This window comes from Collinsella aerofaciens (assembly GCF_039062365.1).
Taxonomy (GTDB): Bacteria; Actinomycetota; Coriobacteriia; order Coriobacteriales; family Coriobacteriaceae; genus Collinsella.
The window spans coordinates 1-57,671 of the sequence record NZ_JBCJBI010000002.1; the positions used below are offsets into that span (position 1 = coordinate 1).

General features: G+C 60.8%; 45 protein-coding genes (1 of these 45 running past the window's edge). 17 read left to right on the top strand and 28 right to left on the bottom strand.

The genetic code is table 11. The annotated features are described in order from the left end of the window. Nucleotides 1-178 precede the first annotated feature (178 nt). The 3 genes from ABCN01_RS01215 to recJ all read right to left on the bottom strand — a co-directional run bounded on the left by ABCN01_RS01215 (nucleotide 179) and on the right by recJ (nucleotide 6,614). Nucleotides 179-862 carry an MBL fold metallo-hydrolase gene (locus tag ABCN01_RS01215; protein WP_342995576.1) on the bottom strand — a complete coding sequence of 228 codons (684 nt, stop codon included), beginning with the start codon at nucleotides 860-862 and terminating at the stop codon, nucleotides 179-181. 88 nt (nucleotides 863-950) lie between these two features. Further along, on the bottom strand, nucleotides 951-3,311 hold the full coding sequence (locus ABCN01_RS01220) for a RelA/SpoT family protein (protein WP_342995577.1): 2,361 nt from the start codon (nucleotides 3,309-3,311) through the stop codon (nucleotides 951-953). Nucleotides 3,312-3,326: 15 nt separating this feature from the next. Then, nucleotides 3,327-6,614, bottom strand: coding sequence for a single-stranded-DNA-specific exonuclease RecJ (recJ, locus tag ABCN01_RS01225; RefSeq protein WP_342995579.1), 3,288 nt, complete (start codon nucleotides 6,612-6,614; stop codon nucleotides 3,327-3,329). 276 nt (nucleotides 6,615-6,890) lie between these two features. Here recJ and ABCN01_RS01230 point away from each other — a divergent pair, with 276 nt between their 5' ends. Continuing rightward, complete coding sequence (locus tag ABCN01_RS01230) at nucleotides 6,891-7,889, top strand: bile acid:sodium symporter family protein (RefSeq protein ID WP_342995580.1); 999 nt, start codon at nucleotides 6,891-6,893, stop codon at nucleotides 7,887-7,889. Between the two features lie 29 nt (nucleotides 7,890-7,918). On the opposite strand, the gene ABCN01_RS01235 is transcribed toward ABCN01_RS01230, so the two are convergent. The 8 genes from ABCN01_RS01235 to ABCN01_RS01270 all read right to left on the bottom strand — a co-directional run bounded on the left by ABCN01_RS01235 (nucleotide 7,919) and on the right by ABCN01_RS01270 (nucleotide 15,852). After that, nucleotides 7,919-8,716 (bottom strand): DUF4931 domain-containing protein, encoded by a 798-nt coding sequence (locus ABCN01_RS01235; protein ID WP_342995581.1) that lies wholly within the window; start codon nucleotides 8,714-8,716, stop codon nucleotides 7,919-7,921. A gap of 3 nt (nucleotides 8,717-8,719) precedes the next feature. Beyond that, a complete protein-coding gene (locus tag ABCN01_RS01240; RefSeq protein ID WP_342995582.1) occupies nucleotides 8,720-9,397 on the bottom strand; it encodes a copper homeostasis protein CutC in 678 nt (225 codons plus the stop codon). 164 nt (nucleotides 9,398-9,561) lie between these two features. Continuing rightward, complete coding sequence (locus tag ABCN01_RS01245; protein ID WP_006234438.1) at nucleotides 9,562-10,275, bottom strand: ABC transporter ATP-binding protein; 714 nt, start codon at nucleotides 10,273-10,275, stop codon at nucleotides 9,562-9,564. Next, entirely contained in the window at nucleotides 10,276-11,136 is an 861-nt protein-coding gene (locus ABCN01_RS01250) for an ABC transporter ATP-binding protein (protein WP_089573307.1), read from the bottom strand. It abuts the gene before it with no gap. Then, nucleotides 11,126-12,205, bottom strand: coding sequence for a branched-chain amino acid ABC transporter permease (locus ABCN01_RS01255; RefSeq protein WP_342995585.1), 1,080 nt, complete (start codon nucleotides 12,203-12,205; stop codon nucleotides 11,126-11,128). Before ABCN01_RS01255 ends, ABCN01_RS01250 begins: the two co-directional genes overlap by 11 nt. Nucleotides 12,206-12,214: 9 nt before the next feature. Continuing rightward, complete coding sequence (locus ABCN01_RS01260; protein WP_117736810.1) at nucleotides 12,215-13,096, bottom strand: branched-chain amino acid ABC transporter permease; 882 nt, start codon at nucleotides 13,094-13,096, stop codon at nucleotides 12,215-12,217. 139 nt (nucleotides 13,097-13,235) lie between these two features. Further along, nucleotides 13,236-14,423, bottom strand: coding sequence for an ABC transporter substrate-binding protein (locus ABCN01_RS01265; RefSeq protein ID WP_342995586.1), 1,188 nt, complete (start codon nucleotides 14,421-14,423; stop codon nucleotides 13,236-13,238). Nucleotides 14,424-14,694: 271 nt separating this feature from the next. After that, entirely contained in the window at nucleotides 14,695-15,852 is a 1,158-nt protein-coding gene (locus ABCN01_RS01270) for a substrate-binding domain-containing protein (RefSeq protein WP_342995587.1), read from the bottom strand. A gap of 251 nt (nucleotides 15,853-16,103) precedes the next feature. Here ABCN01_RS01270 and ABCN01_RS01275 point away from each other — a divergent pair, with 251 nt between their 5' ends. Beyond that, nucleotides 16,104-17,447 (top strand): homoserine dehydrogenase, encoded by a 1,344-nt coding sequence (locus ABCN01_RS01275; protein WP_342995588.1) that lies wholly within the window; start codon nucleotides 16,104-16,106, stop codon nucleotides 17,445-17,447. A gap of 445 nt (nucleotides 17,448-17,892) precedes the next feature. Here the strand turns inward: ABCN01_RS01275 and ABCN01_RS01280 are convergent, their stop codons facing one another. Continuing rightward, nucleotides 17,893-19,455 carry a cation:proton antiporter domain-containing protein gene (locus tag ABCN01_RS01280; protein ID WP_342995589.1) on the bottom strand — a complete coding sequence of 521 codons (1,563 nt, stop codon included), beginning with the start codon at nucleotides 19,453-19,455 and terminating at the stop codon, nucleotides 17,893-17,895. 184 nt (nucleotides 19,456-19,639) lie between these two features. Between ABCN01_RS01280 and ABCN01_RS01285 the strand changes: the two genes are divergently transcribed. Together ABCN01_RS01285 and ABCN01_RS01290 are read left to right on the top strand one after the other, a co-directional pair. Beyond that, on the top strand, nucleotides 19,640-23,386 hold the full coding sequence (locus ABCN01_RS01285) for a phosphoribosylformylglycinamidine synthase (protein ID WP_342995590.1): 3,747 nt from the start codon (nucleotides 19,640-19,642) through the stop codon (nucleotides 23,384-23,386). Nucleotides 23,387-23,485: 99 nt separating this feature from the next. Then, a complete protein-coding gene (locus ABCN01_RS01290; RefSeq protein WP_342995591.1) occupies nucleotides 23,486-24,421 on the top strand; it encodes a DMT family transporter in 936 nt (311 codons plus the stop codon). 189 nt (nucleotides 24,422-24,610) lie between these two features. On the opposite strand, the gene ABCN01_RS01295 is transcribed toward ABCN01_RS01290, so the two are convergent. The 3 genes from ABCN01_RS01295 to ABCN01_RS01305 all read right to left on the bottom strand — a co-directional run bounded on the left by ABCN01_RS01295 (nucleotide 24,611) and on the right by ABCN01_RS01305 (nucleotide 27,449). Beyond that, nucleotides 24,611-25,753 (bottom strand): GGDEF domain-containing protein, encoded by a 1,143-nt coding sequence (locus ABCN01_RS01295; RefSeq protein WP_343014152.1) that lies wholly within the window; start codon nucleotides 25,751-25,753, stop codon nucleotides 24,611-24,613. A 189-nt stretch (nucleotides 25,754-25,942) separates the two neighbouring features. Continuing rightward, nucleotides 25,943-26,965, bottom strand: coding sequence for a 2-keto-3-deoxygluconate permease (locus tag ABCN01_RS01300; RefSeq protein WP_342995593.1), 1,023 nt, complete (start codon nucleotides 26,963-26,965; stop codon nucleotides 25,943-25,945). Between the two features lie 160 nt (nucleotides 26,966-27,125). Further along, on the bottom strand, nucleotides 27,126-27,449 hold the full coding sequence (locus ABCN01_RS01305; RefSeq protein WP_342995594.1) for an AzlD domain-containing protein: 324 nt from the start codon (nucleotides 27,447-27,449) through the stop codon (nucleotides 27,126-27,128). Nucleotides 27,450-27,792: 343 nt separating this feature from the next. Between ABCN01_RS01305 and ABCN01_RS01310 the strand changes: the two genes are divergently transcribed. Beyond that, nucleotides 27,793-28,605: an HD domain-containing protein gene (locus ABCN01_RS01310; RefSeq protein WP_342995597.1), complete on the top strand. Its 813-nt coding sequence runs from the start codon at nucleotides 27,793-27,795 to the stop codon at nucleotides 28,603-28,605. On the opposite strand, the gene ABCN01_RS01315 is transcribed toward ABCN01_RS01310, so the two are convergent. The 3 genes from ABCN01_RS01315 to ABCN01_RS01325 are packed head-to-tail and all read right to left on the bottom strand — an operon-like array spanning nucleotide 28,602 to nucleotide 32,227. Continuing rightward, a complete protein-coding gene (locus ABCN01_RS01315; protein WP_342995599.1) occupies nucleotides 28,602-29,807 on the bottom strand; it encodes an FAD-binding protein in 1,206 nt (401 codons plus the stop codon). The genes ABCN01_RS01310 and ABCN01_RS01315 overlap by 4 nt on opposite strands. Continuing rightward, nucleotides 29,808-30,623, bottom strand: coding sequence for an electron transfer flavoprotein subunit beta/FixA family protein (locus tag ABCN01_RS01320; RefSeq protein ID WP_342995600.1), 816 nt, complete (start codon nucleotides 30,621-30,623; stop codon nucleotides 29,808-29,810). A gap of 2 nt (nucleotides 30,624-30,625) precedes the next feature. Continuing rightward, nucleotides 30,626-32,227 carry an FAD-binding oxidoreductase gene (locus tag ABCN01_RS01325; protein ID WP_342995601.1) on the bottom strand — a complete coding sequence of 534 codons (1,602 nt, stop codon included), beginning with the start codon at nucleotides 32,225-32,227 and terminating at the stop codon, nucleotides 30,626-30,628. A gap of 345 nt (nucleotides 32,228-32,572) precedes the next feature. Here ABCN01_RS01325 and ABCN01_RS01330 point away from each other — a divergent pair, with 345 nt between their 5' ends. From ABCN01_RS01330 to ABCN01_RS01370, 9 genes are all read left to right on the top strand, one after another. Continuing rightward, entirely contained in the window at nucleotides 32,573-32,869 is a 297-nt protein-coding gene (locus ABCN01_RS01330) for a hypothetical protein (RefSeq protein ID WP_342995602.1), read from the top strand. Continuing rightward, the gene (locus ABCN01_RS01335; protein ID WP_342995603.1) at nucleotides 32,866-33,375 is read left to right on the top strand and encodes a hypothetical protein; all 510 of its coding nucleotides are present in this window, start codon (nucleotides 32,866-32,868) and stop codon (nucleotides 33,373-33,375) included. The genes ABCN01_RS01330 and ABCN01_RS01335 overlap by 4 nt, the downstream gene beginning before the upstream one ends. Before the next feature lie 90 nt (nucleotides 33,376-33,465). Continuing rightward, a complete protein-coding gene (locus ABCN01_RS01340) occupies nucleotides 33,466-34,065 on the top strand; it encodes a hypothetical protein (RefSeq protein ID WP_148332562.1) in 600 nt (199 codons plus the stop codon). Then, on the top strand, nucleotides 34,049-34,330 hold the full coding sequence (locus tag ABCN01_RS01345) for a hypothetical protein (RefSeq protein WP_342995604.1): 282 nt from the start codon (nucleotides 34,049-34,051) through the stop codon (nucleotides 34,328-34,330). Before ABCN01_RS01340 ends, ABCN01_RS01345 begins: the two co-directional genes overlap by 17 nt. 18 nt (nucleotides 34,331-34,348) lie before the next feature. Next, nucleotides 34,349-35,779 (top strand): hypothetical protein, encoded by a 1,431-nt coding sequence (locus ABCN01_RS01350; RefSeq protein WP_342995605.1) that lies wholly within the window; start codon nucleotides 34,349-34,351, stop codon nucleotides 35,777-35,779. 118 nt (nucleotides 35,780-35,897) lie between these two features. Further along, the gene (locus ABCN01_RS01355) at nucleotides 35,898-36,614 is read left to right on the top strand and encodes a DUF554 domain-containing protein (protein ID WP_343014154.1); all 717 of its coding nucleotides are present in this window, start codon (nucleotides 35,898-35,900) and stop codon (nucleotides 36,612-36,614) included. 88 nt (nucleotides 36,615-36,702) lie between these two features. Beyond that, the gene (locus ABCN01_RS01360; RefSeq protein ID WP_342995607.1) at nucleotides 36,703-38,463 is read left to right on the top strand and encodes a TerB N-terminal domain-containing protein; all 1,761 of its coding nucleotides are present in this window, start codon (nucleotides 36,703-36,705) and stop codon (nucleotides 38,461-38,463) included. Then, nucleotides 38,456-39,760 carry an ATP-binding protein gene (locus ABCN01_RS01365; RefSeq protein ID WP_342995608.1) on the top strand — a complete coding sequence of 435 codons (1,305 nt, stop codon included), beginning with the start codon at nucleotides 38,456-38,458 and terminating at the stop codon, nucleotides 39,758-39,760. Before ABCN01_RS01360 ends, ABCN01_RS01365 begins: the two co-directional genes overlap by 8 nt. A gap of 116 nt (nucleotides 39,761-39,876) precedes the next feature. Continuing rightward, the gene (locus tag ABCN01_RS01370; RefSeq protein WP_342995609.1) at nucleotides 39,877-42,321 is read left to right on the top strand and encodes a DEAD/DEAH box helicase; all 2,445 of its coding nucleotides are present in this window, start codon (nucleotides 39,877-39,879) and stop codon (nucleotides 42,319-42,321) included. On the opposite strand, the gene ABCN01_RS01375 is transcribed toward ABCN01_RS01370, so the two are convergent. From ABCN01_RS01375 to ABCN01_RS01390, 4 genes are all read right to left on the bottom strand, one after another. Then, nucleotides 42,318-43,226: a spermidine synthase gene (locus tag ABCN01_RS01375; protein ID WP_342995610.1), complete on the bottom strand. Its 909-nt coding sequence runs from the start codon at nucleotides 43,224-43,226 to the stop codon at nucleotides 42,318-42,320. The two genes, ABCN01_RS01370 and ABCN01_RS01375, sit on opposite strands and share 4 nt — an antisense overlap. After that, complete coding sequence (locus ABCN01_RS01380; protein ID WP_342995611.1) at nucleotides 43,227-45,134, bottom strand: elongator complex protein 3; 1,908 nt, start codon at nucleotides 45,132-45,134, stop codon at nucleotides 43,227-43,229. 98 nt (nucleotides 45,135-45,232) lie between these two features. Further along, the gene (locus tag ABCN01_RS01385) at nucleotides 45,233-46,132 is read right to left on the bottom strand and encodes a DUF4097 family beta strand repeat-containing protein (protein ID WP_343014156.1); all 900 of its coding nucleotides are present in this window, start codon (nucleotides 46,130-46,132) and stop codon (nucleotides 45,233-45,235) included. Beyond that, entirely contained in the window at nucleotides 46,129-46,845 is a 717-nt protein-coding gene (locus ABCN01_RS01390; protein WP_342995615.1) for a helix-turn-helix domain-containing protein, read from the bottom strand. Before ABCN01_RS01390 ends, ABCN01_RS01385 begins: the two co-directional genes overlap by 4 nt. Nucleotides 46,846-47,112: 267 nt before the next feature. On the opposite strand from ABCN01_RS01390, the gene ABCN01_RS01395 reads away from it, so the two are divergent. The 3 genes from ABCN01_RS01395 to ABCN01_RS01405 all read left to right on the top strand — a co-directional run bounded on the left by ABCN01_RS01395 (nucleotide 47,113) and on the right by ABCN01_RS01405 (nucleotide 51,934). Continuing rightward, a complete protein-coding gene (locus ABCN01_RS01395; protein WP_055250686.1) occupies nucleotides 47,113-47,985 on the top strand; it encodes a class I SAM-dependent methyltransferase in 873 nt (290 codons plus the stop codon). Nucleotides 47,986-48,103: 118 nt separating this feature from the next. Then, on the top strand, nucleotides 48,104-48,943 hold the full coding sequence (trmB, locus tag ABCN01_RS01400) for a tRNA (guanine(46)-N(7))-methyltransferase TrmB (protein WP_342995617.1): 840 nt from the start codon (nucleotides 48,104-48,106) through the stop codon (nucleotides 48,941-48,943). A gap of 309 nt (nucleotides 48,944-49,252) precedes the next feature. Then, nucleotides 49,253-51,934 carry a DEAD/DEAH box helicase gene (locus tag ABCN01_RS01405; protein WP_342995618.1) on the top strand — a complete coding sequence of 894 codons (2,682 nt, stop codon included), beginning with the start codon at nucleotides 49,253-49,255 and terminating at the stop codon, nucleotides 51,932-51,934. Nucleotides 51,935-52,013: 79 nt separating this feature from the next. On the opposite strand, the gene ABCN01_RS01410 is transcribed toward ABCN01_RS01405, so the two are convergent. The 6 genes from ABCN01_RS01410 to ABCN01_RS01435 all read right to left on the bottom strand — a co-directional run. Further along, nucleotides 52,014-53,771 carry a DUF2130 domain-containing protein gene (locus tag ABCN01_RS01410; RefSeq protein WP_342995619.1) on the bottom strand — a complete coding sequence of 586 codons (1,758 nt, stop codon included), beginning with the start codon at nucleotides 53,769-53,771 and terminating at the stop codon, nucleotides 52,014-52,016. 150 nt (nucleotides 53,772-53,921) lie between these two features. Then, on the bottom strand, nucleotides 53,922-54,467 hold the full coding sequence (locus tag ABCN01_RS01415; protein ID WP_342995620.1) for a metallophosphoesterase: 546 nt from the start codon (nucleotides 54,465-54,467) through the stop codon (nucleotides 53,922-53,924). Between the two features lie 66 nt (nucleotides 54,468-54,533). Beyond that, a complete protein-coding gene (locus tag ABCN01_RS01420) occupies nucleotides 54,534-54,713 on the bottom strand; it encodes a hypothetical protein (protein ID WP_342995621.1) in 180 nt (59 codons plus the stop codon). Nucleotides 54,714-54,731: 18 nt separating this feature from the next. Next, a complete protein-coding gene (locus ABCN01_RS01425; protein ID WP_342995622.1) occupies nucleotides 54,732-55,058 on the bottom strand; it encodes an HIRAN domain-containing protein in 327 nt (108 codons plus the stop codon). A gap of 124 nt (nucleotides 55,059-55,182) precedes the next feature. Beyond that, entirely contained in the window at nucleotides 55,183-56,562 is a 1,380-nt protein-coding gene (locus tag ABCN01_RS01430) for an aldehyde dehydrogenase (protein WP_342995623.1), read from the bottom strand. Nucleotides 56,563-56,571: 9 nt separating this feature from the next. Further along, a protein-coding gene (locus ABCN01_RS01435) for an iron-containing alcohol dehydrogenase (protein WP_342995624.1) crosses the window boundary here: on the bottom strand, nucleotides 56,572-57,671 show its 3' portion. It continues 121 nt past the right edge of the window; 1,100 of the gene's 1,221 nt are visible here — the last part of the coding sequence; its start codon lies beyond the right edge, outside the window; the stop codon is at nucleotides 56,572-56,574.

Consider the following 57,671-nt stretch of genomic DNA (forward strand, 5'->3'; position numbering starts at 1 on the left):
GGACCTCGGGGGCGTTCGGTTAACTGCGGGAGCGTGCCGTCAGCTCAATGTGTTCGGTTGGGATCGGAAATCAACCCCGATTGGACAAATTTTGACCGTTTGCCCCACAGAATCGACCCACTGGGGAAAATAGCTTGACGATTGAGCGGTCTTCGTGGTTCGAAAGACGGCTTCGAGCCTACATCTGCATAAACGGGTTCTGCATAAGTTCGCGCGCCATCGTGGTCGAATCGCCATGGCCCGTCAAGCAAACGGTATCGGGCGGAAGCGTCTTGGCAAGTTTGGAGAGCGAGCGCATAATCGCCGCCTCGTCACCGCCGGAAAGATCGGTACGACCGTGGCTGCCCGGGAAAAGCGTGTCGCCCACAAAGGCGATGTTCCCCTGCTCGGTCGCGGCGAACAGGACGATGCCGCCCGGCGTATGCCCCGGCGTCTCGATCACCTGCAGGCAGACGTCGCCCACCTCGATTGTATCGCCCTCGGCAAGCAAACGCGTCGGCTCACCCGGATCGGGCGTCTCGATGCCCCACATGGCGCGCTGCTCCTCGATATTTGCGCGAGGTACCGTCACGTCTTTAGCGCACAACTCATATAGTGCGCTGTCGCCAACAACAGCTCGAACCCCGGCAACCCCGCCAACATGGTCGGCATGACCGTGCGTGCAGACAGACCCGAGTACGCGCACCTCGGGATGCGCGGTGCGGATATGCTCCACAAGACGCTCGCCCTCCCACGCCGGATCGACGATTAAGCACTCGTCATTCGAAATCACGGCGTAGCTGTTGGTCTGAATCGGGCCGTTGACGAGCGCCTCAATCGAAGCCGTGCCTCGGGGTGTCAGGTCCAAAGTCATATCGTCCATGCGCATGCCCTCCTTCTAAAATACGTTCGAGGCACCAAACGATGCCTCGAACGTAACCAATATCTATGATGCTGAGAGGCTCTCGCACCTACACACGGCGCTTGAGCTGAGCTCCGCCTTCGCCGGGCATAAGACGGCGAGCGTCGTAGACCGAATCGACACTGCTGATGGAAGCCAGCAGCGGATCCAGGCCGCTCGCATCCGAAATCTCGACCATAAAGCGCAGGGTCGCAATACCCTCGCGGTTGGTCGAGGTGGCGGCGGAAAGGATATTGCCGCCTGCATCGCCAATGGCAATGGTGACGTCCTTGAGCAGGCCCATGCGGTCCAGGCACTCGACCACGATCTCGACCTGGAAGAGAGTGTCGGCAGCACCATCCCACTCTACGTCAATCATGCGCTCGGGGTGCTCCATGAGGCCCTTGACGTTGGGACAGTTGGCGCGATGCACTGAGACACCTCGGCCACGCGTGATGAAGCCGACGATGTCGTCGCCCGTCACGGGGTTGCAGCAATGAGCCAGACGGACCAGCAGGCCGCTGTTGCTCTCGCCCTTGACGATAATGCCGTTACTGGCGCTCTTGCCGCGCTTTTGCGGCTTGCGGTTGGAGCCGCGAGCGGGCTGCTTCACGACCTCGGCGATAGCCTCGGCCTTGGTGAGCTGTTCCTCGGGCTTGGGGTCCAAGATTTGCTCGACCTTATTGCCCACAGCGCGCGGGGCAACCTTGCCGGCGCCGACGGCGGCAAACAGGTCCTCGAGCTGCTTGAAGTTAAACTGCTCCGCCACGGCGTTGAGTGCACGCGTTGAACGAGGCGTAGAAATACCATAGCCACGCTTACGCAGGTCCTTGGCCAGCATATCGCGACCAGCAGCAGCGTCGTCGTCCTTGGTCGCAGCGGCAAAATAGCGGCGGATCTTTGACTTGGCGGAAGGTGTCTTAACGATCTTGAGCCAATCACGCGACGGCTTGGAACTCTTGTTAGTCAGGATCTCGACACGGTCACCCGTCTTAATCTCGTGCGTGAGCGGAGCCACCGCACCGTTGATTTTGGCGCCGACGCAATGGTTTCCCACCTCGGTGTGAACGGCATAGGCAAAGTCGAGCGGCGTGGAGCCGGCACGAAGCGCCATGACCTCGCCTTTGGGCGTGAAGACAAAAATCTCCTGATCGAACAGATCGACCTTCAGCGAGTGCAGGTATTCCTTGGCGTCGGTGATCTCATCAGACGCAGCCCAATCGAGCGAATGCTTGAGCCAGTTGATCTGGTCGTCCAAACGTTGAGCGTCATTGGTCTTGGAAGCAGACGATCCGCCCGACTTCTTATAGAGCCAGTGGGCGGCAATGCCGTACTCGGCCTGCTCATGCATCTCATAGGTTCGAATCTGAATCTCGAGCGGACGAGCCGTGGGGCCGATAACCGTCGTATGGAGCGACTGGTAGTTATTGACCTTGGGCATGGCGATATAGTCTTTAAAGCGACCGGGCATGGGGTGCCACAGCGTATGCACTGCGCCGAGCGTGGAGTAGCAATCGCGCACCGAATGGGTAATAACGCGCAGCGCCACCAAATCGTAGATCTCGGAGAACTCCTTGCCCTTGCGCTTCATCTTTTGGTAGATGGACCAATAGTGCTTGGAGCGGCCGTTGATCTGGAAGCCCTCCAGGCCAATGCGGTTGAGCTCGTCGGTGAGCGTCTTGATGGTCTCGGCCAGATAGCGCTCGCGAACCTCGCGCGACTCAGCCACCATGCGCGCGATGCGCTGGTAGGCGTCGGGCTCAAGGTAGAAGAAGGACAGGTCCTCGAGCTCCCATTTAATGGAGCTCATGCCCAGACGGTCAGCCAAGGGCGCGTACACGTCCATGGTCTCGCGAGCCTTAAACAGGCGACGGTCCTCACGCAGGGCTGCAAGGGTGCGCATGTTGTGCAGACGGTCGGCAAGCTTAACGATGATGACGCGGATGTCCTTGGACATGGCGAGGAACATCTTGCGCAGCGTGAGCGCCTGCTTCTCGTCCATGCTGTCGACTTCGATGTTGGTGAGCTTGGTCACGCCATCGACGAGCTCGGCCACCGTATCGCCAAACAGGCCGGAAACATCGGCAAGCGAAGTCTCGGTATCCTCGACGGTATCGTGCAGCAGCGCGGCGCACACCACGTCACAGTCCATCTTGAGATCGGCCAGAATGATGGCCACCTCGACGGGATGGTTGATGTACATCTCACCCGAGCGGCGCTTTTGGTTGCAGTGCTTCTCGGCGGCAAAGCAGTAGGCCTGCTCAACCTTAGAAAAGTCGTCCTCATTCATATATTTGAGGCACAGACGCTCCAGCCTGTCGTAGCTGTCCGCCATAATCTCGGGCGGCAGCTCATCGGCATACTTATAGTGCTCCATCTCCGAAAACGGCTGGAGGGTGGAATCATGGGCGGTACGGGCTGCGGCATCCATCGAGGTCCCCTTCCCCTAGGCCCGCGGTACGATCGGGCGGTTAACTTTGGCTAGCATATCAGAAGCGCACGAATCGAGCGCCCAGCTCCGGAAAGCCGAAAACTCCATGCGCGAGCGCAAGCCTTCCAAATAGCGAATTGACCTGCTCAATTGCACGCGGCCGGGGTTTTCGGCCATCGCGATGCGACGGGTGTCGTCAAACCCCGAAACTCGACAGAAACCAAGCTCTTCGAAGATTCCCAGGCCGCTTTCCACCGAACGCTCGTCGACCGGCGTGCGAGCATCGATGGCAAGGCACATCTGCGCGATGTCGATATCGCTCGCGCAGAATGAATCATCCCCGGTCTTGCCGCGGTTGGAGCGCCACATGGTCTGCAGCGCGCGATAGAGTGTGACGAGCTCGTCGCGCTCGGGTGCGTAGCAGTCGAGCAGGCGCTCGTTAATGCGGGCATCGCGCGACGAATAGAGCAGGTGGATCACGGCGGGCTGGCCATCGCGACCGGCACGGCCGCTCATCTGGTTAAACTCAATGCCGCCAAACGGCATGTGATAGAGCACGACATGGCGGATATCGGGCAGGTTGACGCCCTCGCCAAAGGCAGATGTCGAGACGATGCAGCTGAGGCTGCCGTCTCGGAATGCTTCCTCCACGCGACGGCGATCGGAACGCGCAAGCCCCGCGTTATAGAACGCGATATGGGTTGCGCAATCGGGCACACGCTTGCGCAACGTCTTGGCGAGCGCCACGGACTGGTCGCGCGAATTGACGTAAATGACGGTCTTTTCCCCCGTCGCCACGATCGACACCAAACGGTTCTCGCGACTCGCAAGGTCGCGGTCGTCCTCGAGCTGCAGGTTCTCGCGCACCGTCTCGTCGACCACCGTGCGAGTGATCGGCAACATGCGGGCAAGCTCGGCCACGACCGGAGCCGTCGCGGTGGCCGTCGCAGCCATAACGACCGGGTCGCCCAGGGCTTTGAGGATATCGGGCATGTCAAGATAGGCGCTGCGGTCGCCGCCCTTGGCAAGGCCGGCATGATGCGCCTCATCGATAACGACAAAGCCGATGCGGCCCGAACGCGCGAAGCGGTCACGGTGGATAGATAGGAACTCGGGCGTCGTGAGCACGATACCGGTGCGGCCCGAAGCTAGGCCGGCGAACACGTCATCGCGTGCGGCCTCCACGGTCTCGCCGGTCAGCACGCCAACGCCAATGCCGAGCGCGGCCATCGTCGACGAGAGGTGATAGGCCTGGTCGGCAACGAGCGCACGCAGCGGATAGACAAAGATGCTCGCACGCCCGCGAAGGACCGCCTCGCGCGCGGCATGCACATGGAAGATGAGCGACTTGCCGCGCCCCGTTCCCATAACGGCCAGAACACTTTGGTGATCGGCCAAGGCGTCGAGCGCCTCGACCTGCGCGCGGTGCGGCTGGTTCGAGCCGATAAAGCTATGGATAAGCGAGCGTGTCAGCTCGGTATAAGAAAGCTGGGCGAGCGTCTCGCGCTTGCGCGACTCCAGGCGCAGGCCGGAATCCGCCGGCTGCACGCCACGACGAAGCTCGCATGCCGGATCGTCGACGCTGGGCAGCGTGGTATCGCGGACCAGAACATCCTTGACCATGAGCTTGGGCTTCACACGACCCTGCCAATGCTCGGCAACGGCCTCGAACACCAAGTCGACGGCGCTGTCGCAATTGATAAGCTTGTCAATCTGCGGTACACGAAACATGATGGCCGGCACACTCGCGGCGCCATCCGTCGCCACGAAGCGCATGTGCTCGCCGGTCTTACCCACCACGGCGCGATCACACATCGTCACGCCCTCGGCAGCCAGCAGCGGCACCTTATTACCCTGGCCAAACGGCTCAAGGCGGGAAATCTGCTCGATGGTCTCGATATTCAATTCGGAAAGGTCGACCGTGGCGGCAACCTCGTCGGTGTCCTCAAAGTCCTCGGCGGGAAGCTCGGACAACACGGCTGAAAGGCGACGGCGGAACTCATCGAGCTTGGATGCCTCGATGGTCACACCCACCGCACCGGCATGTCCGCCGCGACGAATCATCAGGTCGGAACAGCGCTCGATGGCGTCAAACAGGTTAACTTTGCCCACCGAGCGACCAGAGCCGCGCGCGATACCGTCCTCGATCGAGAACAGCAGCGCCGGCACGTGGTAGCGGTTGGTCAGACGGCTTGCCACGATGCCCTTGACGCCCTCGTGCCAGCCTTCGCCGCCCACGACGATCGCGCGTCCGCCGTCATAGGTCTCCTCGACCTTTGCCATGGCATCGCGCGTGAGCTCCGCCTCGATCTCACGGCGCTGGCGGTTGATTTCCTCGAGCTCAGCCGCCAGTGCGCTTGCTTCGATGGGATCGCGGGCAAGCAGCAGGTCGAGCGCCAGCTTGGGATCAGCCATGCGACCGGCAGCGTTTAAGCGGGGAATGAGCGAGAATGACAGGCCATCCGCCGTAATGCTCGAAAGGTCCGCCTTGGCGAGCGCGGCAAGCGCGATATAGCCGGGGCGAGCGGTTACGCGCATCTGCTGGATGCCCTCGGCAACCAGCGCGCGGTTCTCGGGCGTGAGCGGCATCATGTCGGACACGGTGCCCAGCGCCGCGACCTCTATCAGCGAACGCCAATACGACGGCTTGCCCAGGCGCTCACCCAGGACTTGCACCAGCTTGAGCGCCACACCAGCACCGGCAAGCTCACGCGAGGGGCCCTCGTCCTCGAGCTTGGGGTCGGTCAGGGGCACACCCTGCGGCACCTGGTCGGAGGGCTCGTGATGGTCCGTGACCACCAAATCGATCCCCAGGCTCTCCAGATAGGAAACCTCTTCCTTGGCGGCAATGCCGTTATCGACGGTCACGATCAGCTGGGGGCAAGCGAGCTCGTTAACGCGGTCGAGCGCCGCGCGCGAAAGACCGTAACCCTCATCAAAGCGATGCGGAATAAACGGCGTGACATCGGCGCCAAACGTGCGCAGCGCCTCGGTCAACAGGCAGGTCGACGTAATACCGTCAACGTCAAAATCGCCAAAGACTGCAATATGCTCGTGGTTGCGAATAGCACGCTCGACGCGGTCGGCAACGACCGACATGCCCGGGATAATGAGTGGGTCGGCCCAGTCGCGATCGAGCGAAGGCGTCAAAAACAATTGGCCCTCTTTGATGGAGCCAATGCCGTGCGCGACCATAATGCGCGCCACCAGCCCGGGAATGCCCAGACCAGCCGAAAGCTCCTTTTCGAGCTCGGGGTTTTGCTGAGCGACCGCCCAGCGATGCGTCGTCTTAAGCGATGACATAGGCACCCACCCCCGATAGGGGCAGGTCGCCGCGATACCTCTCACGGTTCATAGCGATGAGTCCTCTGTGTATGCCCGCTTCGGCAGGCAGATCTGTTGAACGGATTTATTATACCGTGCGGCGCGGACGCAAATCGCCGCAGCATGCCGCGGTTTCGGTAAACGATGCCGGTAATAGCCTCGAAATAATCGAGCGTTTCTGACGCACGGACACATGTGAGCGTCTAGCATATCCAGTCAAAACGGATTCACGAGCAAAGGGAGTCACAAGAGCATATGAAGCAATGGGTTGGACTGGGCAAATTTCTCGCGGGGCATATGCAGGTCATCGTTCCGATTTGCGTGGCGCTCGGCGTGCTCTTTCCTCAGCAGATCGGCGTTCTCAAGCCCATCGTTCCCACCCTGTTTGCCTTTATGACGTTCCAAGGCGCGCTCAGCAACACCTTCCACCAGGTAGCTGAGGTGTTCCGCCGTCCCCTGCATCTGATTTTGGCGTTATTTGTCTCGGCTGTGATCATCCCCATCGCGGCGTATGCCATGGGCTCACTGTTCTTTGGCTCCAACCCCAACCTTGTCTGCGGCATCGTGCTCGAGTACAGCGTACCCGTGGCAGTCACTGCCTTTATGTGGATTAGCATGTCCGGCGGCAACGGCCCGCTCGCGCTCACCATCATCCTGACGTCCTCGGTTATATCGCCCGTAACGATTCCGCTCACGCTCAAGCTCCTGTTGGGTGCCACCGTCGCAATCGATGTTCCGAGCATGATGCAGAACATGGCCTTTATGATCGCCATCCCCGCCGTTCTCGGCATCGTGATCAACGAGCTCACGCGCGGATGGGGGCACGAAAAACTCTCCCCCGCGCTCTCGCCCGCCTGCAAGTTCATGATGATGGGCGTCATCGCCTCCAACTCCACCGCCATGAGTGAGTACGTGCTGCACATGAACGCGGTGCGCTTGGAAGTCGCCCTCTTTATTTTGATCTTCGCCATCAGCGGCTTTGTCGTCGGCATTCTGGTCGCCCGCGCGCTGCATCTGCCATATAGCGAAACGACCACCATGTGCTTTACCTGCGGCATGCGCAATATCTCTTCGGGCGCCGTCATCGCCACGCAATACTTTCCGGGCGAAGTTGTGTTTCCCGTCATGTGTGGAACGTTGTTTCAGCAGGTGCTCGCCTCGCTTATCGGGCATCTCTTTGAGCGTCTGACCGGCGAGGAGCGCGCCGCCCAGCGCAAGCGGGTCGAGGCCGGCCGCGACGCCATGGCGCGCTAGACTGTCCGCATTACGTGGGGCTAGTCTTGCTATACGAGCGTTTCCAGATGCGCGCGCAGGCGCTCAGCATCGATATCGAGCGTCGTCTCGGCATTGACCTGGGCCAAACGATAGCCGACAAAGTAGGGCGAAACCACCCAACGCGGCAGCGCCTTGGCAATGGTCCGACCGTCCATGTGGTAGAAGAACAAGTTGTACGACTCTGCGCGACCACCATGGTGCTCGTTCAGGATATAGCGCAGAGCTACCTGAATCGCATCGGCGAAGAGGTCCGTCTCGGCTTGGTCTCGCGCGCCATCGCTGACAGCGATTCCCTGCGGGGCTGAAACGTTGATCTCAAAGAACCCCATGATCGGTTCGGTTGAGATGTTGACCGCGATTCTCCCCTGTCGCCAGACATTGATGCCTTCGAAATTGGCAGAAGTCAGCGAAGCATAGCCGTCTTCCTGCTCCAAACCCACAATCTGCATGTGTGGATGGACGAGGCTGCCGCCCGAAAGCGGGCCTTTGTTCTTGTACATGAGCACACTGCGGTACTGTTGGGAATCGATCATCTGCTGCCAACAGCCCAGGGCAAACCGCATCACATGATGCAGCTCATCCGGCTCATAGGTCACCAGGTCGGCATCGTGATCGGCCGACTCGATCAGCACGGTTTGATGAGTGGCCCGCAAGGTCTTGAACTTATTCTCGAGCCAGATGCAGTCACCGTCGCGCTGGATGATGTTGGCGAGCCCCTCCGTGTTGCAAAAGGGACACGCGGTACCGGGGCGACGGTTGTCGTCGGGCTTGCCACTCGCCTGCTGAACATCGAATACCAGCGCCACGGGTTATACCTCCAGCGGCACAATCTTGGTGCCATGGAGCTCGGAGACGCCCAGTGCCGCCGCCACGGTATCGCGGTTGGCCGTGGAAATGCCGCCGCCGGGAAGGATGGTCAAACGATCACCCGCATACTCGATTAAACGAGCCAGGTGATCGAAATTATCCTCGATCGACGTACCGGCAGCGCCGCCATGCGTGAGGATGCGCGTAACGCCGCAGTCGGCAAGTGTATCAATCGCATCGAGCTGAGCCTCGGGCGAGAGCTGGTCAAATGCCATGTGGAAGGTGATGTCGATAGGCTCACGCTTACATTCCTCGGTCGCGCAGCCCGCAGCCATCACGAGGGCGCCCAACGTAAGCTCGTCGAGCGCCCATCCGCCAGCGCAGGGTTTGCAGCAGCCAAAGACCAAGCCGTCAACGCCCGCACTCACGGCAAGGCCCAAGTCCATCTCCATCATGCGCAGCTCATCCTGGTTGTAGTGAAAGTCGCCGCCACGCGGACGGATCATGCACATCACCCGTGCATCGTGTTCGTGGGCATAGTTGGTCGTAGCGCTGATAACGCCAGCCGAGGGCGTGGTACCACCGACGGCAAGGTTATCGCACAGCTCGATGCGCCCCGCACCGGCCTCGATGGCCGCCGGCACCCGCTCAAAGTTCTCGGCACAAAACTCGTACAGCATAGATAGACCCCCAAAGACAGCAGATGTTTTCCGACGGGCATTGTCACACATCCCCATGAAGTTGCAGTGGAATAGGGACTGTTTATGGTGCAAAGTAACCTGACCCCCTTGCACCAAAAAAAGGGGCGCTGACCGGGATAGTCAGTGCCCCTTCGTTGAATGAGTTAACCACCAAGATATGCTTTGCGGACGTTGTCGTCGTGCAGCAGCTCTTGGCCCGTGCCGGTCATGGTAATCTTGCCGGTCTCGAGCACGTAGCCGCGCGTGGCGATCGAGAGCGCCATCTGAGCGTTCTGCTCGACCAGAAGCACCGTGGTGCCGGCCTTGTGCAGGTCCTCGACAATCTGGAAGATCTGCTCAATCAGAATCGGCGCCAGGCCCATGGAAGGCTCGTCGAGCATGAGCAGCTTGGGGTTACTCATAAGGGCGCGGCCCATAACGAGCATCTGCTGCTCGCCGCCCGAAAGGGTGCCGGCGACCTGGCGACGGCGCTCCTTAAGACGCGGGAACTGTTCGTAGACACGCTCAAGGCCCGGAGCAACTGTGGACTTGGGCTGCGTGTAGGCACCCATCTCCAGGTTCTCCTCGACCGTCATCTGCAAAAAGGCGCGACGGCCCTCGGGGACCTGGGCCAAGCCCTTGCCCACCAGCTTGTCGGCAGGCGTATGGGTAATGTCCTCGCCCATAAACTTGATGGAGCCGGTCTTGGAGCGCAGCAGGCCCGAGACGGTCTTGAGCGTCGTGGACTTGCCGGCACCGTTGGCACCAATCAAGGCCACGATCTCGCCCTCGTTAACGTTAAAGGAGATGTCCTTGATGGCGTGGATGGCGCCGTACCAGACGTTGATGTTGTAGACGGAAAGCATCGGCTCTGCCATTTAGTTCTCCCCCTTATCCTGCTTACCCAGATACGCCTCGATAACGGCGTCGTTGTTCTGGATTTCCTCTGCCGTGCCCTTGGCGATGACCTTACCAAAGTTGAGCACGCAGATGCCCTCGCAGATGTTCATAACGAGCGACATATCATGCTCGATAAGCATGATGGCAATGCCGAAGGTGTCGCGAATCTTAACGATGTTCTCCATGAGTTCCGCGGTCTCGGACGGGTTCATGCCGGCGGCAGGCTCGTCGAGCAGCAGCAGCTTGGGGTTGGTGGCAAGCGCACGGACGATCTCCAGACGACGCTGAGCGCCGTAAGGCAGCGATCCGGCCTGCTCGTTTGCCAGATGCTCCATATCAAAGATGGACAGCAGCTCCATGGCGCGCTCGTGCGCGGCCTTCTCGTGCTTCCAATACGTCGGCAGGCGCAGCACGCCCTCAAAGCCGGAGTAACGCTCCTGGTTGTGCAGGCCGACCTTAACGTTATCCTCCACCGTCATGGTGTTGAACAGGCGAATGTTCTGGAATGTACGGGCAATACCCATGCGGTTGACCTGGTAGACCGACTTGCCCGAGGTGTCCTCGCCGTCGAGCAGGATGGTGCCGTGCGTGGGCTGGTAAACCTTGGTGAGCAGGTTGAAGACCGTAGTCTTGCCGGCGCCGTTGGGGCCGATGAGACCGGCGATCTCAGTCTTGCCGATGGTCAGGCTAAAGTCGTCGACCGCCTTAAGGCCGCCGAATTCAATGCCCAGGTGGATGCACTCGAGCGCCGGGCGCTGGCCCAGGTCGCGGTCGGGAACGATGGCGCCAGAAGGATACGGAACCATCTTGCCCTTGTTGAACTCAAATTTACTGGGCATCGGCTGCCACCTCCTTCTTGGAAGCAAAGCGGTCCTTGACGCGACCGAAGAACGCCTTGAGCTGCGGGTTGTTGGTAAAGATCATGACCAGGATCAGCACGATGGCGTAGATGAGCATGCGGTAGTCCGAGAACTGACGGAGCAGCTCGGGAAGCACCGTGAGCAACGCCGCCGCGATGACGGAACCGCGCATGTTGCCCAGGCCGCCCAGAACCACGAACACCAGGATGAGGATCGACGTGTTGAAGTCGAACTTGGTGGCGGAGAGCTGCGAGAAGTTACCGCCGAAGAGAGCTCCGGCAGCACCGGCGAGGGCAGCGGAAACCACGAAGGCGATCATGCGGTACTGGGTGACGGAGATGCCCACTGACTCGGCAGCGATCTTGTTATCGCGCACGGCCATGATGGCACGGCCGGTTCGGCTACGCACCAGGTTGAGCACGATCACGAGCGCAACCATAACCAGGATGGCACCGGCAAGGAAGGTCGAGTACGTCGACACGCCCGATGCGCCCTGAGCGCCCTTGATGATGGCGGTGCCGTCCTCGAGCAGGTGCAGGTCGTCGATCGTGGAGTTGCCCGTGATGTTAAAGATAACGTGCAGACCGCGGGAATCGACGCCCACGATGAGGCAGGTGACGATCTCTTTGATGATCTCGCCAAAGGCCAAGGTCACGATGGCCAGGTAGTCGCCGCTCAGGCGCAGGACCGGGATGCCGATCAAGAAGCCCAGGATGGCGGCAGCGATGGCGCCGACCACGATGCTGATGACCAGACGAATGGGGTCGGAGGGAACGGCGCTCTCGAGGGCGACGGCGGTAACGATACCCGTATAGGCGCCGACGCTCATAAAGCCCGCGTGGCCCAGCGACAAGTCGCCCGCGATACCGACGACAAGGTTGAGCGAGATAGCCATAACGATGTAGGCCGTGATGGGGACCAACTGGCCGGCGATCATGCGCGGGATCATATGGTTGGACTGCATAAAGAACACGATGGCGAATGCCACGATGCACATGGCGTACGTGACAAAGTCGTGACGCGTCTGCTTGTCTTTAAGAAACTTCATAACGCTCACCTACACCTTCTCGGGAACGTACTTGCCCAAGAGGCCGGCAGGCTTGACGAGCAGGACGATAATCAAAACACCAAAGACGATGGAGTTGGCAAGGCTCGTGGAAATGTAGGCCTGAGCCATCGCCTCGATGATGCCGATGAGAATGCCACCGACAAAGGCGCCGGGAATGGAGCCGATGCCGCCGAAGACGGCAGCGTCGAAAGCCTTGATACCGGGCATGGCACCCGTGGTGGGCTGCAGCACCGGCGAGTAGGAGCACAGAAGCACGCCGGCGATGGCGGCAAGCGCAGAACCGATGGCAAACGTCATCGAGATGGTGCGGTTGACGTTGATGCCCATGAGCTGAGCGGCGGCCTTGTCCTCGGACACGGCACGCATGGCCTTGCCCATCTTGGTCTTACCCGTAAAGAACACCAGGCCGGCCATGATAACCAGGCAGGCGACGATGGTGACGAGCGAGACGGCGCTCACGTTGTACTTGGCCAGGAACTCCGGCACCGGGAAGGTGACGAGCGAAGTAAAGTTCTTGGGCGTGGCGCCCCACAGGAGCTGCGCGGCATTCTGCAGGAAGTAGGACACACCGATAGCCGTGATCAGAACGGCCAGCGGGCCCGCCTGGCGCAGCGGCTTATAGGCCAGGCCCTCAATGAGAACACCGAGAACCGTACAGACCGCGCAAGAGAGAATTACAGATGCCCAGCCCGGGAGGCCGAGATACGACGTGGCGCAGAACGAGACATAGGCACCGACCATGATGACGTCGCCGTGGGCGAAGTTCAGCATCTTGGCGATACCGTAGACCATGGTGTAGCCCAACGCGATGATGGCGTAGACGCTGCCCATGGACAGGCCGTTCACCAGGTATTGGATAAAGACCGTCATGTTCCACATCCCCCTTTCGAATAGGTTTCCAGTTGATGTATGAAACAGGGACGTTACATCGTCCCTAGATACCAAGCAAGCAGGGAAGGCTAAAACCTCCCCTGCTTGGGATCAAAACCGCTCTATGTAAGGCGGCCTATTAGGCCTGTACGTACTTGCCGTCGGTGATAACGTACGCCGTGGGCTCCTTCTGGACCTGGCCCTTGTCGTTCCAGGAGAGCTTGCCGGTCAGACCGTCAACGGTAATGTTGCGCATAGCCTCGGGAAGCTTCTCAGCGACCTCGGTAGGATCGGCGTCGACGCCAAGGCCGGCCTCCTTGAGGGCCTCGGCCACCGCGTGCACGCCGTCGTAGGCGTCGGCGGCAAACTGGTCGGGGGTATCGCCGTACTTATCCTTGTAAGCGTTGACGAAGTCGGCGTTCTTCTCGTCGTCGGCAGAGAACGGGGTCATGAGCAGCAGGCCCTCGGCAAGAGTGGTGTCGAAGCCCTCCACGCCCAGGATGCCGTCCATGCCGTCGCAGCCCATCATCTTGACATCGTAGCCCATGTCCTTGGCGTTCTTGAGCAGGACGGACGCCGGCGTGTAGTAGATCGGCGCGAAGATCATGGTGGCGCCGGCCTGCTTGGCCTTGGTCAGCTGGTTGGTAAAGCTCGTGGCGGAGTCGTCCTTAAAGGTCTCCTCGTCGACAATCTCGAGCTTGGACTTAGCGGCCTGGGCCTTAAAGGAATCTGCGATGCCCGAAGAATAGGCGTCGCCGGAGTTATAGAACAGCACGAACTTCTCGTCCGCATATTTCTCTGCCAGGAACTTGGCAGCGTTGACACCCTGGTTGGGGTCGGTAAAGCAAACCTGGAAGACGCAATCCTTGCCCTTGGTAACGTCCTCGGAAGACGCGGACGGGGTGATCATGAACGTCTCGGGGTCGTTACCGCACTCGGCGGCAACGGCGACCGACGCGCCCGTGGTGGTCGGACCGACGAGGGCCTGCATGCCCCAGTCGAGCAGGGTGTTGAAGGCGTTGACGGCCTTCTCGCCATCGGCCTGATCATCCTCGGCCTTGCTGGCAAGCGGCAGCTCCTTGGTGGAGAAGTCCTTGCAGCCAAGCTCGACGCCCTGGGTAACGGACTTGCCGTAGGACGCGTTGGCGCCGGTCAGCGGGCCGATGGTGCCGATCTTGAACGAAGCGTCGCCCGAAGCAGAACCGCTGTCACCGCCGTTAGAGGAGCAGCCAGCTAGAATGGACATCGCCCCCAGACCTGCTGCGCTCGCGATAACGCTCCTGCGATTCATAACAGGGTTCAATGACTTACCGGTGAGGCTCGACATGCGGCTCTCCTCTCAAATCTCGTCGGGTTTTGGTTACCCGACAGGCCATCCTTCGCCGTGTTCGGCGTTCGCAAAATAGTAGACGCTTTAGTTAGGAAAAGTGGCGGTTATTTCGACTTTTCTTTGGATTTGTTCATTTATCCATATTTATGCGTATTTCTATTACTTTATGCAGTAATGCCACTTTATTATGTAAAAGTAATGTTTCCATTCTGTTACAGGCGTCCCCGCCCTGAATAAAACAGCCTCACCGGTCGCGTTTTATGCGCACTTAGGCGGCGATGTACTTGCCGTCCTGGATCACATAGGCCGTAGCAGGCTTTTCGACCTGGCCCTCGTCATTCCACGTCAGCTCGCCCGTCAGGCCCTCGATCTTGATCTTGCGCATGGCACGGGCAAGGTCGTCGGCAATGTCGGCACCGTCAGCCGTAATGTCGATGCCCGCCTTATCGATAGCCTCGGCAATCGCATGGACGCAGTCATAGGCGTCGGCGGCAAACTGGTTAGGCGTCTCGTCGTAGGCGTCCTTATATGCCTTGACGAAGTCGGCGTTCTTCTCATCGTCGGCAGAGAACGGGGTCATGAGCAGAACACCCTCGGCAAGAGAGGTGTCGAAGCCCTCGACGGAGAGCAGGCCGTCCATGCCGTCGGTACCCATGAGTGTCATGTCGTAACCCATGTCCTTGGCGTTCTTGAGCAGGACGGACGCAGGCGTGTAGTAGATCGGTGCAAAGATGAGCGTGGCGCCGGCCTCTTTTGCCTTGGTCAGCTGATTGGTAAAGCTCGTGGCGGAATCGTCCTTAAAGGTCTCGGTATCGACGATGTCGAGCTTGGACGCCTTGGCCTGCTCGGCAAACGCATCGGCAACGCCCGAGCTGTACGTATCGCCGGAGTTGTAGAACAAGGCGATCTTGGCGTCCGCATACTTCTCGGCCAAGAACTTGGCAGCGCTCGTGCCCATGGTGGGGTCGGTAAAGCAAACCTGGAAGACCGTGGTCTTGTCCTTGGTAACGTCGAGCGACGAGGCCGAGGGCGTGACCATGAGCATGTCATCGGCAATCTCGCCCGAGACGGCGACGGCGGCACCAGTCGTGACGGGGCCGACGAGCGCCTGCATGCCCCAGTCGCACAGGGTATTGAAGGCGTTGATAGCCTTCTCGCCGTCGGCGACGTCATCCTCGGACTTAAGCGAGAGTTTGAGGTCCTTGGTTGAGAAATCCTTGGCGGCAAGCTTGGCGCCCTTCTCGGCCGAAACGCCATAGGTTGCCGCGGCGCCGGTCAGAGGGCCGATAACGCCGATCTTGAACGTCTTGCCGTCGTCAGCGGACCCGCCGTCCGAAGAGCAACCGGCGAGCGCGACGGTGCTTCCGAGCGCCGCGGCTCCGGCAAGGAAACTCCTGCGGTTAAGTACATTGTTGATGCTAAACATGGTGTCCCCCTTTTTCGCTGGCCGCGGTGCGGCCGTCTTGCGGTACGGGGCAAACCTTATGGCGCAAACGTTGACAGTTTGTTACGGAGTTCCATTTGTTGCGAGCATGTTTCCAATGTTTCCGCAGCGTTTCGGGGGTGGCGTTTTGTGCGGCTCCGGCTTCCTGGCAAGCACGCGCCCGCACTTCACGCTAGAATGCACTCAACCTTTAAGCGGTTAATCCATCCATAAGATGCACGAAGGAGCTATCTATGAGCGAACCCCTGCGCACCGTGAACGTCGGTCTGATCGGTCTGGGAACCGTCGGCGGCGGCGTGGCCCGTCTGATCAAGAGCCACCACGATGAGTACCTGGCAGCCTACGGCATCGACCTTAAGCTGACCCGCGCCTGCGCGCTTGCTTGGGAGCAGGCCGAGACAGCCGGTATTGAGCGTGAGGCCTTTACGAGCGACTGGCACGATGTCGTCACCGACCCCGCCGTCGACATCGTCGCCGAGCTGATCGGCGGCGAGCATCCCGCAACCGAGATCTTTACCACCGCCTTCGAGAACGGCAAGCACGTCGTCTCTGCCAACAAGGCCCTGCTGGGCCGTCATGTCGAGACGCTCGCCGAGAAGGCGCGCGCGTGCGGCGTGCAGATTAAGTGCGAGGCCAGCTGCGGCGGCGGCATCCCCATCGTGAGCACGCTCGAGCACGACCTGGTGGGCAACAAGATCCTGACCATCGCCGGCATTCTCAACGGCACCACCAACTATATCCTGTCGCGCATGGACGCCGAGGGCGCCGATTACGCCGATGTACTCGCCGACGCACAGGCCAAGGGCTATGCCGAGGCCGACCCGTCCGCCGATGTGGACGGCTTCGATGCCGCCAGCAAGACGGCGATCCTCGCCTCCATCGGCTTTGGCACCCGCGTGACCACCGACGACGTATACCAGCAGGGCATCCGCACCATCGGCGCCGAGGACATCGCCCAGGCCCGCGAACTCGGCTACACCATTAAGCTGCTCGGCATCGCCCGCAACACCGACACCGGCGTCGACGTCCGCGTGCATCCCACGCTGATCCCCGCCGACCACATGCTCGCCAAGGTCAACGGCGCCATGAACGCTGTCTACGTGGTAGGCGACGCCGTGGGCGAGACCATGTTCTACGGTGCCGGCGCAGGCTCCTTCCCCACCGCGAGCGCCGTCGTGGGCGATATCCTGTCGCTCTCCGAGCAGATCAGCCGCGGCGTGGCTCCGCTGCCCGAGATCGAGCCCTATGGTCACAACCTCGCCTTTAAGCCCATGGACGAGCTCCAGACCAAGTACTATGTGCGCCTGAAGGTCGCCGACCGCGTGGGCGCCCTGTCCGAGACGGTCGATATCTTTGCCAAGCACAACATCTCGATCTCGCTCATCAACCAGGTCGAGGACGGCAAATCGGGCGTCAGCGATGCCTGCTCGGTCATCTTCCTGACGCACCGCGCGCTCGAGAAGGACGTCCAGGCTGCCGCCGACGAGCTTGCCAGCGTCGACTGCGTGGCCGAGGTCGCCAACGTCCTGCGCATCGAGGACGTTGAGGCTTGGACCGAAGGCGTCATGGCCAACTAGTTCGCTCTTCGTTATACGGCATATATGTTTTCCTAGCGAGCGACATGTCCTCCCATGTCACGGGTGCCGTGCCCCCCGTCGACGGAGCCACCCGCTCCTAAAGGTCGCAAGCCACGACTTCGAATCTCAACGAAGCTCAACGCAAAAGGCGCGCTGCCTGCATCAACCGCAGACAGCGCGCCTTGTTCTGTTTGTAAGGGAAACTGCGCCCCGGTATTTCAGCTCAGAACGGGGCGCAGCTTCCCTCAGAGCCTTCTTTCGGAAACCATGCCCCATTCTGGGCGCGGATTCTGGGACACGCTTTCCGCAACGGGCCTCTCGCGGAAACTGCATCCCACTCTGGGCGGCCATTCCGGGACACAGTTTCCCAACGGCCCCTGTTTCGGAAACCACATCCCGTTCCGAGCCTTCAAAGCAGGACGCGGCTTCCCCGAGAGAGTATCGACTACTTGCCGTCGTCATCCTCGGCTTCTTCTCTTGCATAGAGCTCCAGCATGCGGCGGCGGTATTCGCGCACGGCGAGCTTGGCGCGCTCCAGGCGGCGACGCTCGCGCGGAGTCAGCTCGGACGGGTCAACCTCATCACCATAGGTCTTATCGGCAAGAAGATGCGCCGCGTCCACGATGCGGGCATCGATGTGGCCGCTCGCCGCCTCGGCGGAAAGACGCTCGGCAATCGTATCGAGCGTAGGCAGGCCCTCGAATACGCGACCGTGACCATGCGAGGTCAGCAGCTCGTGCTCGCGTGCGAGCAGGCTCGCCAAATCGTGATGGGCGCGCAGGATGTCGAGCGCATCGGATGGATGCTCGGCAACTTCTGCCACGGCGGCGACCGGCGCGGCGTCGACCACGCGGTAAAAGAGCTGCGCGAGCAATGGCATCAAGAACACCGTGATGGCACCGGCGGCAACCATGACCGACGCAATATCTTGCGACAGCGCGCCCGCGTTGACGGCAACGCTCGTAACGGCAACGATGATCGGCAGCGCCGTGGTGCAGTACAGGGCCACGGTAATGCGACCATACGCCGACACATCGCGCGTCGCAGGACAAATGCTCATGGAAATAAGAATGGGCACGGCACGAATAATCAACAACGCCACGATAAAGCCCACGAGCAGACCCGGGCGCGACGCCACGGCCGTCAGATCGATCTTTGCGCCCGATACGGTAAAGAACACCGGAATCAAAAAACCGTAGGCCAGACCGTCGAGCTTGGTCTCGAGCGTATGGTTGCCCTCGGGGATGATGTAGCGCAAGACAAAGCCGGCGGCAAAAGAACCCAACACGATGTCGAGATCAAAGACAGCCGAGAATGCCACGAGCGTGACCAGGATGAGCACCGTCAGGCGTACGAAGGTCTGCGACGTGGTATCGGCGCGCTCCTCGACAAACGCAAAGAAGCGGCTGCCGACGCGCTTGGAGCGGCTCGGGACCACGGCCAGCAACACGCAGACCACCGCAAACAAGCCAAGGATTACAAGCGTTTGGATGCCGGTGCGGGCAGACAGCAGCACCGACATGGCGAGCACAGGGCCGAGCTCGCCCCAAGTGCCATACGCGAGAATCGAGTCGCCCACGCGCGTGCCGGTGAGCGAGCGCTCACGCATGATGGGCACGAGCGTACCGAGCGCCGTAGAAGTGAGGGCAAGCGTCACGGCGATACCGTCGAAATGACTGACCGAGAACCACGGGGTAAAGCGCACGGCAAGCCAGGCGATACCAAACGTGACGACCCACGTCGCCAAGCCGTAGCGCCCCTCGACGCCCGTGATGCTCTTGGGGTCGATCTCAAAGCCGGCAAGCAGGAACAAAAAGGCCAGGCCCAGCTCGGACACGAGCGAGACCTCGGCGTCCACATGGATGACGCCGAGCATATGAGGTCCCAACACCGCGCCGAACACGAGCAAAAAGACCGTCTCGGGAACGGGTTTTCCGGGAATCGCCGAGGCGATGAAGGGGCTTGCAAAGGCCACAAGTGCGATGATGGCGAGCGAAACGAATGCCATGTGATGCCTTTCTCTTGTTTGCGCTTCACTGTAGCACCCTCGCCGTCCTCAACGCGCCGCGAGCTGTCGTATCATAGTGAGGTTTACAAACATGTGGCTCAAGGCGACCGCGAGGCTTGTCCCGTAAACCGACCGCTGCCGCATACCGTACCGTACGCCCAACCGATCAGGAAGGCAGGAACCAATGGTCTCTCGTATCTACGTGGAGAAGAAACCCGGGTTCGACGTCGAGGCTCAGCAGCTCAAGGGCGAGCTGACCGAGATTCTCGGCATCAAGGGCATCGAGGCCCTGAGGATCATCAACCGCTACGACGTCGAGGGCATCGACGAGGAGCTTTTCCGCTCCTGCGTGCCGACCGTCTTTAGCGAGCCCCAGGTCGATGTGACCTACGACGAGCTCCCCGCAAGCGATGGCGCCGTCTTTGCCGTCGAATTCCTGCCTGGCCAGTTTGACCAGCGCGCCGACTCCGCCAGCGAGTGCGTGCAGCTCATCAGCCAGGGCGAGCGCCCTGCCGTGCGTTCTGCCAAGGTCTATATGATCTCGGGCGCTCTGGACGAAGCCGCTATCGAGGCCATCAAGCACTACGTGGTGAACCCCGTCGAGGCGCGCATCGCCTCGCTCGACCTACCCGAAACGCTGTACATGGAGACCCCCGAGTCCCAGCCCGTCGAGGTGCTCGACGGTTTCCGCGAGCTCGACGAGGCCGGCCTTGCCGCCTTTATCGCCGAGCGCGGCCTTGCCATGGACGAGGCGGACATCGCCTTCTGTCAGCAGTACTTCCGCGATGAGGACCGCGACCCCACCATCACCGAGATCCGCGTGATCGACACCTACTGGTCCGACCACTGCCGCCACACCACCTTCGGCACCGTCCTGGACGACGTGACGATCGACGACGCCGTGGTGCAGCAAGCCTTCGACCGCTACATGGAGATGCGCCACGAACTCGGCCGCGACGCCAAGCCCGTCTGCCTCATGGACATGGGCACCATCGGCGCCAAGTACCTTAAGAAGACCGGCGTCATGACCGATGTCGACGAGTCCGAGGAGATCAACGCCTGCACCGTCAAGGTGAAGGTCGATGTCGACGGCGAGGACCAGGACTGGCTGTTCCTGTTTAAGAACGAGACCCACAACCACCCGACCGAGATCGAGCCCTTCGGCGGTGCCGCCACCTGCGTGGGCGGCGCCATCCGCGACCCGCTCTCGGGCCGCAGCTACGTGTACCAGGCCATGCGTGTCACCGGCGCCGGTGACCCCACCGTCCCGGTTTCCGGGACGCTCGAGGGCAAGCTGCCGCAGCGCAAGCTCGTGACCACTGCCGCCGCCGGCTACTCCAGCTACGGCAACCAGATCGGCCTTGCCACCGGTCAGGTCAACGAACTCTATCACCCCGGTTACGTGGCCAAGCGCATGGAGGTCGGCGCCGTCGTGGGCGCCACCCCGGCAAACCACGTGCGTCGCGAGTGCCCCGCCCCCACCGACAAGATCATCCTGTTGGGCGGCCGCACCGGCCGTGACGGCATCGGCGGCGCCACCGGCTCCTCCAAGACTCAGAACACCGAGTCCATCGAGACCTCGGGTGCCGAAGTCCAGAAGGGCAACGCCCCGGTCGAGCGCAAACTGCAGCGTCTGTTCCGCCGCGGCGACGCCTGCCGTCTGATCAAGCGCTGCAACGACTTTGGCGCCGGCGGCGTCTCGGTCGCCGTGGGCGAGCTTGCCGACGGCCTGTATGTCGACCTTGATACCGTGACCAAGAAGTACGACGGCCTGGACGGCACCGAGCTCGCTATCTCTGAGTCCCAGGAGCGCATGGCCTGCGCCGTCGCCGACGGTGACGTCGAGGAGTTCATGGGCTACGCCGCCGAGGAGAACCTCGAGGCGACCGTTATCGCCGAGGTTACCGCCGAGCCGCGCATGCGCATGGCCTGGAACGGAGTCGCCATCGTCGACCTGTCCCGCGAGTTCCTCAACTCCAACGGCGCACCCAAGCACCAGGTCGCCCACGTGTGCGCCCGTAGCGTGTGGCAGCCCAGCTGGGCCGGCGCCACGCTCGCCGAGCGCATGACCTCGCTTGTCACCGACCTCAACGTCGCTTCCAACAAGGGCCTTTCCGAGCGCTTCGACTCCACCATCGGCGCCGCGACCGTGCTCATGCCCTTTGGCGGCAAGACGCAGCTCACCCCAAGCTCGGCCATGGTCGCCAAGTTCCCCGTGGACGGCGAGACCACCACGGCGAGTGCCATGGCATGGGGCTTCAACCCCTATCTGATGGAGGCCGACCAGTTTGCGGGCGCCTACCTGTCCGTGGTCGAGTCCATCGCCAAGCTCGTGGCTGCCGGCTTTGAGCACAAGCGCGCCTACCTCTCCTTCCAGGAGTACTTCGAGCGCCTGCGCACCGAGGCCGAGCGTTGGGGCAAGCCCATGGCTGCCGTCCTGGGTGCCCTCATGGCCCAGGTCGACCTGGGTGCCGGCGCCATCGGCGGCAAGGACTCCATGAGCGGTTCGTTTGAGGACGAGACCGGCGAGCTCAACGTTCCGCCGACCCTGATCAGCTTCGCCGTCGCCGTGGGCAAGGCCGCCCGCGCCGTCTCGCCCGAGTTCAAGGGCCTCACGCACCGAGTCGTCCGCATCGCCCCCGCCACCTATGGCGAGGACTACCGTCCCGACGCCCAGCAGCTGCTCGCCGCGTTTGACGCCGTCGAGGCGCTCACCGCCAACGGCAACGCCCTGGCCGTCTCCACGCCCGGCTACGGCTGCGGCGCCGAGAGCCTCTTTAAGATGTGCGTCGGTAACCAGATCGGTATCGAGCTTGCCGAGGATGTAGACGTGGAGAGCCTCTTCACCCCGCTCTACGGCAGCTTTATCGTCGAGCTCTCCGAGGACGCCGAGCTGCCCGAGGTCGCCGACGGCGTTGTCGTCGAGCCCCTGGGCACCACCGTCGAGGGCTATGTCATCGACACCGGCTCCGAAGTCATCGAGCTCGCCGAGCTCCAAGAGGCCTGGGAGAGCGGCATCGAGGGCGTCTTCGCCTACCGCAGCGCCGGCGAGACCCCCGAGGTCGAGACCATCGACTTCCGCGCCAAGGATATCCACGTGTACGGCGGCGCCAAGATCGCCCGCCCGCGCGTGATCATTCCCGTGTTCCCCGGCAACAACTGCGAGTACGACAGCGCCCGCGCCTTCCGTGCCGCCGGTGCCGAGGCCGACACCTTCGTGATCAACAACCTCACGCCCGAGGCCGTCGCCGAGAGCACCCACGAGCTTGCCCGCCGCATCCGTGCAAGCCAGATCGTCATGATCCCCGGCGGCTTCTCGGGCGGTGACGAGCCCGACGGCTCCGCCAAGTTCATCACGGCGTTCTTCCGCGCTCCCGAGGTCACCGAGGCAGTCCGCGACCTGCTCAAGGCCCGCGACGGCCTGATGCTGGGCATCTGCAACGGCTTCCAGGCCCTGGTCAAGCTCGGCCTGGTGCCCTACGGTGACATCGTCGACGCCACGCCCGATGCGCCCACGCTGACGTTCAACACCATCGGTCGCCATCAGAGCCGCCTGGTGCGCACCCGCATCTCGTCCAACCTATCTCCGTGGCTGTCGCAGTGCAGCCTCGACGACCCCTACACCGTCGCCATCAGCCACGGCGAGGGCCGTTTTGTCGCCAATGACGAGGTACTCGCCCAGCTGATCGCCAACGGCCAGGTCGCCACGCAGTACGTGGGCGAGGACGGCAAGCCCAGCATGGATCTCTCCGTCAACCCCAACGGCTCCGCACTCGCCATCGAGGGCATCACGAGCCCCGACGGCCGCGTCCTGGGCAAGATGGGCCATGCCGAGCGTCGCGGCGACAACCTGTACCGCAACGTGCCCGAGCATGTCCCCGGCGATAAGTTCATGCCGATCTTTGAGAGCGGCGTGGCCTACTTCGCTTAAACCTTTCCCATCGGGTACAATCCCCTCGGGTAACAACACCCGCCACCGACACATCCGGTGGCGGGTTCTTTTTTGCTTCGCGCATGCAGGAAGGACATCATGGAAAGCCGCAAGCCGTATCTCGCCACCCTGCCCGGACTCATCCTGGGCTGTCTTGTTTGCTGTGCACTCTGGGGATCGGCCTTTCCCTGCATCAAGATCGGCTACGCACTCTTTGGTATCCCGGCGCACGATAGCGCCTCGCAGCTGCTCTTTGCGGGCTTGCGCTTCACGCTTGCCGGCGCCCTGGTTATCGTTGGAATGAGTGCGGCCCAACGCCGCCCCCTCATTCCGCAGGCTCGCGACATCAAGCCCATCTTTGTCTTGTCGCTCTTCCAGACTATCGGGCAGTACTTCTTTTTCTATCTGGGCCTCTCGCGCGCCAGCGCCATGTCGAGCTCCATCATCGAGGCCAGCGCCAACTTCCTCGCAATCCTCTTTGCCGCCCTGGCATTTCACACCGAGAAGCTCAATACGGCCAAGGTGCTTGGCTGTGCGCTGGGCTTTGCCGGCGTCGCGCTCGTCAACCTCTCGGGCGCAGATGGCACCTTTGGCTTCAGGCTCGATGGCGAGGGCTTTATCCTAGCCTCCACTGTCGCGGGTGCTCTTTCGACCTGCCTGATCGGCATCTTCTCGCGCAAGCACGACGGCGTCTTGCTTGCCGGGTGGCAGTTCTTGGTCGGCGGCCTGGTCCTCACCGCCATCGGCTTTTTGATGGGTGGCACGCTCTCCCCCACGGCGATTGCCCCCGCCATCGCGCTCATCATCTACATGGCGCTTATCTCCGCGGTCGCCTACTCGCTGTGGTCGCGCCTGCTTGCCGTCAACCCCGTCAGCCGCGTCTCGGTCTTTGGGTTTATGAACCCGGTCTTTGGCGTACTGCTGAGCGCGCTGCTGCTCGGCGAGGGCGCTGGCACGAGCCCCGTTACCGTACTTGTTGCCCTGCTGTTGGTCTGCGGCGGCATAATCATCGTCAACAAACCCAAAAAAGCCTAGCGAGCTCACCTTTTTAGAGAGAGCCTTCACACACTTTAGCTTTATGGAATGCACTGGTTCTCGTTGATTTCGTACCGAGCCGCGGCGGCAGACGCTCGTCTTGCCGCACCGCGCCTGGACGTTATGGCCGGTGGCCCCCGCAAACGCAAAAAGGGCGCACGACCATCGCAACGGTCGTGCGCCTTTTTTCTAGCGTATCTGGACGCCGGCTTTCTTTTTATCGGCCTTGACGCGGTAGAGCTCCGCATCGGCAGCGCGAAGCAAGTCTTGCCAGGTATCGACACTATCACCGACCCGTGCATAGCCGATGGACATCCGCAATGCATACGGCACCTCGGCATGCGCGAGCTCGTCGTTGATTGTCGCGCACAGATGCATGATATCCTGTTCCGCCGCTGCCTTTTGGAGCACCACGAACTCATCGCCACCATAACGCGCGATAAAGCCACCAGACGCCGAGCAGACATCCTTGAGCGCCGTCGCAACAACCTGAAGAGCATGGTCGCCCTCCACATGTCCATAGCGATCGTTAATCTGCTTAAAGCCGTCAGCGTCCATCATAAGCAGATATACATCTTCGGCCTGATCCACATTTGAAAAGAGCGACAGCATATAGGTCTCAAAACGGTTGCGGTTGTTGAGTCCAGTCAACGGGTCAGTCGAGATCAGTTGCTCCTGGCAGATGATATAGAGCAGCAACATGCTAATCATTATGCCGACACAAAGGCCAGGCACCGAGTATACGATCTGAAAGGTACCGCCCACCAGGGCCGGAATGGCGAAAAATGCCAAGGTTCGATAGATAGCCTTCGTCTGCAGGCTCTCGACCCTACGAGATTGCACAAACGCATGCAGGGACGTATGTATAACGTAACAGTAGCTGACAATGGGCTGGATCATATAGGCAAAGCCGCGACGATACACGCCCTGCGAATCGATATAGAACAAGGCGTGCGTCCAGTAACTGGTAAAAGCCAGCACGACCACCAGAGCCGTAGGCAACGTTACAAGCACCACCCTATAGCGCGAGGTCACAAGGCGAGAGCCCTGCATCGTCTCGGAATAGATAAACCAAATGAGACACGCGATGGCAAAGAGCGAAAACGAAACCGCGTTGGAAATCCAGTTGGCAGCAATACCCAACGTGCCGTCCGCACCATCCGAAAGCGTCCAGATCATATCGAATAATATGTACGCGGCAGAGGTGTAGCCAAGCATGCTAAACAATAGCTGCAGGGTGCTCGAGAACAAGGAGCGACGACTTCGCGCGGCAAGCCCGATAAGAACAATCATGCATAGCAGGAATATCTCAATCTTGAGTGCCTTAACCACTAGACGCCATCCCTTCAATATCCGAATGGTCAGAATCGCCCAATTCGAATCAGGGCAATAAACACCCCTTTACTCCGCAGGGGTAAAGGGAATCATAGCAAAGCGCCCGAACATCACTGCAAAACAGTTTCTGTTCGGGCGCTCGGACGGCGCGAATTGCACGCCGGAATCAATTATCGGTAACGGCCGTTACTCGCCGTCGATGTCGGTCGCGACGGCCTCCTCAATAGCCTCGACGCCTTCGACCGACAGATCCTCTTTGCCGTGGCAGAACTTCTTATCGACCCAGCCGGTCAGAATCGGGGCCATGATTGCCGTGATGATGACGGCAGTGGCGATCTGCGCATACGCGGTGGGCGCAAGCTCGGCATAGCGCGGAGCGACCTCGGCGAGGGCGACTGGCGTGGTCATGGCCGTGCCGGCAATGGTGGAGCATGCCACAGCCGCCTTACCGTTGCCGCCACACAGGCGCTCGAAGGCAAAGGTAATGGGACCGACGATAAAGAGCGTGATGAGGCCCAGCAGGATGCCCGAAATACCGCCGGTGATAAAGCTCGAAAGGCTCATGGACGCACCGAGCTGAAAACCGATGACGGCAATCGCGGGATTGGCGCCGGGGACCAGCAAGTTCTTGATAAACGGGAACAAGTTACCCAGAACCATGCCGATAACAAGCGGCAGGATGGATCCGATGATGGTGCCAATGGGAATGTTGGCGAGACCCGAGACACCGAGGATGATCATCGTGACGGCGGGACCGGCCGTAAAGAACAGGATACCGACGGCGCCCTGCTCGGACTCATCGCCGAACTCGCCCATGATGCCCGTATAGAGCGCCATGTTGCAAAACGTGATGCCGCCGATGATAGACACGGAGCTCAGACCCAGGAAGTTGTCGTTAAAGAAATATGCCACGCCCAGGCCGAGAGCCGCTGCGACGACCAGCTTGGGGATCAGCACGACGATGCCGGTCTTGATGGCGCCCGGCGTGGACTTAAAGCTGATGCCGGCGCCCACAAACAGCAGGATCGCGGCGACGATGGTATTGGAGCCACCGCGGCAGGCAGCCGTAAAGAAGCCGCCGATCTCAAAAACCTGCGGGCAGAAGGTATTGAGCAAAAGACCGACGATCATCGGATAGATCATGATGTCGCCCGGGATGCGCGGGACCTTGAATTTCTTTTGCTCGTTGGCGGTTGTTTCCTGTGCCATGAAACCCCCATTTCCGTTGACGGGACACAAAAGGCCACGTCACACTTTGCTACAGTAAAGTCCGAACATGGTACCAGAAGAAGCAGACCGACTCGGTGAGAAATTCAATTAACCGGACAGAAGCAGGGTGAGCGAGGGGGGGGATAACCCGTTCGCAGCCCTATATAAGGCTCAAGACGATATAGAACACGATTCCCGAGACGCAGCACCACAGCATCGACTTTGTCTTGATTGCCACCGCCACGACACCGGCGGCCGCAATCCAGGGAACCAGGCCCGGCCAGACACCGGCATCGAATGCGCCGGGGTTCATCAAGTCGTTGGCGACCAGCGCCGCAAAGGCAGCGGGCGGAATATAACCCAAGGCCTCGGTAACGCGGGACGGCAGCGTTCTCCCGCGCAAGGCAAACGCCGGGGCAATGCGGAAAAATGCGATGGCCGCCCACGACGACAGCCACAGAACCAAAAACTCATTAACGGGCATCGCGAGCGGCCCTTCCTTCGGCGAGAGCATCGCACGCAAGCGCCGCGGCAACGCCGACGAGTACGCTTGCCGGCACGGCGATATTCGTCCACCCCAAGAACTTGCATATGGCAACGGGCACCGCAGCCAAAACGGCAGCTACGACATTGCCGCGCGACAGTCGCTGCGAAATAGGTAAGCATCACCGGCCAGACGGTTTTAACGATCCTAAGGACCATGCCACTCCCATTCTGGTAAGTCGTCTGCAGCGCGCCTCGCAACGCAGCAGAAATATCAACCGGTGGCAATAAAGTTCGCCTACAATTGCCACCGGATCGAAAGACACAATTTTTAGGAAGTCATTATGACAGCTATCGATCGAGACCGGGCGCGCGCGGCCTTCAAAAGCTACACCGATGCCTACGACGCCACCAACCCACGCATCGCGCTCAAAATCGAGCATACGTACCACGTGGCCGAGGCATGCGATGCCGTAGCGCGCGAGCAGGGCTGGTCGTCAGAAGATATTGACCTGGCATGGCTTTGCGGCCTGCTACACGATATGGGCCGCTTTGAGCAACTGCGGCGCTGGGACACCTTTAAGGACGCCGAGAGCATGAGCCATGCGGCGCTGGGCATCGAGGTCCTCTTTGGCGAGAATCCCGCCGATGCACCCGCCGTAACGAGCATCCGCGACTTTATCGATGACCCGGCAGAAGATGAGCTCATCCGAGCGAGCATTGCCTATCACAGCGATTTCCGTCTACCCGCGCAGCTCGACGAGCGCACGCGAAGCTTCTGCGATATCGTGCGCGATGGCGACAAAATCGACATTATGCGCACCATCGCCGACAGCACCGTCGACACCATCCTCAAGGTAGACGAGAAGACATTTCTCGGCAGCCGCTTCTCGTCGCCAACACTTGCTGCCTTTGACGAGCACCGCTGCGTCGCACGCGACGAACGCGACGAGGCCGCGGACTACCTGGTGGGACTCATCTGCTTTATGTTTGAGCTCGTCTATCCAGCGAGCCGCACGCTGGCGCGCGAACAGGGCGATATCTACCGCCTGCTCGACGCGCCTTTTGGCATCACACGGCCCTTTACCGACCCCGCCACGCAGGCAACTTGGAGCCGCCTTAAGGACGAGATGCGCGACTGGCTGGCGCGCGCCTAGCGCTCAAGCTGAGCCAGCAGCTCCTCGACGACCTCGACGGCATCGCCGACAACCTTGTACTGGGCAGTACCAAAAATGGGGGCATCCGGGTCCTCGTTGATAGCGATAATGCACTCTGCCCCACCGATGCCGGCAAGATGCTGGATGGCGCCCGAAACACCGATACTCACGAGAAGCTTGGGCGAAACCGATACGCCCGTCTGGCCAATCTGATGGCGATACTCCAACCAGCCGGCCTCCACGACAGGTCGCGTGCAGCCAAGCTCGGCTCCCAGAGCCTCGGCGAGCCTTCGCATCAGCGGCAGATTTTTCTTGGAACCAATGCCGCGACCCACCACGACCAGGCGCTCGGCATCGGCGATCGAAGCCTGCTGTCCCCACTCCTCGGCGGGAATCGAGATCTCGACACGAGCCTTAGCATCATCCGCAAGTGATATCTGGGTGATCGTGCCGGAGCGGCCGTAGTCAAAGTCGGGAGCCTTAAAGATACCGGGGCGCACCGTTGCCATCTGCGGACGGTGGTTGGGGCAAATGATGGTGGCCATCAAGTTGCCGCCAAACGCCGGGCGCGTCTGCTGCAGTAGGCCCGTCTCCGCATCCATCGAAAGCACGGTGCAGTCGGCCGTAAGACCTGTCTGCAAACGCACGGCAACGCCGGGTGCCAGTTCGCGACCAAAAGCGGTCGCACCGTATAGGATGGCCTCGGGTTTGCGTTCGGCTACCAAATCGCAGATCAAGCGGGCGTAGACCTCCGCATCGTTTTGGCGCAGGCGCTCGTCGCGACAGGCCAGGACTTCGTCGGCGCCCGCGCAAACCAGATGCTCCAGGTCGCCGAGAGAACCCTCGGGACCCATACCGATCAGTGCCACCAGACGGCAGTCGCGAGCATCGGCAAGCTCGCGGCCCTTGCCCATAAGCTCATAGGCAACGGGAGTCACCGTATCGTGCTCGTCGGTCTGCGCGAATACCCAAATGTCTCGATACGCATCGAGGTCAACCGCACCAGCGGCCTCGTCACGCTCGATCGAGATAGCGTTGACAGGGCAGGCGTCGACGCACCCACCGCATAGGATGCAGCCGTCGGTTACGCGGGCGCATCGGCTGGGTCGCTCGCCTTCCACTACGATGCCGCCCGAGGCACAGGCGCGAACGCAGCGACCGCAGCCGATACAGGCTTCGCTATCGATAATCAGTCCGCTCATCTATGCCATCCCCTCGATAATCTTGGCAAGTTTTGCCGCCTGCTCGGACGCCGTTCCGTCAACGTCCTCGCACGTTTGGTCACGGTCGGGCACAAACGAGCGCACGACCTGTGTCGGCGACCCGGCAAGACCGCAACGCGCGGGGTCGGCGTTCACGTCGGCGGCACTGACCACGCGCACGTCCGCCTCCTCCGCCGCGCGAATACCGGCAATGCTCGGCATACGCAACTGGCCAATCTCCTTGGCAGTCGTCATCACGCACGGCATCTCAAGACACACCGTCTCCTCGCCGGCATCGCAGCCGTGAACAAGCGCAAGTGAACCACAGGTCGTAAAGCCCGCGCTTTGCACGCAGCTCACGTCGGTCACACAGGGAATCTCAAAAGCACCGGCAAGCTCGGGACCAATCTGGGCCGTATCGCCATCCACCGCCATCTTGCCGCAGATGAGCAGGTCGAAGTCCTCGTCGAGCGCCTCGATGCCGCACTTGAGGGCATAGGTGGTTGCCAGGGTATCGGCACCTGCAAAGGCGCGATCGGTCAGCAGCAGAGCGTCGTCGGCACCGCGGGCGATGCAGTCGCGCAGCAGCGATTCGGTCGCGGGGATGCCCATCGACACCACCGTCACGCGCACGTCCATGCCAAAGCCGATAAAGTCGTCTTTCAGCGCCAGCGCGCATTCCAAAGCGCTCGCATCAAAGGGATTAATGACCGCTTGCTTGCCATCGCGCACGATGGTATTGGTCTTGGGGTCCATCTTGACCTCGGTGCTGCCCGGCACGGCCTTGACGCACACCACCATATGGAAATCGCTCATCTTCACGCGCCCCCTTTCTGGACGAGCTCATCCAAGAGCTTCTCCGAAAACAGGTTGCCGCGACCCAGCTGCCCGTCGGGATCGAGCTGGAGCTTGAGCCGCGCCGACTCGACCATGGCCTCGTGACCGTACATCGTCTCTAAGAAGCCCGCCTTGATCTTGCCGACGCCGTGCTCGGCAGAAACGGCACCGCCCATGGCCGTGACCTCGGAAGCCCACTGGGCAAAGAGTTCTCCACCGCGACGGTAGTCTTGCGCATCGCGCGGCAAAATGTTCACATGCAGATGGTTGTTACCGATGTGCCCCCAGGCGGCAGATTCAAGCCCACTTTCGGCCAGCGTGCGCCGATAAAGGGCGATGACATCGCCCAAGCGTGCGTTGGGCACCGACATGTCAGAGCCCAGTTTGGTGATGGTGGGATCCGTGCGGCGACGCTCGTCGATGAGCATGTTGACGCTCTCGGGGACCGCATGGCGGAAGAACCGCTGGCACTCGCGATCGACCTCGGTGCGCGCGACCCATGTCGCATCGTCACTGCCGCCCGCAAGCTCCAGTACCCACCCCAAGTGATACAGCTCCTCAGTCGCCTGAACTTCGTCGTCGCAGTCGAACTCCACGTAGACACAGACCTTGGCGTCTTTATCGAGCGCCGGCAGCGAGGCGAACGCGGTCGACTGCTCACGCTGACGACGCAGGATATCCAGGGCGCCCGCATCGAAATATTCGATGGCAGCCGCGTGGGACAGGACGGGGCGCACGGAATCGGTAAAGGACACGGCCTTGTCTTCGCCATCGAAAAAGCAGCTCACGCCCCAAACGACCGCAGGCGCCGACTGCAGGGCAATCTCGAGCTCGGTGATAACGCCGAGCGTGCCGCAAGCACCGATAAAGAGGTCGATGGCGTCCATTTCGTCCGCAACGAAATAGCCTGAGGCATTTTTTGTCTTAGGCATGGTGTAGTCAGGAAGATCGAGCTCGAGTGCACGGCCCGCTGCCGTCACGAGCGACAGGTGGCGGCCCTGGGCAAAAGCCTCGCCGCGCTGGAGCTCAAGCAAATCGCCATCAGCCAGCGCGACGTGGAGTCCCGTGATATGCGGGCGCATGGGGCCGTAAGCGTAGCTGCGGGCGCCAGAGGCGTTGCATGCCGCCATGCCGCCCAGACAGGCAGATGCCTCGGTGGGATCGGTGGGAAAGAACTGCTCGGGGGCCTCTTGGAACTCCTCGTAGGCCTCAAGCGATGCCTGGTCCCAACCAGCAGTCGGCAGCACCTTCTTGCTCAGCTGCTTGCGCAGCTCCGAGAGCACAACGCCCGGCTCCACGCGCAGCAGAAATTGGCCTTGTTCATCGCGGCGAAGGCCCAAGTAGCGATTCATACGGGAAGTATTGAGGATATGCCCGCCGTGGGGCACGGCACCGGCGGCAAGGCCGGTTCGGGCGCCCTGAACCGTTACCGGGACACGCTCGGCATGGAGCTTTTCCAAAATGGCACGGAGCTCGTCTTCCGTTGTCGGAAACGAGATGCTCGAGGCCTCGCCCGATGCGCGAGACTCATCGCGACCATACTCTTCGAACTCGTCGGTGAAGGGTTTGATGGTTGCAGACACGCGAACTCCCCCTTTAGCTAACTACAGTGTTTGCAGGGAGATGTTACCGCATCGTTTCGTCGACGTGTTCGAGACCGTCTCCATAATTGGCGATTTTTACGTTCGTGCAATTCGGCGAGCGGCTTGATTTCCTCGGCAGACGATGCTTTTGACACTTATGGCCCCGCCGTCGCCGGCCGCGCGATTGGCGCTCGAAAAAAGTTGGAGTATTTTTTGCCGCCTTTTACCTGCGGAGACGCTAATCCGTCAAGCATTTGGTCAGAAATTGGTCAAGTAGCGGCTGATACGGTCGGCGTCGACAGCCAAAACCGATAGAAGTTTTGGCCCAGAAGCAGGGAGGTTCCCATGGCATATTACTGGCCCCAGTACGGCATCGCCATCGAAGTCGACGACGATCCCCATCTCCTACCTTTCGACGAAGAGGCATTCCCCGACACGACGGTCTACCACGTTACCACCGATGTGATCTGCGACCCCGAGTCGTTCTCGGCGCTCGCCCACCACATCGCGCATATCCACGACATCGAGCTCCCTCCCAACTTCGACGAGCTCGTCTACTCGCGCCGTCTGATGCTTCACATGCTCTTTGGAGCGGACCCGTCCACCTTTGCGCGCGTCTATACCACCAAGGATGCCGCATGAGCGCGAAGAGGCCACCCCACTTTGTAGGCCTGGGTCGTCGCAAGAAGCTCATCGTTGCCTGTTTGGCCATCGTCTGCGCCCTTGTCGCCGTAGGACTATACGCTTGGCAGTCGCAGCCCGTACCCGAGGCGGGCGCTTCGGTTACGACGGCCGAGGGCAAAACGCGTCAGGAAATCCAAGATGAGCTCGACGCTATCGTCCGCGACAACATGATGACGATTTCGGTCGCGCCGGTCGCTCAGCTGCAGGAGGACGGCAAGCTGCGCGTCAACGTGCAAAACGTCCAAGACAATAAATTTCCCCAGCGATTCCGCGTCATCCAAAACGACGAGACCATGTACGAATCCGGTGTGGTCGAGACCGGCAAGACAATCGAGACGTGCCCCGCCGGCGACATCAAAGAAGGCGAGGCGTACATCGAGATCCAGGCACTCGATGCCAAGACCCTCGACAGCCACGGCAATCCGACACGTGTCAAGGTGCGGGTTGAGCAAGCCGAGAACTAGCTTTTCCGGCCGACGCGGCACCGCACGCAATTCACCAGCATTCGTCCAATCATCGCGGGGACGGCCCGCGGCGAATAGAAAGGAACGACCATGGACATCACCAGGAACATGAACGGAGCCAGAGCGCTCGTCGTGGGCGCAGGGCTCGCGCTCGCGCTCGCAATGGGCGCTGCCCCGACGCCAGCTATGGCGGCCGGGCGCGTTGGAACCACGAAAGTAATGGTCAGGACCGAGATCGACAACGTTGAGTTCAAAGTTCCGACGGTTATTCCCTTCGTCGCCAAGGCCGACGGCACGCTTCAGGGCCCCTCAGAAGACGCGACCACCATCGACAATCATTCGGCCTACGGCATCCATGTCACCAACATGAAGATCGACGCCATGAACACCTGGACCATTGCCGCCGACGCCAAGGCCGGAACCGCGCAGAACTCCATCGACTTTAAGGTCGGCCCCGACGGCGCACTCCAGAACGCCAGCGCCGCAATGCAGGGGACGGGCCTCGATCTTTCCAAGAACGCAGCCTTCGACATGGGCTACCAGGGCATTGCCGGCGGCAAGGACAAAATTAAGCTCAAGACAAGCGGAAACGTCGCCCGCGTCACGCGCGACATCTTCCGCGTAACCGGCGAAGGCGATCAGGTTGCAACGATCACCTGGACGGTCGAGCCCGGTGCGCACACGGCATAAGGCTGTCGCCCTGGCCGCCGCCGTCAGCATCCTAGCGTTTGGGCCAGCCATGGCCTTTGCCCAGCAAGAACAGGCGCAGGCCGCCACGCAAGTGACGGTCGACCTCTCGGAGCTCGACCGCGGCGACCGCGAGGAACCGTTGGCGCAGACAGGCGACAAACGATGGCTCTTGGCAGCAGGCGCCGCAGCAGCAGGCGCGGGAACCGCCGGCCTCGGTCTGCACATCAAACGCAGCCAGAAACAAAACACGGACAGGCCGCACTAAATTAGCTAAGGAGACCCCATGGCATCGAAGAACCTTTTGCCCGTCGTCGCACTTTGCGGCGCGCTCGCAACCGGAACGCCTGTCGCCGCTTGGGCGACTCCCGTCATGGCGGACTCCTTACCAGCAGTCCTAAGTTCCGCCCCAAATCCGTCGAGTACCATTGCGTGCGAGCGTTTTTCGATCGCACAGGCCGCGATCTCAACCTCGGGATGCCTTCGTCGTAATACGGACGGCTCGATAGTCGTGGATATCAAGCGTTCGAACAAGGCAAACGGCTCCCAGGCGGGGTGCGCCGTCTGCACGTGGCGCTCGGTTGTGCTCGATGCGGATGGCGATCCATGCAATTTAGAGCTGCGCATCGACATCGCTTCGGTCGATGACTCGGCGAACGGAGCGAAGGTCGCCTTCGACGGTACGTTTTTTGAGAAAGGAGGCGGTATATGTCTGGGCTGCGCCGCCGCGAATGCAGATGATGCGCAGCCCACCCTCTCATTCACGACATCGTTGCGGCTGACCAAAGCCGGTACCGATGCCATCGCGGCGGGAGAAGCGTCCCTGCTGTTCTACGCCGTCGGCACCAAAGACACAGACGCTCATTTCGAGAAGCCAGCCGGATCACTCAGCCTTACACGAGGGATAGAGGCAGGCCCTATTGAAATCGATGCCCACGCGCAAAGCAGGCAACGCATTCTTGCCGACCCGGCGCTTCTCGAAATGGAGTGGAACGGATCCGGAGCCATCGGAATTCTTCCTTCCGCGCTTGACGCCAAGACGCTCCCCTCAAACGACGAACCCATCAACGCAACCATACAAGAAGAGAGCGCGGACAAAGAAGCAGGTGCGGGCGACACGCCGTCGCCGACAAACAGCGTCCCAGCTTCTTTCGAAGCACCGAATGGGCCCGCTGCCGATTCAAACGATCCCGAGCTCGCAGACAGTCTGGGGCTTGCTGATCCTCAAGAGATCGATGAAGGTAACTGCTGCGTGCTTGCCGCGCTCGACCACACAGAGGTCATCGACGCTGCGAACATCGAAGTTGCCGCCGCCAATCAGCCCGTCCGCAAGTCGGCCATCATCGCATTTCCTGAATCCATCGAAGTCGTCTTTTTGCCATCGGGCGAGGTCGTGGCCCCAACACTGCTCACCTTGTTGGGCGCCAAGAATACTAGAAACGAAATTAAAAAGGTCACGGTTGTCGACCCTGCAACGACCGCCAAGCTGCGTCTATACGCCGTTGCTCCAGACGGAGGCAAGACCTTGGAATTCGATGGCGACACACTCCTAGCCTGGCGACGTCTGGACATTATGCAAGACGTCTCGTATCAGATCGAACTCGAAGGGTTTGATCGTGCCCGCGATGCCAATATCATCGCCGCGGCTATTGAATTCCCGCAGCGGCTTATGACACTGCGCTTTGAATACTATCCCTATGTCCCGACAACCACCTGAGGCTTAAATGCTGCGCACCATCCCTAATACCACTTATATAACGTATTAGATGAGTCGCGATGTGCCTCGCATTTCGTTCTGCTACGATTGCCACGTTGGCATCAATACAGGAGGGCTCATGCCGGGCTTGGGAACAATCATCAACGTTGTGCTTTTAGTTGCGGGCGGTCTTTTGGGATTAGTGGGCGGCCGCTTCATTACACCGCGCATCCAAGACACGCTCATGAAAGCATCGGGGCTGTGCGTCCTGTTTATCGGCCTGGGCGGCACCATGCAAAAGATGCTCATCATCGATGGGAAGGCACTGGCGACCACTGGTACCACCATGCTCATTGTCTCGTTCGCCCTCGGCTCGCTCATCGGCGAGGCCATCAACTTGGAGGCCGCCATTGAAAACCTTGGCGAATGGCTCAAGCGCAAAACCGGCAGCGAGGGCGATAACGAGTTCACCAACGCTTTTGTCTCGACTTCACTCACCGTGTGTATCGGCGCCATGGCCATTGTGGGATCGATCCAGGACGGCCTGCTCGGCGACTGGTCCACGCTTGCCCTCAAGGGCGCGCTGGACTGCATCATCGTCTGCACCATGACGGCGTCGCTTGGCCGCGGCTGCATTTTCTCCGCCCTGCCCGTCGCCGTGTTCCAGGGGACGATCACGCTGTTTGCCGGCGCACTCTCCCCCATCATGACTACGGCAGCCCTCGACAGCCTTTCGCTCGTAGGCTCCATGCTCATCTTCTGCGTCGGCGTCAACCTCATCCGTCCTCAGACCTTCCGCACGGCCAATATGCTCCCCTCCGTCGTCATCGCCGTCATCTACGCCCTCCTGTTCTAAATCTATCTACGCAGCAGCATCTCGAACACCTGTTTGATGCTGTGCTATGATATGAGGTCACCGAAGCTGCGTTAGGAGAGGAGAGACGGTGGCCGACCAGGACATCAAGATGCTCATCGAGCGCATTATGGCCGAGGCCCGGACCCATCAGTCTGCTCGCTTCTCAAACGAAGTCTATGCTGACGAGCCGATTCTCAAAACCGGTCGTCAGATGCAGAATTTCCTTCCCGACCAGTACCGCAAGATGCGCGAGATATCGCGCTGGCAGGATGACCCCAAAGGCGGCGCAGGTCGCTGGCTTTCGGAAGCCGAGCTTTTCTACCGCCAGGGCCTGCTGATGGCCGACTTTGAGGACGACTGTCCCTACAACGGCACCTTTAAGTCGTACTTTCCCACCTACAACGCCATGAGCGACCGGCAGTTGCGCGGCTACTTTACCTGGCGTGCCCAAGTGCGCCGCGGAACCGTCGAGGAAACGTCTACGTCCTTTGCCTTTCTGTATCTCTATGAGCTGATTTGCGGCATTGGCGTAGATGACCCGCTCGATGGTTTTAACAAGATCAAGGCTTTTTGGGATGTCTATCGCGCCTTCGAGCCCGGCCTCGACCGATTTGCACGCGTGTGGCTGCAGGATTACGCCGTGTTCCACGGGCTCGACCCCAAGCTGCTTCGTGACTCTAAAACCGTCATGTTCGATAACGCCCTTATCGAGCTGCGGCGCGCGGCACGAGACCTTGTACCAGCACCGGCACCGTCAGGCCAGACCCCTAAGCGTCGCAAAACCTCCGAACCCACGCTCCCCCTTCCGCCCGATGAGGTGCGCGAGGAGCGACTCATGGCCGCCATCAACGCCCTCTCCACGTACAACCTAAGTAACTCGCGGCTCGACCGCAGCCACCACCGCGATCTGCGCCACGTGGCGTGCGCCGTGTATGTCCGTATGGCGCGCTACTATGACACGCACCGAAAGACCGGCATCGTGGCGAGCTTATTTGGGGAGGAGACGGCCATGCCCTACACCATGTTTGCCTCGGCCGTATTCTTTGCGCCCGAGCGCCACGAGCACTGCGAATACCGCCTGGATCCCATCCATATCTACCGTTGCCAAAACGGCTTTTGGGAATGCATGCGTATCCATGGCAGTAGGCAAAAGAGCAGCAAGCTCGGTGAAATGATGCGCGCCTGCGACCAACGCCTGCGCCTGGCGCTGGACCCCGCCCATCCCCTTAAGGAAGAAAAGGTCCCCAAATATCTGGCCAAGATTATCGATGACGAGATTGTGGCATGGCTTTCGTGGGACGCCGCACACCAGCCCGTCAAGATCGATATCGATCTGAGTCAGCTGGGGCACATTCGAAGCGCCGCCGCGCAAACGCGTGAAGCGCTTTTGATCGATGAAGAGCGCGAGGACGGCGCACTTGTGGAAGCCGAGGCAGCGGACTCAGGGCAACCGGAAGCCGAGCCCGTAGCCGACGCGATTGTCGAGGCGGTCGCGGCACCCATTCGGCAGGACGAGACCGACGAGCCAACCATATCCACCGAACAGTTTGGTGTCGTGGCACCGCTTCTCGCGCCGACGCCCGCGTTCGCAGCCGTTGCGCCCGCTGACGCCACGAACGAACTCACGCCTGCCGCAGACGCCTATCTCCGCGCACTGCTCGAGCACAACGCAGTACAGGCGGAATCGGCGGTAGTGCAATCGGGGCAGAGCGAGGACATGCTCGTCGACAGCATCAACGAGGCGCTCTTTGACCTGGTGGGCGACACCGTAATTGAATTTAGCGCGGCAGGGCCGCAGATTATCGAGGATTACGAAGCAGACGTGAGAGGATACCTAGACCATGAGTGATACCACATCCGCAGCGCCCCGCGTACCCAAACGCGTCGCTGCCGTTATCCTAAACTCGCTCAAGGGCGGCGTGGTCCCGCGCATCGGCCTTCCCTACATCACCGTAGGGCGCGAGGTCGAGATCCGCGCCCTGCTCACCGATCTGAGTCTCATCGCCGACGGTGGCGCGAGCTTCCGCTTTCTGGTCGGTCGTTACGGCGCCGGCAAGAGCTTTTTGCTCCAGACCATCCGCACGCACGCCATGGGCGAGGGATTCGTCGTCGCTGATGCCGACCTGTCGCCCGAGCGCCGCCTGCAAGGCGGTCAGGGGCAGGGCCTTGCCACCTACCGCGAGCTCATCCGCAACATATCGACCAAGACGCGCCCCGAGGGCGGTGCGCTCAACCTGATTCTCGATCGCTGGGTCGCCTCGTGCGCGGACGCCGATGAGTCGGCTATCAATGCCCAACTCGCTCCGCTCGAGGAGATGGTCCACGGCTTCGACTTTGCCCGCATGCTCCGCCGCTATCGCACGGCCGTATCCGAGGGCGACGAAGAGGCCATGAGCCGCGTGACCAAATGGATCCGCGGCGAATACCGCACCAAGAGCGAGGCTCGCACCGAACTGGGCTCCTCGACCATCATCAGCGATGACGACTGGTACGACTACGTTAAGCTCATTGCACGCTTTTTGGTCTGCAGCGGCTACAAGGGCATGCTGGTGCTCATCGACGAGCTCGTGAATCTGTATAAGATTCCCAACGCCATCACACGCCAATACAACTACGAGAAAATCCTGACCATGTACAACGACACACTCCAGGGCAAGGCGCAGTACCTGGGCATGATCATGGGCGGCACGCCAACCTCCATCGAAGACCGCCGCCGTGGCGTGTTCTCCTACGAAGCCCTGCGCAGCCGACTCGCTCAAGGCCGCTTTGCACGCGAGGATCTTAAGGACATGCTCGCGCCCATCATCCGCCTGCAGCCACTCACCTACGAGGAGTTGCTGGTGCTGATCGAAAAACTCATGCAGATCCATGCCGGATACTTTGGCTGGACGCCCACGCTTACCGAGAACGACTTGGTTGACTTCCTCAAGATTGAGTTTGGCCGCGTGGGAGCCGACACGCATCTAACGCCGCGTGAAGTCATTCGTGACTTTATCGAGCTGCTCGACATCCTATGCCAGAACCCCGACGCCAACGTAGCCGAGCTGCTGCAAAGCGTCGGCGGTGACGCGCTGGCGCCAGCAACCGCAACAGGCGACACCGATACCGCAGGCGGCGACCGTAACTTCGCCGAATTCACCATCTAACCTGCCAAAAAGGGACAGGTTTATTTTGGCAGGTTTTATCTGGGCAAACGTCGAGGCATTAATGCAGCAAGCCACTGCTCACCGCGTTGAGAGATTCGTTTTTGAAAGGAGGCCCCGTGAACGCCTTTGACCGCTACGCCCCGTTTATCCAAGACTTCATCTACTCCCACAATTGGGAGAGCCTGCGCTCCATCCAGGTTGCGGCGGCAGACGCCATCTTCAACACGAAAGACAATGTGCTCCTGACGGCATCCACGGCTTCCGGCAAAACCGAGGCGGCCTTCTTTCCCATCCTGACCGAGTTTTGGGAGAACCCGCCCGCAAGCGTGGGCGCCCTCTACATTGGCCCCCTCAAGGCGCTCATCAACGACCAATTCGTCCGCCTCAACGACCTGTGCGAAGAAGCCGATATCCCCGTCTGGCACTGGCATGGCGATGTCTCACAATCACACAAGGCCAAACTCATCAAAAAGCCGAGCGGTATCCTACAGATTACGCCCGAATCGCTCGAGGCGCTCCTGATCCATAAGCACATGGCGATCCCTCGTATGTTTTGCGACCTGCGCTATGTGGTTATCGACGAGGTCCATTCGCTCATGCGCGGCGACCGTGGCGGGCAGACGCTCTGCCTTATCGAGCGACTCTCACGCATGGCCGGCGCGCAGCCCCGCCGCATCGGTCTGTCGGCGACCATCGGCGACCCCGAGCGCACGGGCGCCTTTCTCTCGCAGGGAACGGGGCGTGACTGCGTTATCCCCCGTTTTGAGGAACCGCGCCGCGTGTGGCGCATCTCCATGGAGCACTTCTACAACTCGGGTCCCCAGGCTCAGCAGCGAGGATTCGAGGGCACAGGCCCACAAGAAGCCGAGGTGCTTGCTTGCGAGCGTATTGAGACGGCGGCGCCCGCGGCGCTGCCCGCATCCGGACAAGACATGAGCCACAGCGGACAGCTTACACAGAAGGAGCGCCGTCAACGTCGCGAGCAGGCGCGGGGCAAGGCCGCTCCCAAAGACCGTCGCACTTCCTCGGCCCCCGAGGGCGAAGTCGACATCCCGCGAGCGACCGAACAGGCACTCCTCAACCCCACCGACACGGCGCCAGACAACGCCGATCCCGGTATGGGATATATCTTTGAGCACACGCGCGGCCGAAAGTGCTTGGTCTTTGCCAACTCGCGCGAGGAGGCAGAGGCCGTGTGCTCCATGCTGCGCAGCTACTGCGAAAGTCGACACGAGCCCGACCGCTTTCTAATCCATCACGGCAATCTTTCGGCATCGCTGCGCGAGACGGCCGAGGAGCTCATGCGCGACGAGGAGCAGGCGCAGACAACCGTCACCACCTCTACGCTGGAGCTCGGTATCGATATCGGCCGCCTGGAGCGCGCCTTCCAGATTGACGCGCCGTTTACCGTCAGCTCCTTTTTGCAGCGCATGGGGCGCACAGGCCGTCGCGACCTTCCGCCCGAGATGTGGTTTGTCATGCGCGAGGAAGAACCCGAGCCGCGCACGATGATGCCCGAGACCATTCCGTGGAAGCTCCTGCAAGGCATCGCGCTCGTACAACTCTATCGCGAGGAAAAGTGGGTCGAACCGCCCGAGCTCGATCGACTCCCTTACAGCCTGCTCTATCACCAGACCATGTCGACCCTCGCCAGCACCGGAGAGCTCACGCCGGCCGAACTTGCCCAGCGCGTGCTCACGCTCAGCTATTTCCATCGCGTCTCGGCCGATGACTATCGCGTGCTGCTGCGTCACCTCATCAAGATCGACCACATCCAGGTCACCGAGGGCGGTGGGCTCATCGTGGGCCTCGCGGGCGAGCGCATCATCAACAACTTTAAGTTCTACGCCGTGTTCCAGGAAAACGAGGAGTTCACCGTTCGCAGCGAGTCGGCCGAGTTGGGCACGATCGTCAATCCCCCTCCGCCCGGTGAGCGCATCGCCATCGCCGGACACTGCTGGATTGTCGAGGAAGTGGACTGGAAGCGCCACACCGTCTTTGCCACGCAGGTCAAGGGCCGTGTGCCGGCCTACTTTGGCGACTGCCCCGGTGACATCAATACGCATGTGCTCGAGCGCATGCGCAAGGCGCTTAACGAGCACGCGGCATATCCGTACCTTATGGGTAACGCACGGGCCCGCTTGGCGCAGGCTCGCCATACGGCCGAGATTTCGGGCGCGGGGGCCAAGCCGCTCATTAACCTGGGCGGCGACACCTGGGTGCTCTTCCCCTGGCTGGGCAGCTACGCCTTTTTGGCGCTCGAGCGCATGCTCAAGATTAAATGCGCCGCGGAGCTTGGCCTTCGCGGACTCGACCCATCACGCCCGTACTTTATGCAGTTTAAGATGAAGGCCGACGAGGAGACGTTCTTTGAGGTACTCGCAGCCGAGGCCGAAAAGGACTTCGATCCCATCGAGCTCGTCTATCCCGGCGAGGTGCCTTATTTTGATCGCTACGACGAGTTTGTTCCCGAAGAGCTCGTGCGCAAGGGCTTCGCCGAAGGCGTGCTCGACATCGAGGGCATGAAGCAGCGCGTTCTCGGCTGGCGCGACCACGCCTAAGACCAGTCTTTTTGGGACGGGGAGACTAACTTGTCGTGAAGGACGGTGCCGAGAAAGTCGGTGTCGAAGGGCACGGCTTCGGCAAAGGCGTAGTTGCCGTCGCTGGCGATGAGCAGGTAGTTTTCCTCGCCGCCGAACTTCGCATCGCCACATGGGACCACCCAGGCGTGGGCGAATACCTCGAGTGCCGTGGCAGCGCAATCGCGCAGGAACGTCACATCGCTCCCCTCGCTTGCGCTCACGATATTGGCAACGTAGACGCCACCGAAATTTAGGCTGCCCCGCACCAAACGCAACGCTTCAACCGTCGCCAGCTCGCGTACGGGCTCGGCACCGCCAAAGCAATCGCTCACGACCACGTCGTAGCGACGATGGCCCACACTCGTCACACCCAGATACGAGCGAGCCTCAGCAGTAATCACCCGCAAGCGGTCGCCCACCGTGCGCTCCAGCTCGTCCAGATAGAACCAACGGCGCGCCAGGCGCGTAATCTCTCCGTCATACTCGATGACGTCCATGCGCAAGCCCTCGTGCGACATCAGCGCGAACTTGGGATAGGCAAACCCACCGCCGCCCAGCATCAGCATACGGTTGATACCGTGACCATAAGCGTCGCGCATCGCATCCTCGGCCTCAAACACGTCGTCAAACGCGCGATAGTACGCAAAGACGGGCTCCGCCCAGCGCTCGCCAACGTAACTCGCGCTTTGGTAGACGCCGCCTTGCACCAATACGCGGACTTCGTCACCGCTCTCGTCGTGCACGCGTTTCACACGCGCCAACCCATTGCGGGTTCGCGCAACTTGCAGACAGGCAGCACGAACAGCGACAGCGGCCGCACCAAGCGCCGCGGCTCCCAGAGCAACGCCGGCAACGACGCCGGCAGAAACACTCGGCTTGTTCATCTAGAGCTCCTTTTGCAGATAGAGTCCATGATCGTAAAAACCCAAATGGCGATAGTACTCGCGCGTACCAATCGCGCTGATCACGTTGACGCGCGCATAGCCGGCATCCCGGGCAATCTCGCACGCACGCTCTACGAGCAAACGCCCCAACCCGTGATGCTGCGCCGCCTGGCCCTGGTCGCCCACGCGTGCCGCCATGCCATACACGTGCACCTCGCGAATCATCGCCTCATCCGGCGTCGTCGGCAACTCGTCCGCATGCGCGGCAACAAACGAATGGTCGGGCAGCGACAACCGCAAAAAGCCCGCGATCTTGCCCTGCGGCGTCACCCACTGCAAAAAGCGCTCGTAAGTCACCGGCGTCTCATACGCCACTTCCTCATCAAGAGATAGCTCATCCAAGTCGGCACCCGCCGTGCTGATCTCGCGATAGCGAATCTCGCGCACCGTTGCACCGTAACCCCGAACAGCCAGGCGGTTCTCAACGAGTTGACGCAGGTTGGGTTTCTTGTTGCCCACCATAATGTCGTCGGAGCTAAAGTCGCGGATCATGCGACTGATACGGCAGAACGCCGGCGTCACCACGATGTCATCGGCCAGCACGTCGAGCAGCTCCTCCTCGGTATAGGGGCGCCACTCGCCGAGCTCGTAGCAGCCCACCAGACGCGAGCCCTCGATGAGCGCACACGGGTAGACCTTGACCTCGTCGGGCATAAAGGCCCCTTCGGTCATAAAGCGCTCGTAGTCGCGCTTGTCCCCCTCGGGCGTGGCGCCCAGCAGGTTAAGCATAAAATGCGCATGGATCTTAAAGCCAAACAATCGTGCAAGCGAAAACGCCCGCTCGATCTGAGCCACCGAAATGCGACGCTCGTTGATATCGAGCAGGTGCTGGTCGAGACTCTGGATACCCATCTGAATCTTGGTGCAGCCCAGGCGGCGGATGAGCGTGAGGGCCTGCGGCGTTACGGCATCGGGGCGCGTCTCGATAACGAGCCCCACCACACGATGCTTCGCCGTCTCGTTGATGCGCTGCTGGCGCTCGAGCTCTTCCATCGTTGTCGTTTGCCACTCGGCAACCTCGCCCCACGGCGTACCAGGGCCGTACAGACGACGCACCGCGCGGTTATAGCCGCCCACGGCAGCATCCACACGCTCCTGCTCGTCGGCAACACCGCTCGCAAGCTCGGCCTCGTCGGTCGCAATACCGGCAGCCCGATAGCGCTCGCGACGCTCCGCCACCACCGGCGGCAGCGCATCGGCGGGCGCGTCATCGAGCAGGCGCCCTGCCTCGGCACGGCTGATGCCCGGACGCGCCAACATGGGGTTGGCAGCCACGCCGGCGACGGCATCGTCATTGAGCGCACGGAAAAGCTCCGACATAAACCATGTCTGATAGCCTTCCGGATAGTCGCTCCAGGTACCGCCAAGCACAATGAGCTCGATCTTATCGGTCGCATGCCCCATCTGCGAAAGCGCCGTCAAACGGGCGCTCACCTGCAGATATGGATCGAAGCAATTTTGCTCCGCACGGGCGCACGCGGGCTCGGCATGCAGATAGCTTTTGGGCATACGCAGGTCGTTGGGGCAAAACAGGCAATCGCCCGAGCACGGCCACGGCTTGGTGATGACGGTAATGGTCGCCACGCCCGAAGCCGTTCGGCGCGGCTTCATACGCAGCACCTGCAGCAGTTGACGTTCCAGCTCGGCATCGACATTCCACGCAGCCCACCGAGCCGGCTCCTCACGTTTAACCCGCTGGTAGAACGGCAGCAGACGGCGCTTGGCCAAATCGCGCTTGTCGGCACCCTCGCGGCGCGCCTCGGCATGTATCAGTTTGACGAGTGCCTTGTCGTCCACGGTCTCGCCGCGACGCAGAGCCTCGAGTATGTTCAAGATAATCTGTTCCATGACCCCATTGTAAAGGCAAAGGCGCCGGAGCCAATCTCGGCTTCGGCGCCTTCATCAAACAGCGCGTCTATGGTTTATAAGTCTTCGATAACCACCCGTCACTCTGAATCAAACGACATGTCACCCGAATCGACTTCAAAACGATACGTGGCAGACTTGTCACCGTTATCGAATTCAAGATTCAAAATGGTCTCGCCGTCGTAGCCAAGCGGAAGGAAATCGCTCTCGAAGTCGCCGCTGCCCAAGGTGAGGCTCGCCTTAAAGCCCGTCGAGTTCGGAACCGTCATCTCCACATCGCCCGAGCCCACACTCACGTCCATCGACTTCGCGGGGGCCTGGTAAAGCTCGAACGTCACATCGCCCGAACCGACCTCAGCGCTGAGCGCATCAGTCACGCTGCCCGTAAACTCTACATCTCCCGCACCCAGGAAAAGGTCGAAACCATCACAGATGACACCGGCAATCTGCAGTTCGCCCGAGCCCACGTGCGCGTTGACTCCCTTCAGATGTTCGGCAACACGGCGCGGCAGCTCGACCGTAACTGAGCGATCGATTGCCTTACCGTCGTCACTTCCAAACTGGGAAACCTTGAGCGTCGAGTCCTCGACGGATGCGATGTTTTGCGTCGCGGCCTTGGAGGCATCCATACCCTCGGCAACGCGCCCCCGCTCGATAACGCGAGCCTTGTTGCCATCAACAACCTTGACGTCCACCGAAGCCGCATTGATATCGAAATCGAGGTAGCGGAACTCATCGGCATCAAAAGTCGTGCTCGAAAGCTGCTGAGGCCGAGCGGAATAGTTACCGCTATTCAAGGAATCGTCCTCGTCAAACATGTCGTCAAAATCAGACAAATTGCCAGATAGAATACCGGTCGTACGCACCATATCGGAATGAGCCAATAGCCGAGAAATGCCAAAGACAAGCCCAATGATGAGCACAAACGCTCCGATGCCAACGCCCAAGCGTACCTTGGATTCATGTGAAATCTTCATCATTCATCACCCTCTTTGGCAATCGGCTCAGCGGTAGTCGCGGTAGCCACGTCAGTATCAACCGAAGCGGAAACATTCCGAGCCCTAGCCGCCACCGGTGCCGGACCAACCTGAATATCCCCGCGTGCCCAATCACCATCGAGCGCACGCGCTACCCAGTGATAGATGGGAATCGTGAAGAAGATCAGCGCGGCAAAGGGGCCGGCACCAAACAGGAACATCAGCAAAAAGAACAGCAGCCAGCACACGGCCCAATACGGGAACGACTGGAACGGCCCCTTCACCGGAGTCGAGCCAACCGCGCCGCCACTCGTCGCCTGCGCCGTAGCAGCATTGGCGGCCTGCGCACTCCAGCTTGCCGCTTGCGCCGCCTTGGCGGCGGCATCACTCGCCTGCGTTGCCGCCTCAGTCGCACGTGCCGCTGCCTCATGGGTGCGAGCACGCTCTGCCGCCTCGGCCTCGCGCTGACGGGCGCGGTCCTCGTTCTCAAACTCGATATCGTCCTCGATCTCATCGCTCGGATTGAGCAGCTCGTCCAGGCTCACGCCATAGAGCTTGGCGAGCGAGATCAGGTTCTCGGTATCGGGCGAGCTCTCCGCACGCTCCCATTTACTGACCGCCTGGCGCGACAGCCCCAGCTTTCGTGCCAGCCCTTCTTGGCTAAAGCCTTTGCTGCGGCGAAGGTCGGCGAGCCGCTGCGCAGTTTCTACATTCATGGTTCCTCCTATGTGATGCCAGCCGTGCCGCCGGACCGTTTTTGTTCTTAAGGCGCCTTGCACAGTTAAAAATCTATCCGCCACCGCCAAAATCATGCCACCTATTCTAGTGAGATTTTTGACAACCGGCGGTTGCGGGCACATATGAGCTGCGGAAATGTGTCCAAACAAAGCAATGACCCGCAGCTCGGTTGTCCCCGTTGCGGCGTTAACGGTAGTATGGTCGTACTGTTTATTCCGCACCGCCAACGGAGGGAGTTCCGCGCCGTGAACCGCGATTTCGCCTCATCGCTCATCCAGCTCAACAATACGTTCTATCGCGAGCACTCCGCCTCCTTTTCCGATACGCGCCAGGCCCCGTGGCCCGGCTGGGTGCGCACCATGGATATCGCACTCGGGCAGCTCGACGTCGCCACGATCGAACATCCCGTCCGCGTCTTCGATCTTGCCTGCGGCAATATGCGATTCGAGAACTTTGCCGCCGGCGGCGCACTTGCCGCCAAGGGCGTTGACGGCGCAAACCCCTCGGCAGACGCCAGCTGCCCGTTTGAGTTCTACGGCGTCGACTCGTGCCAAGACTTGGCCATCGATGCACATGGCCACGCGCTGCGCATTCCCAACCTGCACTTCCAGGAACTCGATGTGCTCGACGCCCTCATGAAGCTCAACCCCGCCGAGACGCCCGACGTGCTTTTCGACGCCCCACTCGCCGACATCTCGGTCTGCTTTGGCTTTATGCACCACGTGCCGTCGTGCGAGTACCGCGTACGCGTGCTCGACGCCCTGGTACGCCAGACGCGCCCAGGCGGCATCATCGCCATCAGCTTTTGGGAGTTTATGAACGATGAGCGCATGGCGCGCAAGGCAGTTCGTGCCGAGGCTCGCGCCGAGCTCACCCCGCCGTTTGAGGGTTACGATTCCGCGCAGTTTGAAGCCGGCGACCACCTCATTGGCTGGCAAAACGACCGCCACGCCTACCGCTATTGCCATCACTTTGACGATCAGCAGATCACCGACCTGGTGCGTGGCGTCCGCACGTTCTACAAGAGTGGCGAGGTCCCCGTGCGCGAGCTTGAGCGTTTCCATGCCGACGGTCGCAGCGGCGAGCTCAACCGCTATGTAATTCTCAAGCGTCTGTAGGCATCGACGACTCGCCGCCGAGCCGCGCCGCATCTTTCGGGCAAGCTATGCCCACCCTTTTTCAACCAATTGACGGAACGCGCAGCTATGCGTTCCCTACTTATGACCAAGGAGCCTCATGGGAGCCGTCCACGTTCGCATACCTAAGAACTTTGTGCTCGAAGAGCGCCTGGAGCGCTACGCCGATGCGATTGAGACGAACCCCGAGGCCTATGCCGGAGATTGGCGCGAGGCCTGTGCGCCCGCAGGCAGCAAGTCTTTCGAACACCTTCACCTGGATCTTGGCTGTGGCAAGGGAACGTACCTTGTAGAGCGCGCGGCCCACGAGCCAAACACCCTCTTTATCGGTATGGACCAGGAGCCCATCTGCATCGCCTATGCCGCACAGAAAGTCTGCGAGCAGGAACTGACCAACGCACTTGTCCTGCCCCGAGGCGCCGCATCGCTGCCGAAGCTGTTTGCCGCAGGCGAGCTCGATGCCATCACCATCAACTTTCCCACGCCGCAGCCCAAAGCCAAGTACGCCAAAAAACGACTCGTCCATGTCGACCATCTGATGCTCTACCGCCCGCTCTTTTCAGCCGGCGCCACCGTCACGCTGCGCACCGATAGCAAACCGCTGCGCGACTACGCCCTGGGGCAGATTGCCGCGGCCGGCTACGACACGCTTTGGGTAAGTGACGACGTCCGCCGCGACCATCCCGAGCATCCCGAGACCGAGTACGAGTGCCGCACGCGCGAGATGGGTGCCGTCGTCTACGGCATTTGCGCCACACCCGGCGCGCAGCCCAGCGATGAACAGCTCGCGGCGGGCCGCGTGCAGGAGCAAAGCCTTGCCTGCTACCTGCCCGATAACCTCGATGAGCTCACCTACGTGCCCCTCGGCATGGAAGAGGCCGTCGAGAACTTTAGAAACCGCGCCCGCAAGGGCAAGAAACGCCTGCCGCAAGAGTCCTAGGGGCTTCTTATGGTCGCGGCGTCGGCAAACAAGCGCGAATAGGCACCAGCGAACGACCCTCGAGCCTAAGTGAGTAGACTTTTTTGCAAGAGCCAAGCACAACCCGCATAGCGAAAACTAAAACCGCAGGTAGAACCCTTGCGCAAAAGCCTTGTGCTTACGATATCGCAAAAAGTCTACTCACTTAGTTAGCGGCCGCACCAACCGACTGGTCAGAACGCCCATTTCCTGCATTTTCTCGCGCGCTGGCACCCCACGCCGCCGCTACGCCATAATGGATGGCGGACAAACGCGAGAGAAAGCAAGCACATGGCACAAACCACGACAGATACCGCCGCCAGCACCGTCTCCGGCGCTGGCGCCGCCAGCTCATTCTCGGGTGGCACGGGAACCGAGGCCGAGTTCGGCTCGCTCGGCGCGCTCTCCCCCACCTGGTGGGAGCCCGAGGACGGCAGCGAGCCCGAACCGTGGCTCACGCCCGACCAGGCCCTTGAACGCTTCTTTGAATGGACGAGCGACCGCGGCATCGAGCTGTGGGATCACCAAGAAGAGGCCCTCATGGACCTGGCCGCCGGCGATCACGTCATTTTGGGAACACCGACCGGATCGGGCAAGTCGCTTGTCGCGCTGGGCATGCTCTTTATGGGCATGGCGCAGGGCAAGCGCTGTTACTACACGGCCCCCATCAAGGCCCTGGTCAGCGAAAAGTTTTTCGACCTGGTGCAGGTGCTCGGCCGCGATAACGTCGGTATGATTACCGGCGACACGCATATCAATACCAAGGCGCCCGTCATTTGCTGCACGGCCGAAATCCTTGCCAACGATGCGTTGCGCGAGGGTGAGGACGCCGACGTGGGCTGCGTCGCCATGGACGAGTTCCACTACTTTGCCGACCCCGATCGCGGTTGGGCCTGGCAGGTGCCGCTGCTCACCCTGCCTCACACGCAATTTATGCTCATGAGCGCCACGCTCGGCGATGTCACCGCGATAGCCGCCTCGCTCGAGGAACACACCGGCGCTGCCTGCGACTTGGTCGTCGATGCCCCACGCCCCGTGCCGCTGAGCTACGACTACGTGACAACCTCCCTCGAGGGCACGGTCGAGCTCGCCATGCGCCGCGGCGAGGCCCCGCTCTATATCGTGCACTTTAGCCAGGATGCCGCACTTGCGACGGCACAGTCGCTCGCCAACTTCGGCATTGCCAGCAAGGAGCAGCGCGAGGCCATCAAGGAGGCGGCCAAGGGCACGAGCTTCTCCACGGCCTTTGGCAAGATTCTCAAGCGCCTGCTTGGATGCGGCGTCGGCGTGCACCATGCTGGCATGTTGCCTCGCTATCGTCTGCTGGTCGAGCGCTTGGCACAACAGGGCCTGTTGCCCGTCATCTGCGGCACCGATACGCTCGGCGTCGGCATCAACGTGCCCATCCATACCGTGGTGCTCACCGCGCTCACCAAGTTCGACGGCTACAAGATGCGTCGTCTGCGCGCCCGCGAGTTTCATCAGATTGCCGGTCGCGCCGGCCGTTCGGGCTTTGACACCGAGGGTATGGTGATTGCCGAGGCACCCGAGCACGAGATCGAGAACGCCAAGCTCATGGCCAAGGCAGGCGACGACCCCAAAAAACTCCGTAAGATTAAAAAGAAAAAAGCCCCCGAGGGCTTTGTCACCTGGAACAAGCAGACCTTTGAGCGCCTGATCGAGACGCAGCCCGAGACACTCAAGCCGCGCCTGCGCATCACGCACTCCATGGTGATTAGCGTGGTCGAGCAGGGCGGCGATGCCCGAGCCCGCGTACACAACCTCATCGAGACAAGCCTGCAGACTCCCGAGGAAAAGGCTAAGCTCGAGGTTCGCGCCGACGAAATCTTCGCCACGCTCATCGATTCCGGCGTCGTCGTTCGCACCGAGGTGCCGCTCGCGCCCGACGCCCCGACTGACGCCGCACCAGACATCGACTATGCGCTGACGGTCGATCTGCCCGAGGACTTCGCACTCGACCAGCCGCTCTCGCCGTTTTTGCTTGCCGCGCTGGAGCTGCTCGATCCCGAGAGTGAGACCTATACCATGGACCTCATCTCGATGGTCGAGGCTACGCTCGAGGACCCCAAGCAAGTATTGCGCGCACAGGAACGCGCCGCGCGCGACCGCGCAATGGCCGAAATGAAGGCTGACGGCGTCGAATATGAAGAACGCTTGGAGCGCATCCACGATGTCACCTACGAAAAGCCGCTCGAGGACTTGCTCGATGCCGCTTTTGACAAGTACTGCCAGGAAGTACCCTGGGCAAACGACTACCAGCTCTCTCCCAAGAGCGTCCTGCGCGATATGCTGGAAAGCGCGAGCGATTTTAAGGGTTACATTCAAAAGCTCGGCATCGCCCGCTCCGAAGGCATTTTGCTGCGCTACCTGGCAGAAGCCTATCGTTCGCTCGACCGCACCGTACCCATCGAGAAGCGCGACGAGCGCCTGCGCGACATTATCTCGTGGCTGGGCTTTGTGGTGCGCTCGGTCGACTCGAGCCTGGTGGACGAGTGGGAGAACGCCGGCAACCCGGCAGCCCTCGACGCCGCGCCGCCGCAGGGCATTGACGAGGTCGTGGCGGACCGCCGTGGCTGCACCCTGCTGGTGCGCAACGCACTCTTCCGCCGTGTGGCCCTTGCAGCCCGCGGACACGTGCGCGATCTGGGCGAGCTCGACGAGGACTGGGGCATGAGCGAAGTCCGCTGGCAAAAAGCACTCGACGCTTACCACGAGCAGCACGAGGAGATCCTCACCGACGGAGATGCTCGCAGCGCCGCGATGTTTTCCATCGATGAGTCCGACGAGAAGACCGCGCACGTATGGCACGTGCACCAGATCTTTGCCGACGAGGATGGAGACCACGATTTTGGCATCATGGGCGATGTCGATCTGGACGCCACACAAGACGGCGGCGAGGTCGTCTTCAAAAACTACCGCGTCGGCTTTATCGAAGACCTGCTCGAGGACTAGCCGAACATACTGGAACGAAACGAAGCGGGGCCGCTGGCAACATCGCCAGCGGCCCCGTTTTTGCACTATACGCTATGCCTTACTCGGCATCCTCGACCTCATACGAATCCGCCTCGGCTGGCTCATCATTTGTCTCCGGCGCAGCCCCGCGTGCCTCATCAAACGCCGCCTTCATGGTCTTGTTTCCCCAGGTAAGCTTACGAATGGTAAGTTCATCGGCCTTGTTGTGGGCAAGGCGCAGGTTCTCGGTGCTGCGGCGCAAGTCGTCCTTGGTCTTCTCGAGCTGCTTGATGGCGGCATCGATCTCCTTGATCGCCGACTCGAATTGCTTGCTTGCGAGGTTGTAGTTGCGCGAGAAGCCATCCTTGAACTTCTCCATCTTGGCCTCGAAGTTCGTGACGTCAATGTTCTGCTGCTTGTACTCCGCCAGCTCCTGCTTATAGCGCAGCGAACCCATGGCAGCGTTGCGAAGAAGCGTGATCATGGGAATGAAGAACTGCGGGCGGATCACGTACATCTTCTCATAGCGGTAACTCACGTCGACGATACCCGCGTTATAGAGCTCGCTCTCGGGCTCCAGCAGGGTGCAGAGCACCGCATACTCGCAGCCTTTCTGGCGACGATCGTGATCGAGCTTCTTAAAGAAATCCTCGTTTTTGTGCTTGGTCGCGGTCTCATCGTTCTCATTTTTCATCTCGAACATGATCGAGATGACCTCGTTGCCGCTCGCGTCGCACTCACGGAAAATGAAGTCGCCCTTGGTGCCCTCGGACGCATCGTTATCCTTCTCGAAGTACGCGTTGGGAAACGCCGTCATGCGCAGACGGTTAAACTCGGTCTCGCAATGCTGCTCGAGCGATTCGCCCACCATTTTGGTGGACAGACGGACCTTCATGTCCTTAAGGCGCTCAATCTCTTCGTCCTTGTAGCGAATCAGGTCATCGCTCGCGCGCTTGGCCTGCGCAAGCTCGAGCTCGTGTGCCGCCTTGGCCTGCTCCTCGCGAGAATCGCGCACTGCCAGCTCGCTCGTCAGCTTGGCACGTGCCTCATCGCGCTCTCGCTCCGCCGCGGCAACTGCCTCCGACAGGTTCATTTTTGCCATCAGCTCCTGCTCGCGCAGCTGGGCGCGCAGGCCCTCGGCCTCCTGCTCAGACTGAGCCTTTGCGGCGGAAAACTTCTCTTGTACCTTCGCACGATAGTCAGTAAGCGCGCGCTCGGCCTCGCTGCGAGCGGCATCGAGCTCACGCTGCGACTCTGCCGCGGCAGCGGCAAGCGCCATCTCCTGGGCCTTGTCCGCCGCGGCAAGCCTGGCCTGCAGCTCGGCAATCTGGGCATCACGTGCAGCTAAATCGTTTTGAGCAGCATTGCGCGCCGCCGACTCGACGAGCTTGGCTTCGTCATCTTTGCGCCCCAACTGCGCACGCAAATTGTCGATCTCTCGCTGAAGCTCGGCATTCTCCTTCTGAGCGTCGGCACGGGCCTCAACCGCCGCGCGCTGGCTTGCGCTCTCGCGCTCTGCGGCAGCGCCCTCGAGCTTGGCGCGCAGCTCGGCAAGCTCGGCATCGCGCTTGGCGACTTCTTGCGCCAGTTTCTGATCCGCAGTGTTCTTCTGCTCGACAAGCTGAGCGTTGCGCTGAGACTCTGCCTCCTGCAAAGCAGCCGTCGAACGCGAGCGCTCAAGCTCCAGCGCCTGCTCGCCCTCGCGCTGGACCGCCCTCACACGCTCGTCCAGATCGCGCGAGAACTCAGCATCGCGCACCTGCTTGACGATGTCCGCATAGCCGGACGCATCGACCTTAAAAACTTCGCCGCAATGCGGGCACTTAATCTCGTTCATAGCAGCTCCTCGATGGACGCAAATTTCAACCGCCTACACTCTACCGCGCCACGCGGACAAAAAAGGCGCCGCCGCCATAATGGCAACGGCGCCCGAACCACCACAAAGGTGCCTGTCCCCTTTGTGGCGGTTTGTGTGACGGTTCGAGAATTACAGTCCAAAGAAGCCCAGGATTTGGTCGCGGCTTACGGGCTTGTAATCGTTGGCATCGAGGCCGACATCGTAGCGAAAGATAGGACGCTCGCGATCGCGGTTGCGCGCATTGGTGCGGTCTCCCCTGCTGTGGATATGCCCATGCAGCATAATGGCACCACGCGCCTTGCCGTTCCAGCTGAGCATGGGGTAATGGCTCAAAACCAGACGATGGCCCTTGGCATAGCCGGGAGCAATCTCCAGGTAATCGCGCGCGTCTTCCCAAATCTGCGGTACGTCGGGATCTTCCCAGTCACCGTCATGGTTACCACGGATGAGCGTCACGTTCTGGCATTCGATACGCTCGCGCAGGCGCACCGCCTCCGCCAGGGGCAAACGATAGGTAAAGTCACCCAGAATATAGAGACGGTCATCCGCAGCCACGCTCTCATTAATGGCATCGATGACCTTGCGATTCATCTCCTCGACCGAACCAAACGGTCGATCCATGTCGTGCAAGATATTCGTATCGCCCAGGTGCAAGTCGGCGGTAAACCACATCATCGTCTGTATCCTCATTTCGCAACGTGTTCAACTCGTGCTAAGTATACAGACGCAGCGATGCGGCGGTTATCCAAAGAGCCCGCCGAACAGTCCGCGGCGGCGTTGGTCTTGCTTTTTCGAAGCGTCACTCTGAGTTTTCTTGTCCTGCCGTTTCTTACGATCCTGCTTCAACTCATCGTCGTCGAGTAGCAGATCCCACTCAAACGGATCGTCTGTCAGATCGAACTGGTCGTCGTCATCAAACATGGCCGCCTCCCTTGCCGATTAGCGGGCATCCACCACGTAGAGGCCAACGCGCACCTGATGCCACGGGCTGCGCTCGGGAGCGACCTGCTGCACGCGGGCCTCAAATACGTCCTCATGGCCGTAATACATCATCAAGGACAGCGGGCCGACCTCGTTTCCCGGAACATAGCCAAGCTTGGTGTTGCCGTAGTAGATTGCAACCGCCTCGGGATCATGGGGATTATCGCGCTCGGCGCACAGCGTCAGTTTATCGCCCGCTTTAAGATCGCCTAGGACCAAAGCGCCGTCGGCATATTGAAATCCTGCAATATAAAACGACAAAAGAACACGTGAAGGCTCGTACATGGCAACTCCCCTAACGGCCGGATAAACCGGCGCTTAACCTTATTGAGAAGTCTACGGGCTCGTGCGGACACAAATTCGCCCCACCTCGTGTCTTTTCGACCGTTTGTCGCTACGCCATCTGATTCTAGTGTACAAACATGCGCACGAATTTGTGCTTCCAGCTTGCGTAGGGCGCATAACGGAATGGCACGTCCAGCCAGGTCGCCTTGTTCACGATACTCTTCTTGTGGCTAAACGTATCGAAGCTCTCGCGGCCATGGTACTGCCCCATGCCGCTCGCTCCCATGCCGCCAAAGCCCATATGGCTCGTAGCCAAGTGCATGATCGTGTCGTTGACACAGCCGCCGCCAAAGGGCACATAGCGCACAAAGCGCTGCTGGACCTCGCGGTCCTGGCTAAAGATATACAGAGCCAGCGGCGTCGGACGATCCGTAATAAACGTCTCGGCCTCGTCTAGACTCTCAAACGTCAGCACCGGCAAGATAGGGCCGAAAATCTCCTCCTGCATCACGGCGTCATCGGGGGTCACGCCGTCTAGGATCGTCGGTTCAATCTTGAGCGACGACTCGCGCGCCGTGCCTCCCAGCACAACCTTATCGGGGTCGATCAGTCCGCGTGCGCGCGCAAAATGCTTGGCATTGACAATATGACCGTAGTCCTCGTTGTCGAGCGGATGCTCGCCAAACATGCGGCGGACCTCCTCCTTGATGAGGCCCAACAGCTCATCATGTACGCGCGTATCGACCAGCAGATAGTCGGGCGCTACACAGGTCTGGCCCACGTTGAGCCATTTACCAAAGGCGATGCGGCGTGCCGCGACCTTCAAGTTTGCCGTCGCATCCACGATGCAGGGGCTCTTGCCGCCCAGCTCAAGCGTCACGGGCGTAAGGTTTTCACTTGCGCGCTCCATGACGAGCTTGCCGACCGGAACGCTACCGGTAAAGAAGATCTTGTCCCAGCACTCGTCGAGCAGCGCCTCATTCTCGGCACGCCCGCCTTCGACGACCGTCACCAGGCGCGGATCAAATGCTTCCTCGCAAATCTGCCTGAGCATCGCGCTCGAAGCCGGCGCATAGGCGCTCGGCTTGATGACCACGGTGTTACCTGCAGCGAGCGCGCCGGCGAGCGGCTCGAGCGTCAGCAAAAACGGATAGTTCCAGGGCGCCATGATGAGCGTGACGCCATAGGGCACAGCTTGCGTTTTGCACACGCTCACGGCGTTAGCGAGGTCACACGGACGCAGGCGCGGACGACTCCATCGAGCCACATGAGCGATCTGATGACGAATCTCGGAAAGCGAGGTGCCGATCTCGCACATATATGCCTCGTCATGCGACTTACCCAAATCGGTCTTGAGCGCATGGGCAATATCGGCCTCGTGCGCCCGTACCGTATCGCGCAGGCGCACCAGTGCACGGCGGCGAGCATCGACATCAAACGTAGCGTGCGTCTTAAAGTAGGTGCGCTGATCGCCGACGATGCGCGCAATTTCTTCGGTGTTCATGGCAACCTCCTAGTTCTCGTCCTCAAACATACCACCTGCAACAACTTCGTACATATGCTCGAGCTCCAGGCGGTCCATCAAAAGTGGAACGGGGTACAGGGGATTGGCCTCGGCATCGGCATGCGCCGCCATCTCGGGAATGTCGGAGCGGCGAATGCCCAGGACATATTTGGGGATTCCCAGGGCCTCGTTCATGCGGTCGACCCAATCGATAAAGGCCTCGGCCGCAAGACTGTCCTGCGCGGTAGCCGGCGCAATGCCCGCCATGCGAGCAAGATCGGCAAGCTTGGGGGCGGCGGCGTCACCATAAGCGCGAAGCATGTGCGGCAGGATGATCGCGTTGGCTAAACCGTGCGGAATTCCGTATCGGCCGCCCAGACTGTGCGCGATGGCATGCACATATCCGACATAGGAGCGGGTAAACGCAACGCCTGCCTTATACGCCGCCGAAAGCATATTGCGGCGCGCACGCATGTCGTCGCCATGCTCATAGGCCTCGAGTAAATTGTCGCGGATGAGCTGGACCGCCTGACGCGCCATCTTGCGCGTGTAGGGCGTGGTGCTACGGCCGATAAAGGCCTCGACAGCATGCGTCAGGGCGTCCATGCCCGTCTGCCCCGTAATGGAGGCGGGCAGGCCGCGCGTAAACTCGGGGTCGTGCACCGCAAAGCGCGGGATAAGCACAAAGTCGTTAATGGGGTACTTGTAGTGCGTCTCGTCATCGGTAATTACCGCCGCAAGCGTGACCTCGCTTCCCGTGCCTGCCGTGGTGGGAACCGCAATAAGCAGCGGCAGGAGACGGTGGACGCGCAGCAGGCCGCGCATCTTGTTGATGGGCTTGTTTGGCTGCGCGATGCGTGCGCCCACGCCCTTGGCGCAGTCCATGGCCGAACCGCCACCAAAGCCGATAATGGCCCGGCAGTCGTTCTCGCGATACAGCGCCGCCGCTTCCTCCACATTCGAGACCGTGGGGTTCGCACGCGTTTCGGCATAGACCGTAACGCCAATCCCCTGAGCCGTAAGCGCACGCTCGAGTGATGCCGTGAGCCCCAAACGTGCAATACCAGGGTCTGTCACGATAAGGACCTTCTGGATTGAGCGCTTTTGAA

Excerpts from the sequence above, each read along its gene's own strand:
- ABCN01_RS01215 (WP_342995576.1), bottom strand. The coding sequence starts at position 862 with ATGGACGATATGACTTTGGACCTGACACCCCGAGGCACGGCTTCGATT.
- ABCN01_RS01220 (WP_342995577.1), bottom strand. The coding sequence starts at position 3,311 with ATGGATGCCGCAGCCCGTACCGCCCATGATTCCACCCTCCAGCCGTTT.
- recJ (WP_342995579.1), bottom strand. The coding sequence starts at position 6,614 with ATGTCATCGCTTAAGACGACGCATCGCTGGGCGGTCGCTCAGCAAAAC.
- ABCN01_RS01230 (WP_342995580.1), top strand. The coding sequence starts at position 6,891 with ATGAAGCAATGGGTTGGACTGGGCAAATTTCTCGCGGGGCATATGCAG.
- ABCN01_RS01240 (WP_342995582.1), bottom strand. The coding sequence starts at position 9,397 with ATGCTGTACGAGTTTTGTGCCGAGAACTTTGAGCGGGTGCCGGCGGCC.
- ABCN01_RS01245 (WP_006234438.1), bottom strand. The coding sequence starts at position 10,275 with ATGGCAGAGCCGATGCTTTCCGTCTACAACATCAACGTCTGGTACGGC.
- ABCN01_RS01250 (WP_089573307.1), bottom strand. The coding sequence starts at position 11,136 with ATGCCCAGTAAATTTGAGTTCAACAAGGGCAAGATGGTTCCGTATCCT.
- ABCN01_RS01255 (WP_342995585.1), bottom strand. The coding sequence starts at position 12,205 with ATGAAGTTTCTTAAAGACAAGCAGACGCGTCACGACTTTGTCACGTAC.
- ABCN01_RS01260 (WP_117736810.1), bottom strand. The coding sequence starts at position 13,096 with ATGACGGTCTTTATCCAATACCTGGTGAACGGCCTGTCCATGGGCAGC.
- ABCN01_RS01265 (WP_342995586.1), bottom strand. The coding sequence starts at position 14,423 with ATGTCGAGCCTCACCGGTAAGTCATTGAACCCTGTTATGAATCGCAGG.
- ABCN01_RS01270 (WP_342995587.1), bottom strand. The coding sequence starts at position 15,852 with ATGTTTAGCATCAACAATGTACTTAACCGCAGGAGTTTCCTTGCCGGA.
- ABCN01_RS01275 (WP_342995588.1), top strand. The coding sequence starts at position 16,104 with ATGAGCGAACCCCTGCGCACCGTGAACGTCGGTCTGATCGGTCTGGGA.
- ABCN01_RS01280 (WP_342995589.1), bottom strand. The coding sequence starts at position 19,455 with ATGGCATTCGTTTCGCTCGCCATCATCGCACTTGTGGCCTTTGCAAGC.
- ABCN01_RS01285 (WP_342995590.1), top strand. The coding sequence starts at position 19,640 with ATGGTCTCTCGTATCTACGTGGAGAAGAAACCCGGGTTCGACGTCGAG.
- ABCN01_RS01290 (WP_342995591.1), top strand. The coding sequence starts at position 23,486 with ATGGAAAGCCGCAAGCCGTATCTCGCCACCCTGCCCGGACTCATCCTG.
- ABCN01_RS01300 (WP_342995593.1), bottom strand. The coding sequence starts at position 26,965 with ATGGCACAGGAAACAACCGCCAACGAGCAAAAGAAATTCAAGGTCCCG.
- ABCN01_RS01305 (WP_342995594.1), bottom strand. The coding sequence starts at position 27,449 with ATGCCCGTTAATGAGTTTTTGGTTCTGTGGCTGTCGTCGTGGGCGGCC.
- ABCN01_RS01310 (WP_342995597.1), top strand. The coding sequence starts at position 27,793 with ATGACAGCTATCGATCGAGACCGGGCGCGCGCGGCCTTCAAAAGCTAC.
- ABCN01_RS01315 (WP_342995599.1), bottom strand. The coding sequence starts at position 29,807 with ATGAGCGGACTGATTATCGATAGCGAAGCCTGTATCGGCTGCGGTCGC.
- ABCN01_RS01320 (WP_342995600.1), bottom strand. The coding sequence starts at position 30,623 with ATGAGCGATTTCCATATGGTGGTGTGCGTCAAGGCCGTGCCGGGCAGC.
- ABCN01_RS01330 (WP_342995602.1), top strand. The coding sequence starts at position 32,573 with ATGGCATATTACTGGCCCCAGTACGGCATCGCCATCGAAGTCGACGAC.
- ABCN01_RS01335 (WP_342995603.1), top strand. The coding sequence starts at position 32,866 with ATGAGCGCGAAGAGGCCACCCCACTTTGTAGGCCTGGGTCGTCGCAAG.
- ABCN01_RS01340 (WP_148332562.1), top strand. The coding sequence starts at position 33,466 with ATGGACATCACCAGGAACATGAACGGAGCCAGAGCGCTCGTCGTGGGC.
- ABCN01_RS01350 (WP_342995605.1), top strand. The coding sequence starts at position 34,349 with ATGGCATCGAAGAACCTTTTGCCCGTCGTCGCACTTTGCGGCGCGCTC.
- ABCN01_RS01355 (WP_343014154.1), top strand. The coding sequence starts at position 35,898 with ATGCCGGGCTTGGGAACAATCATCAACGTTGTGCTTTTAGTTGCGGGC.
- ABCN01_RS01365 (WP_342995608.1), top strand. The coding sequence starts at position 38,456 with ATGAGTGATACCACATCCGCAGCGCCCCGCGTACCCAAACGCGTCGCT.
- ABCN01_RS01375 (WP_342995610.1), bottom strand. The coding sequence starts at position 43,226 with ATGAACAAGCCGAGTGTTTCTGCCGGCGTCGTTGCCGGCGTTGCTCTG.
- ABCN01_RS01380 (WP_342995611.1), bottom strand. The coding sequence starts at position 45,134 with ATGGAACAGATTATCTTGAACATACTCGAGGCTCTGCGTCGCGGCGAG.
- ABCN01_RS01385 (WP_343014156.1), bottom strand. The coding sequence starts at position 46,132 with ATGATGAAGATTTCACATGAATCCAAGGTACGCTTGGGCGTTGGCATC.
- ABCN01_RS01390 (WP_342995615.1), bottom strand. The coding sequence starts at position 46,845 with ATGAATGTAGAAACTGCGCAGCGGCTCGCCGACCTTCGCCGCAGCAAA.
- trmB (WP_342995617.1), top strand. The coding sequence starts at position 48,104 with ATGGGAGCCGTCCACGTTCGCATACCTAAGAACTTTGTGCTCGAAGAG.
- ABCN01_RS01405 (WP_342995618.1), top strand. The coding sequence starts at position 49,253 with ATGGCACAAACCACGACAGATACCGCCGCCAGCACCGTCTCCGGCGCT.
- ABCN01_RS01410 (WP_342995619.1), bottom strand. The coding sequence starts at position 53,771 with ATGAACGAGATTAAGTGCCCGCATTGCGGCGAAGTTTTTAAGGTCGAT.
- ABCN01_RS01415 (WP_342995620.1), bottom strand. The coding sequence starts at position 54,467 with ATGATGTGGTTTACCGCCGACTTGCACCTGGGCGATACGAATATCTTG.
- ABCN01_RS01420 (WP_342995621.1), bottom strand. The coding sequence starts at position 54,713 with ATGTTTGATGACGACGACCAGTTCGATCTGACAGACGATCCGTTTGAG.
- ABCN01_RS01425 (WP_342995622.1), bottom strand. The coding sequence starts at position 55,058 with ATGTACGAGCCTTCACGTGTTCTTTTGTCGTTTTATATTGCAGGATTT.
- ABCN01_RS01430 (WP_342995623.1), bottom strand. The coding sequence starts at position 56,562 with ATGAACACCGAAGAAATTGCGCGCATCGTCGGCGATCAGCGCACCTAC.